Consider the following 57,671-nt stretch of genomic DNA (forward strand, 5'->3'; position numbering starts at 1 on the left):
GCTTTGGTATATATGGAATTATTTTTTTGATTAGGTATTTAATCTGCTTAATTTGTAATTAATTTGCGTATTTGAGTTTTGGTTTGCTTATTTTTTGTTATTTTTGAAGAATATCATCCATTCATAAACACATGTAATAACTGCTATTAGATAATCATACCAATGAAAAGCTTTTGAAAAGCCCACTAAAGAGAGGAGAAACACAGCAATCAACGCTAAAGTAAAAAGGATAGGCATAGCAAGCGTCATATTGTATCTGGCAAGCCAAGTATCGATTGGCAGAAGCTCTAGAGCCAAGATAATGATTATTATTAAAGTAGTATTCATGTTATAGTCACACCTTTTAGATTATTTAAAGATAGATAAATACGACTGTTCGTGCCGTCCAGTAAGCGACTGTGCTGTTAAGGTGAAGATAATGAATTAGCGCATATCGTATACCATCTTCAGCTTTACCTTCATAATCAGTTAGAAAGTTTACAAAAGCTTTTAGTGGCTTAGTTTTTAAACTGTTACCAGTAATTTTAGCAACGTATTTGGCAATTTTCTTAATTGTTTCTAACTTTAAGCCACGTGTCAGGTTATTGTTTTGTTCAGTAATTTTGTCTTGTAAGAGAGTATTCTGCTGCTCCTCATTAAGTCCAGCACCATTAACAATTTGATCAAACTCATCTTGTTGATCTTTAGTTAATGAACCGTACAATGCCCCATATGAACTGTTGTTTTGATTTTCATTGGAATTACTTACGGAGTTGTCCGTAGCAGCAAATGTATTTACTACAGTTGTTGCCATAGTCGTTCCTATAAAACTTGCTGCCGCAAGAGAAATTCCCAATTTTTTAATGGTACTTTTCATAATAGTACGCCTTTCATAATATTTTTCGTCAATGTCGACATTGATACTAAAACCATAGTTCAGTATTAAAATTTGTCAATAAATAATATTAAAAAATAATCATGTATATATAAACATATAGTTCATTAAATATCCAGTTAATTTGTGCTTGATAATATGAAATTATCAAATTTTTCAAAGATTAGTAACTAGAAGATAAAATAAAAAATGACTCTTACAAGTCATTTGAAATATTGATTACTTATTAAAAAAATACAGTAGAAATTAATATTATAGTAGGTGAAATTATTGTCAAAATAACTTTGAATACGTTACTTTTAAACATTAAGTTCCCTATTGTTAGCGAATGATTATAAGCCAGTTAGAAGGGATCTTAATATGTCTCAAAGTCTTATGCCCAATTATTTAAAAATCTTTTGCCACCAGTGTTCATTTTTTCGAACTGGCTCTTTTAGTTCATTAGCAATATTTCTTTCTTTACGTTCTAAAGAGCCCTGGCAGTTACCCAACTCAGACGTGAGCTTAAAGTCAGCGTAACTTTTATTCTTGATACCATTAATGCCAATCCCAATCTGCCGCACTTATCCCGTAGTAATTACTACTACACTTTAAAGAAGAAGGACAAAGAGCGGGATAATCGAGAAATGTTTTATGGCTTTTGAAAAGCAGTTTAAAAATCTCACTGAACTGGAAGACGCATCAGAGACTACATTGAGTATTACAAGCAGAAAAGAATCAAGATTAAACTAAAATACACGACTCCGATTAAATATCGGAATCGTGCGTTAGGTCTTGCTTAATAATAAAATGTTTAACTTTTTAGTTGCACTTCAAAGTCTGAGGGTTTATTTTGGATTGAATTTGCCTAAATAATGGCAGCAATCCATTCGCTAACTTTAATAAATATCCAGCCAATCCAAGTTGTAGCTGAGCCGACAATGTTGGTTATTGAACTAAAAGATTTAATCGAAGTAACATTTGCTTGTAAAGCCGCTTTAGTAAATTCGGGTGCAATAGAAGTGCCAATATAAAAGATGGTGATGATAATTAATAAACCCGAGATAAGCATTCTGAAAATGTTACGATTGCAAAATGGTGCAACCAAAGCAAAGAGAAACATTAGTGAAGCTAAATCAGCAAAAGGCAGCACCTTATTACCAGGCAAAAGAAAGGCTAAAATTATTGCCAGTGGCAAGAGTAACAGTCCTGTTGAAAGCACTGATGGATCATCAATTAGTAAAGCGGTATCCATGCCAATGTAGAATTTTCTTTTAGGAAACCAATCCTTCAATTTGGCATTAACGTGATCTTTAACCATCACGAGTCCAGATACTAATACGTTAACAACTATGGGCAATAAGTACATTGAGGCAGCGATATTAACGCCTAATGTTAAAATCTTAGAAAAACTATAATTTGCTAAGATGCCCATTAATACACCAATAATTGCCCCAAAGCTGATTGGTTCGCCAAGTATACCCATTTTTTTGTTGATAGTTTCAGGATCTAACTGGATTTTATTCAAACCAGGGATATGTTCACAGATCCAATTACCAATGATACCGAAAGGCACCCAGGCCAAACATGTTAAGTGGGGAAAAGAAATACCATTTAAGTCTTTATTAGGAAATTTCTTTTGAATGATAGGTTGTGTGATATCAGCGATGATTAAAGTCAAAGTGTAAATAATCCAATCAGCAATAATAGCGATCCAGTAATTATTGGTCCCGGCGTAGATAACGGCACCAACTAAGAGAAAGATCCAAAAATTAAAGATATCAAGATCAACCGTTTTAGTTAAATTTAAAAACAATAAGATTGCATTTATGACTAAAAAGCCTACTACTGCAACTAACATAATTGGCGAGCCCCAGCCGATAGTAGACGCTGTTCCCCAACCAACATCTGTGACAGTGAGCTTTAAGCCTAGTCGTTCAACCATTGCTTTAGATGCTGGACCCAAAGCGCCAAGCATCAAGTTAATTACCATTGATACTCCGGTAAAGCCGACTCCAACCAGCATACCTGCTTTAAAAGCTTTTGCAGGGTGCATTCTGAAGATTAGACCAACGATAAAAAAGATGATAGGCATCATGACGGCGGAGCCCAAACCGATAATAGAATTAATAAAAGCCATTTAATAACCTCCAATTTATTTATTCATGGTTATTTTTGTGCACTTAAAAATCTTTCAGCAAATAGTTTTGGAGTATTCTTGAAAGCATCGGCGGTAGAACCAGCTAAGTGCGAGGTTAAAGTAACGTTTTCCAAACTTAAAAATGCAGAGTTTGCGGGTAATGGTTCATCGTCAAAAGTATCAATAGCTGCACCCGCAATTTTGCCCTGCTTGAGTACAGCAATCAGAGCTTTTTCATCGACCAGAGCTGAACGCGCCGTATTAATAAAGTAGGCCGTGGGTTTCATTAAATCGAACATATCCTGGTCAATAATGTGGTGGGTTTCTTCCGTAGCCCGCATGTGAATTGTAATGATATCGGATTGTCTAATTAGAGCTGAAATGCTGTCGATTTTTTCGGCATAAAGACTGTTACCCTTAACATAAGGATCGTAAAAAATAATTTTGGCACCAAAGCCCTTTAAAAATTGAGCTACTAATTGGCCGATGTGCCCAAAACCAATGATTCCAATGGTTTTACCACCAATTTCGGGAATATTATCTTTGTTAGGAAAATCCTTGTACCAAATGTCTTCGTGCATTTTGGCATTAGTACGGGCAATATTTCTGGTTTCGGCTAAAATCATACCAACGGTGAATTCCGCAACTGCTCGTGCATTGCGTCCGGCAGTGTTAATCACTTTAATCCCTTTACTTTGGGCATAATCCACATCTACATTTTCCATGCCACCTCTTAAAACACCTATATATTTAAGGTTTTGAGCCAGATCAATGACCTGTTTTCCGATTGGCATAAACTGCGTGATGATCATGTCATAATCTGCTATTTCAGCTAACAAATTTTGATCAGTAATTTCGATTGCATTTGCTCCTTCTTGTTCAATTTTGATATTGTCGTTTTGTAAACTTTCTACAGTTTCATGGCTCCAATCACGAATTTCCACAATGTCGCCATTTTCCTGAAATTGTGTTAAACCTGCTTTTAACATTTCGGGAGTAATCAAGTTATCTCCAAATGCTATTATTTTCATAATTATTCTCCTCTTAACTTTCTGATTAATGCATCAGCATTCCACCGGTTAAATCTACTGTTGCTCCAGTCATATAGCTATAGACGTCGGAAACTAACAGCGTACCCATTTTGGCAATTTCTTCTGGTTCAACCACTCTGCCCATTGGGATTCTGCTGACATAATAATTAGGATCTTTGTCAAGATTGGCCTGAATCATTCTGGTATGCATGATACCGATAGCAATATTGTTGCTGTTGATGCCGTTTTGAGCCTGTTCTCTGGCAAAAGAGGCATTAAAAGCTATTAAGCCTGCCTTAGATGCAGCATAATGAGAGTGTCCGGTTGTTGAACCATAGTAAGCGGCTTGACTAGTTACATTTAAAACGTGCCCGCCGTGTTTTTCCTTATTGGCGGCAAGTGCGAATTTTTGGGCAAGTAGAAATGGTGCCCTAAGGTTGGTTTTCATTTCCAAATCCCAATCTTGCTCTTTAATATCCGTTACTTTGCCACTTAGCCAGATACCGGCGTTATTAATTAAAATATCTATTTGTCCCAACTGCTCGTGGGCTTCATCAAACAGTTTTCTGGCTTGATCAACTTGAGACAAGTCTGTTTTAAAGCCGTAAGCTTTTTGATGAGTCTCTTTTTCTACTTTGTCCAGTGTTACTTCCGGGTGTTCTTTTTCATTTAAATAACTGAAAGCAACTGTGACGCCTTCTTTTGCTAAAGCTAAAACAAATTGTTGTCCTAAACCTGTAGCACCACCGGTTACTAATGCGTTTTTACCTTGTAGTCCTAGTTTCATTATTAATCCTCCTTAAAATTAAATTTTGTTGTTAGTTAGCTGTTTCTAACTGCGTATTGCCAATATCGTTCCAAACAAAAGATTGGTCTTTAACTACTTTTTGATATAGGTCATATTTTTCCTGATAAACTTCTGCTAGTTCAGGATTAGGAGTAATTGTTCTTGAAATATGAACCATACTTTTTGCTGCCGCTTTAAAGTCGGTAAATAAGCCGGACATTACGCCAGCTGCCATAGCTGCTCCCATTGCGCCGTTTTCCTTAACGTTAACTAGTTCTAATGGCTTTTGAAAAATATCCGCAAACATTTGTAACCATACTTGTGAATTAGTGATTCCGCCGGCTATGCGAATTGGAGAAGACAAAACATTGGCATTTATTTTGAGCAATTTTTCAACGTGAGCTTTGTGGGCGAAACAAACACCTTCATAAACTGCATTTACAAATTGGGCTAATGAGGTATCTTTTGAAGCCCCAATGAAGCCGGCAGATGAGTTCGCAATACCAGCGTTAGAGCCAAAAATGAATGGATAAAAAATCAGTTTGCTTTCCCAAGGTTTAACTGCTGCCACCAATTTTGAGCAATAATCATAGATACTATGTTCATCATTAACAATCTTTAACAGTTGGGTATGATCCTTCATAAATGTTTCTGTGAACCAAGTTAAGTTAGAGCCACTTGTAGGTGACGCCTCAGTTAAGAGATATTCGTCCTTAATCGGATAATCAGAAGTCATAAATAAGTCTTTAACAACTGAGATTTTGTTATCAATGTACTGGTTAATGCTCCAAGTTCCAGTTACAATTGATAACTGATTGTGTTTAACCAATCCTGTTGAAAGTGCGCTTGCGGTGATGTCAAATAGCCCACCAGCTACTGGAGTTCCTTCACACAGTCCGGTTTTCTTGCTGACAGCTGCGGTGATTTTCCCGCATTCAGCAGTAGAATCAACTAATGGTGGAATCTTTTTTAACCACTTTTTGATACCGAAAAATTCGAATACCTTTTCATCTAATTTTTCTGTGTCTTGGTTAAAAAGCGAGGTGCCACTTGCGTTTGAAATTTCAAAACCTGCCTTGCCGGTTAGCCAATATCTGACTAAGTCGGTAATCATGAAGACATATTCTGTTTTGTCATAGACTTCAGGTTCATTTTCATCAAGCCACTTTAAAAGGGCAGCTGGTTGTGAGCTCCAAATAGTGGCGTAGGTTCTAGGCCTGACAGCTGTTTCATAATTTTTATCAGCAAGCCATTTTTCGACAATAGCACTGGCCCTGTTATCTGTAGAAATAATGCCGTTGCGCACAAACTGACCATTCTTACCGATTAAGTAAAGGCCATTGCCATGACCAGTCATACCGACCCCAGCAATATCTTTAGGGTTAATTTTTGATTTTTGCAAAACATCATGAATGACCTGAAAGTTTACTGCTCTTAATTCGGACATATCCCTTTCGGTCCAGTATTCATGAGGTGTTAACATTTCCGTATATATTGTGGACTTTGCAATTTCGTTGCCGGCAGCATCATAAATAGCTGCCTTAGTTGAAGTACCACCATTATCTATTCCCATTAAATATTTGGTCATTTTATACCTCTTTCATTGCCATAATTTGCTATTACTAGTAGTAATGCCAGAAAATCCTAATCTAAAAATCTGATCGACCATATTTAAAGTTTTAATAAAACCTCCGGCAAATAATTTAGAACTTATGTTTAATTTAGCTAGATCAGCTGATTCAGCAATTGCTGAACATGCTGGCAAAACTTCAATAGCATCAAACTTATTATTTTCAAGTATTGCGCCGGTTCTTTTAAGAGAACGGCTGTCAATTAAGAAAAAACGATAGATCACGTTGAGGCCAATACTCTTTGCAATATTGCCTGCTTGAATATTAGTAGTAAAAACACCATCCACTTGGTACATGTTTTTAAGTAACCGCAAGCCTTTTGCATCTGGTGCAAAACCTGCAATTAATTCCAAATGTACAAAAGCTTTTTTTCTGAATTTATGAACGTACGAAGTTTGCTTAATTAAGTTTCCTATATCAGTGTTACTCAATAGAATAATTGATGCCTTAGACTTACAAGCAAGTTGCAATAGTTTTAGCTCTCTAACTGAGGGTATGATTGTTTTCTGGTTCTGCATTCAATTTCCTCCAATTAAATTATTACTAGGCTTTATTAAAGAAAATTATTAAGTGGTAATTAGGATTTGGTAGTTGAATATATTTGAAGAGCCTCCTCAACTGTTTTGCCATCATGGACAATTGCAGATAGAGCTGCTACCTTACCAACTGGGTTAGGGTCTTGGGTAATATTTCTTCCGGTTGCAATTCCGCAAACTCCAGCTGTCATTAAGTTGTGGACATATTCGAAGTAGGTCTTGTTGTCAGTTTTTGGTCCTCCCAAAGCAACTGCAGGACGTCTGGTGTTTTCTACAATTTTTCTGTCAGTCTCAATATCGCCAGTAAATCTGGTTTTGATGACATCGGCACCGTATTCAACGCCTAATCTTGCTGCCGTTTTGATATAGTCTGGATTATCTGAGTTAGGTTCTTGGTCAGAAACGGCGTAAGAACAAGGAAGGGTCTCAGCAATCACTGGCACGTTCCATTCCTCGCCTTGTTTTGCGAGCCGCGCTAACATTTTATGAGAAAATTCTTCTCTATCACCTTGACTGCCGGGGAAAGTCATGCAGACAACGCCGCTTGCTCCTAGTTTTAATGCATCAGTGACATCGAAGAATTGTGCTGTTTCAGGAACACTGCTGTCAAAAACATTAACCGACCCGTCTACTCTTAAAATCGTCGGCACATCAATTAAATCTTGCGCAAATAATTGAGCTTGTCCGTATGTAACTAAGGCGCAGTTAAGTCCATACTTTAATAACTGATGAACGCTTTTGACTGAAAAATCTACCCCGTCTGTATTAGCGGAAAAACCGAATCCGTCTAAAGCGACAATAATCGTTTTGCCATCTTTACCAAAAATATTATTTAAACGTTTTGCTTTATCCATTTGTAATCTCCTTTTCTAATTGAAGTCAAAAAAAGAAGGTCCAAATAAACCCAAGTGCAGAATTCTGCACAGGTTTAATTGAACCTTCTAATTTTCTCGTTCAGTTTTATATTTTATTACGATGTAAGCATAGCAGTATTTGAAAACGCTGTCAATAAAATTTGGCAAATTGTTTTAGTAATAATTTTTCAAAGCAAATGCTATTGCTCATATCGTTTAACTATACTATACTTGAAATAGTTGAATACGGTTTCTTCGGGGCAGGGTGCAATTCCTTACCGACGGTGACAATTAATAATTGAAGTCCGTGACCCGCGTTTTGCGGTGGAACTAGTGAGAGTCTAGTACCGACAGTTATAGTCTGGATGGGAGAAGAACAAACAAGATTAGACAGAAAACTCGCGTCGTTATTAAACTTCGCTGAAATCTTATTTGATGAATAAAAAATAAGCCTCGTTGATAAAATCAACGAGGCTTTTTAATGCTTAGGAAGTGAGATAGTGCAAGACAAGGATTATATGCAAATGGCAGCCCAAGAAGCTGTGAAAGCAGAAGGGATGACTTGGACTAATCCATTAGTTGGTGCGGTTTTAGTTAAAAACGAGCAAGTTTTAGCAACGGGCTATCACCACCAATATGGCAGAGAACATGCTGAAGTGAATACGTTAGCGCATTTATCTGACCCCAAAGAGGCTCAGGGAGCAACCCTGTATGTCACACTAGAGCCCTGCAGTCATTATGGCAAACAGCCACCTTGTTGCAAAAAAGTAGCCGAAGCTGGAATCAAAAGAGTAGTTATCGGTCAGGTTGATCCTCATCAAATTGTAGCAGGTAAGGGCATTAAATATTTAGAAAGTCATGGTGTTCAGACTGAGGTCATTGGTGGCACTGAAAATTTAAATGTTGCGTATAACTTTTTTTATCGACAAAAAAGACCATTTGTAACACTTAAATATGCAATGTCTATTGACGGCAAAATTAATGCTGCGGGCAAAACGAGAACGCTTTTGACTGGGGATGCAGCTCAAATAGATGTGCAAAGGTTGCGCCTGCAAAACCAAGCAATTTTAATCGGGGCCAATACCTTACGAATTGATAATCCGCTGTTAACAGTTAGAATTAAGAACTTACCACAGCCACCAATTAAGATTGTGTTAACTAGGGATGCTAATCAGCTTGATTTTTCCAGTCAGATATTTAAGACACGTGGTGAAATTTGGCTGTTAAGTACAACCAATTTGTCGCAAAAAGTAACTGAAAACGTCCATTGCTATACTGCTGCTAATTGGACACCAACAAAAATAGTGCAATTTTTAGCTGAACATGAAATTCAGTCACTATTAGTTGAAGGTGGCAGCAACGTACAGGCTCAATTTGTAGCGGCCGGTTTGGCGGACGAGATAGTAACATACGTAGCTCCTTTAGTTTTAGGCGGCACTGGTTTACCAGCTGTGTTTGGTCAGCCTGCAGCAACAAAAAGTGACTATCAACTTTTGGATGTTAAGAGATTCAATCAAGATATCAGAATACGCGTGAGGAGAAAAGAATGTTTACAGGAATAATTCAGGCAACAGGCACCATTACTCGTTTAGAAATTAACGCGCAACATGCCAGATTGGGCATCTGTGCTTCTGCATTAACGCCAGCAGATTTGCCATTAGGAGCAAGTATTGCCGTTAATGGTATTTGTTTGACTGTTACTGATTGGAGCGATAATGACTTTGCGGTAGACGTAATGCCGGAAACAATGAAAAGGACTAATCTAGGCCATTTACAAAAAGGTAGTTTGGTAAATTTAGAGCCCGCACTAGCACTGAACGGCAAACTAGATGGTCATATTGTTGCGGGTCATGTTGATACCACAGCTGAACTGGTAATAAGAAACGAAAATGAGAATTCCATAGAATTAGAATTCGCAGTACCACATAAGTATGCTCCCTTTATTGTTGAAAAAGGGTCGATCGCTATTGACGGCATCAGTTTAACCGTCACGATGGCAGAGAATGATCATTTTGGCGTAAGTTTAATTCCTTATACCATTCAAAATACTACGCTTGCACATTATCAGGTCGGTGATAAAGCAAATATTGAAGTGGATATGATTGGTCGCTACGCAGTTAAGCAGATTCAGGCTTGGAAAAAAGAATTTTGATGGAGAAAAAAATGACAGAACAATTGAATAAAAAAATACAAAAAGTATTACAGCATATGTTAAAAGGTGGATTAGTTATTGTCGCTGATTCGCCTCAACGTGAGTCTGAAGGGGATATGATTGGCTTAGCAGAGAAGGTTACACCGCAAGCGGTTAATATGATGATTACTAAGGCTCGTGGATTATTATGCGTACCAATGAGCAAAGCGTATGCCGACCGTCTGCAATTAAAACCAATTGAAACTGGCTCGAACGATACTTTTGGCACGGCTTTTACTCTTAGTGTTGACTCCACTGAAACTACTACGGGAATTTCAGCTTTTGATCGTGCGAAAACAATTAAAAAGTTAGCGGATCCTAATAGTCAATGGGCTGATTTTTATCATCCTGGTCATGTTTTCCCGTTAGTAGCTAAAGAAGGTGGCGTGCTGGAACGGACCGGTCATACAGAAGCAGCCTTAGATTTGGCAAGACTAGCTGGCGTTGCTCCTGTTGGCTTTATCTGTGAATGTATTAAAAAAGATGGAACAATGGCCAGACGCAAAGACTTGAAAGCTTTAGCAGAAGGACTTGGCATACCTTATTTGACCATTGAGGAGTTAATTGAGTACCGTAAAAATCAGGAAAACAAAGATTTGGGGATTGAATCTTTTACTAAGGTTGACTTTCCTACAAAATATGGTCACTTCCAGCTTGAAGGTTTCAGAGATACAAAGCACCCTGAAAAGCAGCCAACTTTATTGATTAGCAAAGGTGAAGTTAAAAAAGGTGACCCGCTTTTATTGCGGCTTCACAGTGAATGCTTAACGGGAGATGTGTTTGGTTCTAAGCGTTGTGATTGTGGCGCTCAACTTGCCGCAGCATTAACTAAAATTGAAGAAAATGGTTCAGGAGCAGTTTTATACTTGCGTCAAGAAGGTCGGGGAATTGGTCTTGAGAATAAATTACGTGCTTATAAGCTGCAAGATGAGGGTATGAATACAGTAGAAGCTAATCAACATCTTGGACTGCCGGTTGATGCTCGCCGCTACAATGTTGCTGCTGAAATTTTAAGACAAAAAGGCGTTAGCGAAGTTAAATTAATGACTAATAACCCGGATAAAGTAGCGCAATTAGAAAACTATGGCATCAAAGTTACTGAACGCATTCCAGTTGAAGTGGGCATGACTGAAGAAAATAAAAAATATTTGGCGACTAAAAAACATGAAATGAATCATATTTTAAATGAGGTGGATTAATTATGAAAGAAATTAACGGAAACATTGCTCAAGGACAAGATAAAAAGATTGGGATTGTTGTTGCTCAGTTTAATGGTGTGGTCACAGACCGTTTGCTTTCTGGAGCAGTGTCACAATTAAAAAAATCGGGCGTGAAAGATGAAAATATTGTGATTGTGAGAGTACCGGGTGCCTTTGAAATTGCTCGTACAGTCAACTGCCTAGCAAAAAGTGGCCAAGTCGATGGCATTATTGCTCTAGGCGCAGTAATTCGGGGCGAAACTGCTCACTTTACCTATGTTTGTGAAGGCACTACGTCGCAGTTGGCAGCAGCATCAGCTAACGGAAAAGTACCAGTGATGTTTGGCGTGTTAATGACTGATACAGTTGCACAAGCAACTGATCGTGCCGGTGGTAAGTCAGGCAATAAAGGTGCAGAATGTGCGACGGATGTGTTAGAGGTTTTAAATATAGAAGAACAAATTAAACAATTATAATTACTACATTTAATCACTGTTAATAATGACTAGAAAACAAGTCGTTTCTATTCTCAGAAACGACTTGTTTTCTTTTTAATTAATAAATATGTGATTATCAATTATATATTATATAAAAGCTATTAATGTTATTTTATATCTTGAATTTTACTGTAGTATTTTAATTTATTTATCATTATTTTAGTAAAAATAATTTATAATAAGCTTGCTTTGTTATTGTTTAATATATATACTGAAGATGTGATAGTATACATACTTTTTTAGACAAAATAGTTCGATTTATGATAGAGGTAAGAAATGAATAAAGGATTAGATCACAATAAGCGGACTGGAGCACTGCTTTTTAGCAGTTTAACGGCAGCTGCGCTTGGTTTGATGAGTTTGAATACTAATGTCGTAAAGGCTGATAGCAATTCAGGAACACAAGACACTGCACGAAGCTTTAATAAGAATGATAATGATAGTCGTGTTAAAACTCGAGTAGCAAACAATACTGTATCTCAAGTAAATAATCAGGTCGTTACTACTAATAATGCGAATACCACTGCACCAGAAGGAAATGCTAATGGTACTACAGATAATGCAGATGAAACTCAAAATGGGAGTGTAGACTCACCGCAGGGCAACAATAAAGATTCCAACTCTCAAACTTCTGCTGGTAATGATCAACCAGAAACAGACATCACTAAGAATGAAAACAACATTAGTACAAAAACTATTAAAACAGGTAAGTGGGGTAATGCTGACGTAAGGTACGATAGTGATACTAACGTATTAACTGTGAGTGGGAGTCATGATAAGGATAATCCGACTATTGTAAGTAATGCTGGTCTCGTAGCTGGATTTCTAGGTCAAGATGGACCAGACCCTGAGTGTACGCATGTAAAAAAGGTAAACTTTGACGGCTACTTTAAAGTTGTCGGCGATGTTAAGTCAGTTTTTATTCGTCTTAGAGGCCTAACTGATATTGAAGGTTTAGAAAACGTTGATACTTCGGAAGCAACCACCATGTATGCCTGGTTTAGTCAATGCAGTAGTCTTAAACATGTAGATCTTTCTCATTTTAAAACCTCAAATGTTAAAAATATGTATTGTATGTTTGACCGCTGTACCAATCTTGAAGATCTTGACCTAAGTAAATTTGATACTTCCCAAGTCAAAGATATGTCATATATGTTTGCTGGTTGCAAAAGTCTCAAAGAATTAGATTTGCAGAATTTTAATACTTCCCAAGTCACAAATATGTCATGGATGTTTGCAGGGTGTGAGAGTCTTGAAAAATTAAATGTTACTAGCTTCAATACCACTAATGTTAAAGACATGTCATATATGTTTAATCACTGTGCAAGTTTGACTAACATTGATGTACACAGTTTTGATACTAAAAATGTTGAAAACATGACGTCAATGTTTAGTATGTATTATAAATACTCTAGCGATACGAGTTCAGTATTCGGTTGGGATTCCAGCCTTGTCTCACTTGATCTTTCTAACTTTAATACTAGTAAAGTTACGGATATGTCATTTATGTTCATGAAATGTACAAAGCTAAAAGACCTAAACATTTCTAGCTTTGACACCTCTCAAGTTACAACTATGAATAGTATGTTTCAAGGATGTAATAAATTAACATACTTAGACCTGCGCAACTTTGATACTGCAAATGTTGTAGATATGTCATACATGTTTCGTGATACGAATAGTTTAATCGGTTTAAATTTGTCAAGTTTCAATACTTCTAAAGTAAAAAGCATGAGTCAAATGTTCTATCTCTACGCTAATCCTAAAGTAGATGGTAAATATCCTAAACTTTCGAACTTAAGAACCCTAGACATCAGCAATTTTGATATGAGTAGTAATGGTAACACCTTTGATATGCTGAAAGGGCACCAAAACCTGCTAGTTTTGAAACTGGGAAAAGGAAACAAACTCGTTTCAATTATGGGTCTTGATACACCAGGAACTTGGTTAAATGTTGGAAAGAAAACAATGCAGGATCCTGAAGGCTCAGAAAAATGGTCATCAGATCAACTGATAAACAATTGGAAAGATGGTGCAAAAGATGAAACGTACGTGCGTGAAACTACAATAACAGCACACTATCAAGATGAAGAGGGCAAGAAGCTTGCAGATGATGAGACCTACACTGGCACATACGGCACTCCTTATGAAGCTAAAGTCAAAGAAATTCCTGGTTATGTTTTAACGGCTATGCCGAAAAATGCTAAAGGACTGATAGGCGAAAACGTAGATGATATTATGTTTATTTATCAAAAACCTACAAATAACGGTAAAACGCCTATTAAGGCCGCTGATGTAACGGTTCATTATGAAGATGAAAACGGTAATCAAATCGCTCCTAATGTTATTTTAAGCGGTAATGTTGGTGACGGCTATCAAACTGAAACAAAAACTATTTCCGGTTATACGTTAAAGACCAGACCTAATAACGCTACAGGTTTCTTTACCAGCCAACCTCAGGACGTGGTTTACGTTTACACGAAGAATGATCAAAGTGCTAAGGAACCGGGAAAAGAACCAGGACAGGAACCAAGCGACAATGACAATAGTCATAATTCTAGCGGTAATTCAAAGCCGAATAAGAATAAGAAGGGACCACATAAGACTAATAAAAAGGCAACTAAAGAAAGCAAGTCTACCAGTAAGCCAAATAACGCTCGTGAACAACTAAGTAAGTCTACTGGTGCAAGTAAAAAGACCAGAACTTTGGCTCAGACAGGTTCAGATAGAAAATCTCAAGTAGGTATGCTTCTCATAGGCGCTTCAGCACTAATTTTGAGTCTTTTAGGTGCGGAGATTGAACGCAGAAGAAAAGAATAATAACTGTTTGAAGCATATTAATTTAAAAAGTTAACTTAAATCAATCATTTCTATTACGAGAAATGGTTGATTTTTTTGACCAATTTTTAATTGATCATTTCTTGGCGGTACCGCTGCACATTATTGCCAAGAAGGCTAAAAACAAGTAAAAGGGCAATTCCTGCAGCAAGTAAAGTAAGAGCTGGTTGGTGGCAAGCATTGGCGATTGCAGATATTCCGACAGTAAAAAAGATATTCAAGAGAGCACTCCCCAGCTGCAAGAAACTTGATTGGGAAGACTGCACCTCTTTACCGGTTCTTTTAATTCTAGTTTTATTGCACCAATTAGCGATTGGTAAAGTTTCGCCATATATCAGTACAGTAATAACAGTCATAGTAACGATTGTTTGGTTTAAAAAGAAAATTCCTAAAGCCAGCGTGGTAATAAATACTAAAGCACTAAGTAACCAAAATGTATTATCAAAGCGAATAAGAATAGCACCTAAGAAAAGACCACTGATAACGGCAACTAGTAGCCAGTAAACGTGACTATAATTAGGATCAATCGCTTTCCAAAAATAGATCATCAATCCGTTAAATACTGCTTGGAGAGCACTGGTAAAAATGGCAATAATAACTGAGGCGCGTAAGCCTTTGTTAGCAGCTATTTTGTGCCAAACTGTCACGAGATGGGTTAAGGTTTTAAAACTATTTTGATTTTTAGTAAAGTGGTTCTGGTGTAAAGCATTAGAGAGAAAGATATTTATAAAAAAGCCGCCGCTTGCTACCAAGAGGAAAGACAAATAGTTGCGGGTAGTAAAAATTAAAACTGCCATCGCTGCCACACTGGCAATATTACCGATCAGACCAGCAATGGAATTATGGTTAATAGTTGGCTCCAGTGCATTATCAGTCAGAAGTGACTTTAAATTCCCAGTGAAAGATAACCCTTCTACTAAGCTAAACATTGTTATACAAAGGTCAACCATAATGTATAAGGGTACAAAGTATTTTTGTGGAAAAGTAAAAGGGAGTAATAAAAATAAACTCAGTAAAATATACATCCAGATAAGCATGCGTCTCTTATCAGTGTTATCAAGCTTGGAACCAATAAATAAGACACTCACAATAAGTGCTAATGAACTGATACTTGAGATCAAGCCGTTAATAACGATATTATCTGAATATTCACGGATAATTAGTGAACCGCCAATTCCAACCAAGATGCTGCTAAAATTCGTCAAAAAATTGATTAAAGGTAATAATATTTGATTACGGCTGAGAAAGTTATTATTATTCAATTTTGCCACGCCTTTCGTTTGCTGTAATGAGAAGCGTACCATGTAGCAATTTTTCTGGCACCAAAAGTAACACAAAAGACCGTTTTCTTTGCGTAAAACGGTCTTTTTTAATATACAAATTCGTAAATCAAAAATTTGTTTTTTCACTAAATAAAACTTACTTAATTCGTTTTGACAATTTACTACTGCCAAAAGTGCCACTAGATTTCCTTGTAAGCGTATACAAGCTCCCATAGAATTAATATAGATAGATTTAAAGAGGAGGAAAATGATGTCACAAGAAAGTTTAGTTACTGGTCAAAATACAGTAAAAAGTAAAAAATCAGTCAAAACTAGAGTGCAGCAATTTGGCACAGCGCTTTCGGGTATGATTATGCCTAATATCTCAGCGATTATAGCTTGGGGCCTAATTACTGCTTTATTCATGGTTCCAGGTGGCTGGTTCCCTAACGCACATATTGCAGAGTTGATTAATCCAATGCTGCATTACTTATTACCATTGCTGATTGGCTATGTAGGCGGTCGGATGGTCTATGATGAGCGCGGAGCAGTTCTTGGCGCTATCGCCACCACCGGTGTTATCGTCGGAGCCAAAGTACCAATGTTTCTTGGTGCGATGATTATGGGCCCTTTAGGCGGTTGGTGCATTAAGAAATTTGATCAATTATTTTTAGATAAAATAAGAGCCGGTTTTGAAATGATTTATAAAAATTTCTCTGCCGGTATCATTGGTATTATTTTAGCCATTATTGGCCAATCCATCATTAATCCTTTAGTTGTCAGTGGGAGTAATTTAGCTGCTAAAGGTGTTTCTTGGATTATTTCCGTTCACTTATTGCCATTAGCCAACATTTTTATTGAACCAGCAAAGGTTCTATTCTTAAACAATGCTGTCGGTAACGGTATCTTGGTTCCCTTGGGTATCCAGCAAGCAGGACAGCTGGGTAAGTCAATGCTATTTTTACTGGAATCTAATCCTGGACCCGGTTTAGGAATTTTATTAGCTTTTTGTCTTTACGGCAAAGGAAGTTCAAAGTCTTCTGCTCCCGGTGCAGTTATTATTCACTTTTTGGGTGGTGTTCATGAAATATACTTCCCCTATATTTTAATGAAACCTATTTTAATTATTCCAGCAATTTTAGCAGGTGTTTCAGGTACATTTACGTTCCAATTATTAGGTGCTGGTTTAAAAGCTGCTGCTTCACCGGGTTCGATTATTGCAATTTTACTGATGACGCCAAAAGGCAGCTATATAGCAAACCTAGCCGGAGTTTTGGTAGCAACTGTTGTCTCGTTTGTTTTATCTGCAATCATTTTAAAGCGGGATAAATCTTTAGGTGGTGACCTGGAAGAAAAGCAGGCACAAGTAGAGCAAATGAAAGCTGAATCCAAAGGAATTACCAATAATAATGCGGACTTCAGCAGATCTGGAAAGATTAACAAGATTATTTTTGCTTGTGATGCCGGAATGGGTTCATCTGCAATGGGCGCATCTTTACTTCGTGACAAATTGAAAAAAGAAGGAATTACTGATATTTCAGTTACCAATACTGCTATTCGTGATCTTAAACCTGAACCAAATTTATTAGTTGTAACACAGAAAGAATTAGCAGATCGGGCTATTGCCCAAACTCCAGATGCAATGCACATTTCTGTAGGTAATTTTATGAGCAGCAGCCGCTATGATGAAATTGCTGCAATGCTCAAGCAGGAAACTAAAGAAAATAAACCTAGTGGCGCAGATAAGAATACAGCTGGAACTACTAGTCTTCTTGACGAGATCGATTTTGACAGAGTCCAAAAAATATATTTCGTCAGCGGGAAAAATAATATAGGTTCAACTACCATGGCTGTAAGCTTATTCAATGATGAACTTGCCAAAACTCACCAGAAATTTGTTGCTGCCAGAAAAGCACTTGACGAAGTTGTTGATAGTGCAGATGAGCTGCTCATCACAACCAAACCTGTAGCAGAGCAGTTAGGTAGTCAAATAAGTAAAGCACAAGTGATTGTGGTTGATGATTTGCTAAAAAGTAAAGAACTAAAAGAATTGGTTCTTTATCTAAATGGTAAGGATGTGTAAGATGATGAACCTTGATCAAAATATGATAGTACTTAACCAAAAATTTGACACAAAAGAAGATGCAATTCGCGCAGCTGGACAGTTGTTAGTTGATGGTGGTTGTGTAAGCACTGATTATATTGACTCAATGATTGCTCGTAATAAGGAGCTTTCCACATACGTTGGCAACTTCATAGCTATTCCCCATGGTACAGAAGAAGGGAAAAAGTACATCAAAAAAACTGGTATTGCTTTTATTCAAGTTCCGGAGGGGATTGACTTCTCAGATGATCCAGCAAAAAAGCAAATTGTGACTGCCATTTTTGGAATTGCGGGTATTAATAATGAGCATTTACAAGTTTTATCACAAATTGCATCATTTTGTGGACAGATTGACAATGTGGCTCACTTAGCAGACGCTCAATCAAAACAAGAAGTGATTGATTTATTGGAAGGAGCAAAAGATTGATGAAAGCAGTTCATTTTGGAGCAGGTAATATTGGTAGAGGCTTTATTGGAGAAACTCTTGCCGCTAATGATTTTGCAATTACATTTGTTGACGTTAACGACACCATCATTAACGAACTTAATAAACGTAAAGAATACACCATTGAACTGGCTGCAGAAGAACAACAGAAAATTACTGTTAAAAATGTTTGTGGCATAAATAATGGGCAAAATCCAGAAGAAGTGGTCACTGCCATTGCTCACACAGATTTAGTGACGACTGCTATTGGACCCAAGATTTTGCAGTTTATTGCTCCACTGATTGCACAAGGGATCAGTGCCCGTAAGAATGCTGGCAATGAGGAAAAACTTGACTGCATAGCTTGTGAGAATATGATTGGCGGTTCACAATTATTAAAAAAGGAAGTCTATCAGCATTTAAATGAAGATGAAAAAGAATACTGCCAGCACTATATTGGCTTTCCCAATGCAGCAGTAGACCGTATTGTTCCTTTACAAAAGCATGATGATCCGCTCCTTGTTTCGGTGGAGCCATTTAAAGAATGGATAGTTGATGAATCTCAGATGGCTAATCCTTCTTTAAAATTAACTGGAGTTGATTATGCACCTGATTTGGAACCATACATTGAGCGCAAATTATTTTCGGTTAATACTGGGCATGCTACGGTTGCCTACACTGGAAAAACTTTAGGCTACACCGATATTGGCGAAGCGATTAAGGATGAACGAGTATTAAACCAGCTAAAAGGTGTTTTACAAGAAACTGGCGCTCTGCTGATTGCTAAATGGCACTTTGATCCCGCTCAACATGCACAGTACCAAAAGAAAATTATTCAGCGTTTTGAAAATCCATACATTTCCGATACTATAGCTCGCGTCGGACGCACCCCAATTCGCAAGTTAGGTTATGATGAAAGATTTATCAGACCAATTCGTGAAGCTAAGAAACGGGGATTAAAGTATGACAAGTTGCTTGAAACCGTAGCTAAAATATACCAGTTTGATGTTCCAAGTGATGATGAAAGTGTCAAACTACAACAGTTAATCCAGAATAAATTTGCCGAAGTAGTTAAGCAAACAACCAGCTTGCAAGATCAAGATTTGATTGGTGAAATTGCTACTCAAATATCAGCAGAATTTAAAAAATAAATTAATTTAATGTATTAAAAACAGCCGTTATATAGTTTAATCATATTAATGGCTGTTTTCTTAATTAAATGTATTATCGCATATTTAGCAAGAGTAGAAAAATGGTTGTATTTACAGAGCGACAGCAGAAAATTTTGTTAAAGTTAATTAATAATAAAAATGGCCTGTCTTTAGCTGAATTGGAACAACAACTTGGTATTAGCCAGAGAACGTTATACAGAGAATTTGCAGATTTAAGACCAAGTTTACGGCAAGAAGGAGCAGTACTGACCAGCAAAAATAGTATTTATCAAGTTGAGGGTAGTGCTGCAACATTAAATAATATTGAAATAAGCTTGGCGGGGCAGAAAAATACACTTTATTTAGCTACTCCTTCAAGACAGAATGCGGTAATTTGCATCTTACTATTAAGCACTGCCGAAATGAAGATTAATAATTTAGCATTAACTCTGGAAGTGAGTCAGGGCACAATTCAAAGGGATTTAGACGCAGTGGCTAAATCACTCAAGGCGTATGGCTTGTCACTAGTACGTAAAAAAGGCGTCGGAATTTTAATTAGTGGTTCCGAAGAAATCCGCAGATATCTTTTTTGCAGAATAGTTTTGCAAGAAATAAATGAATATCAATTTTTACAAGGATTAGCAAATAACGAAATAACGGGTAATTTATTTGCCGTTCTTATTCCTACTGATCTCTTATTAGAATGTTATCAAACTCTAGCAGATTGTGTTTTGCCTCAACTTACAGGAATTTATGACAGACAGACCATCTCTTTAGTTTTAATGTTTTCTTTATCGTTATACCGTTTTAAGAATGGTTGCGTTTTAACTAATACAGTAGACAATAATATAAAGCCTAAATATGTCAAACTTGTAAAAGATTTTTTAACAAGACTAAAATATCATGATCTTGGCCACAAGTTAACCGAGAATGAAATCAACTTTCTGGCACTGCAATTGCAAAATAGTGATCGGATAAAAACTCCTAGTAATATTGATGACATGGATTTATCACTTTCACTTCAAGTTAAGGAGTTCGTATCGTTGGTATCTACTGCCTATGGTTGGGATTTTACACGTAATCCAGATTTTTCTGAAAAAATTACCCTTCATATAAAAAGCCTGTTGCAGAAATCACAGCCTGTGTTGCCTGAGAATAGTTTAGAGTCAATTACATATTTAACCGAAAAGTACCAAAAGCTAATCACTGTTATTAGTGAAAAATGGGCTGAAGTATTTACAAATAAAAAGCTTCATCAGTACGAAAAGCAACTATTGCTTTTGTATTTTGCCAATGAAATTGAAAACCATAAATATCGTCAAGGCCTAAGTGCCCTGGTAATTTGCGAAAATGGTTTTTCAACATCACAAATCTTAAAGAGTCGATTGCAACAGGAAATTCCAGAACTCACTCAAATTGATACGACTAAAATAACTAAGTTAAATCAAATTGAACTGGCCAATTATGATATTATTTTGACCACAGTTGATTTGCCCGGGTTTGCTAGAGATTATCTGGTTGTCAGTCCCTTGCTCTTAAACGATGAGGCGCAAAAAATAAGAAATTACTTGCAGACATACCAATATCAGAATGCTAATTTTAAGCAGGATAATAGTCAGCAGGCTTTGAAACAGCTGCAAGAAAGAAAAAAGGAACTTGACCTTTATCTTGATTTAATTGATAATGTGCAACTTTTTACGTATCAAAATAATGAAGAACAAACTCTTAAAGAGGTCATTAAAGGCGTTATAGATTTACTGCCTTCAGCTATAATTATTGATTCGCAGCAGGTGGCGCAAAAATTATTTAAGCGTATTAACCAGTCTCCCGTGGGTATTCCCCATAGCAGTTTAGCTCTTGTTCACGCCAGTAGTTCGGCTGTCAGAAAGGCTTACGTTGCTGTGTGCCAGCTGCAGACAGTGGTGAAAATGAAGGCAATGGATTATGACGAGGTCAGAGTAAAAAGATTTCTGCTACTTTTAGCACCAAGCAAAAGCAATAAGGTTGAAACTAAAGCATTGGGCACGGTCAGCAGTACGCTGGTAATGAATAATGATAGTGTCAGTTTATTTGAAAAAGGTGATACCAGTGACTTAAAAGAGTTTTTAGCAGAAAATTTTTGGACTTTATTAGAGCAAAAAGATTAAAGAAAATTTCAAACACCCTTTTTCCAGGGTGCTTTTTATATTAAAAAAATCAAGCTTTAAGAAAGTATTGCTAACTTGCAAGTAGTTTCCTCTGTGCTTGATTTTTGAAAATTTTATTTTAGAAGGGAATTTAGATGTCCGGCATATTATTTAAAATCCACTGTTCTGCTTCGTGGGACCAGATGCCGTTGTGCTTTTTGAGAATCTTACCTAACTCTGAATCAGGGTCTACTTTAGCTAACTCTATCCGATCAAATTTCTTGTGGGTATAAATCAGCTTTTTGCCACCACCAATTTCAGGTTGTGACAAGGTGGTTTCAGCAGCAGCGTTTAGACCTAAGACATGAGTAATGACTTTGGCCACGTCCAATTTGTGCTCGGCAATTAATTTAGCTGCTTTAGCTTCGTTTTCTGCATTACCACCCGAAGTACCAACAACGTGGGTAAAGTTGTAGTGGATATCATAGAAGTTGAGGTCAGCAGAAAATGATTTATCGACTGGTCCAGCGAACTGGTTAAGGCAGGCATCGGTATTCATTAAACGCCCAGCCATTTCAGCCAGTGGCTTGACACTAATCATTAAGAACAAGTCATCGTATTTTTCGTTATTTACTTTGGCATTCAATAATTTCTCTTGTTCGTCAATTGACAAGCCCTTAGTATTGACGAAATGAACTTCGACTTCGTCTGACGGGTAGAGTTCCTTAGCCCTATCTAATTTTGCCTGATCAATATCGGTTACAACTAGTCGTTTAGGTTTGGTATCAGCGTGAAGTGCATAATCAATAGCCAGCAGCCCCATAGGTCCGGTTCCGCCCACAATTAACATGTTGCCGCCTGCTTTAATTCCCATTTTGTGGTTGTAAGTATGGGGAATGAGGTGGTATTGGGCGTCAAACGCAGCAATGACGCAGCTGACCGGCTCACATAAAGAACCTTCATAATAAGAATCGCCCTTAAATGGAATGAGGCAGCCTAATTCCATCACTTCATTCGGAATAATGATGTAAGTCGCATCACCGCCAATATAAGGATATGAATAGCCCGGGACAAATGGTGTGTCGTCTCTAGCTAAATTTGGTTGCACAACGAAGTCTTCATTTTCGTGAAACTGATCTTGCCACTTAGAACCAACTTTTAAAATTTTGCCTGAAAATTCGTGTCCCACCATAATGGGATGATCTTTTAAATTATTAGGCGTCTTTTTGTGATCCTCACCCTCTTTGGCTAATTTCCAAGAAGACATGCACATTGAATCGGACATAACTTCAGCCAGGATCTCATTGTCTTTTATTTCAGGTAATGAGACCTCATCAATTTTCATATTGTCTTTGCCGTATAATCGTAAAGCTTTGCTTAAAACCATTTTTAATCTCCTTAATGCTAAAAAACAGAAAGCGCTAACTTCACAAATGATACTAATAAATATTTACTGCAATTGCAATATGATTTAGCTTTATTGCACAAATGTGATTTAACTACATAAATCACGAATACCCAACGCGGTAATATCCGTGGTAATTAGAACATCTAAAATATGGGCGTTGAGAGCACCTAAAATTGATTTTATTTTATTTTTGCCACATGCGATTCCTATAACGGTTGGGACTTTTTTCAGCTCGTCCAGGTTCATGCTAATAATATGATATTTGGATGAACTGATAATTTTACCATTCTCAGAAAAGGGGCGGGAAAGAATATCGCCTACGGCATTAGTTTCACTGAAAATGGTGGCGAAACTAGAATTTTTATAAAATTCCTGCCACTGTTCCATATCAATTATTAAATTACTACCAATACCGACAATGGCATAGTCAAGATTTTGCCAGAGGTTAAAAATAAGCTGATTATTAGGGTTAGACATTAATTCATCTTGTAAACTCTGAGAACTGACTATCGCAGGACAATTGAGTGTTTCGCTTTTTGCGTTTAGTTTTTCACTCAAAAGGTAAGCCAAACGATTCGACTGATAATCATTCTTGAGTCTCCCTGCTGGTCCACCAACTAAAGGGACAACCACGATACCGTGCTTTTCGCTTTTAGCTGGCATGGCCTGAAAGGCATGCGCTAATGTCCTGCCCCAAGAAATACCCACAATTGAATTGCTGCTAATTGTGCTTGCGAGATAATTGGCCGCAAAATTGCCCAGAGTTTTTAAATTTAAATCATTAATATTTTCAGGCACAATTAGAGCCTCTTTTAAATTGAATTTTTTCACAAGGAAGTCTTGCAGGTCGGTAAAATCTTGCGAACCTGAAGTAACTGTTATTTTTACCAGCCCGAGCTTTCTAGCTTCTTTTAACATTCTGCTGATTTGGCTTCTATGAATATGGACTTTTTTTGCAATTTCTTCTTGTGTAAGACCATTTATATAATAAAGCTTTGAAACTGAAATGAGTTGGTTTATTAAATTTTCTTCCATAGTATATTGACCTTTTTAATTTAACAATAAAATTTAAAATACATCTTTATTATAAATCACATTTGTGAAAATTACCACAATATTATTGAATGTTACCCCATTAGTTGCTATATTTTTAGTTAAGATAGCGCTAACAAAAATACTAAATTTATTATTCACATTTGTTAAAAGGAGATAATAATATGGAAAATTGGATTGATTTGGCTAAGAAAACATACATTGTAACTGGTGGTTCTTCGGGAATTGGCGATGCAATTGTGAAAGAATTACTAGCAAACGGTGCCAATGTTGTTGATGCAGATTTAAATCCATCCCAAATCAATGATAATCATTTGCTTTACGTAAAATGTGACGTCACTTCACCTGAAGATGTTACTAATGTTATTAATCAAACTAAAACTAAATTTGGTCAGACTGATGGCTTAGTAAATAATGCCGGCATCAATTTACCAAGATTACTGGTTGACGAAAAAGAGCCTGAAAGCAAATATGAAATGCACCTAAATGACTTTAAAAAGATGTTTGCTGTAAATGTGCAAAGCGTTTACTTGTTATCCCAAGCCGTTGCCCGTGAACTAGTGCAAAAGCAAAAGGGCGTAATTGTGAACATGTCATCAGAGGCTGGTCTAGAAGGCTCCCAGGGACAAAGCATTTATTCTGCAACCAAGGGCGCAATTAATGGCTTTACCAGATCATGGGCAAAGGAATTAGGCAGATTTAATGTGCGTGTCGTTGGTGTTGCACCGGGCATTTTAGAGGCAACTGGTTTGCGGACACCTGCTTATGAAGAAGCTCTGGCATATACCAGAAATATCACTGTTGAACAGTTAAGAAAAGGTTATTCAAGTACTTCAACCACTCCCCTTGGCAGAAGTGGCAAATTGTCAGAAGTAGCAGATTTAGTGAGCTACCTTTTGTCTGACAGAGCCAGTTATATTACTGGGGTCACAATTAATGTTGCAGGTGGAAAATCAAGGGGTTAAAGATGAAAGTTATTTTAATTGGTCATGGTAAAACAGGTGTTGCTTTTAAAGAAGCTGTGGAAATGATCTTTGGCAAAGCCGAAAATTTGATAGCTTTAACATTTGCTCCAGGAGAAGGGCTTGAAGATGTTTGTAACAAAATTATCACTGCCAGCTCAGGCATTCCCAGTGAACAAATCTTAATCGTAACAGATCTATATTCTGGCACACCATATAATGCCGCGGCCAGTTTGGTTTTAAAGGGAAAAGCAAAAGACGTAATAGCAGGGATGTCGCTGCCAATTTTATTAGAAATTGTAACTAAGATGAATAGCACCTCAATTACAGATATAGTTAAAGGAATTTTGCAGGATTCTGGCACCTTTACCACAGCTTTAAGTGCAGAAATGCAAAAACAAGAAGAGGAGGATGATTTTTAATGATTATCAAATTTGCTAGAATTGATGACCGGTTAATACATGGTCAAGTTGCTACTGTATGGGCTAAGTTAGCTAATGCACAAAGAATAATTGTGGTCAGTAAAGAAGTATTTAACGATAAAATTCGCAAGGTTTTAGTCAAACAGGCTGCTCCGGCAGGGATGAAAGTTAATGTAGTTGATGTGCCCAAAGCAATAGCCGTTTTTAACAACCCTAAATATCAAAATGATACAGTTTTCTATTTGTTTACCAATCCTACAGAAGTACTGGAGTTGGTAAAGGGCGGAATTCCGTTGAAGTCAATCAATATTGGTGGTTTAAGTTATGCCGAAGGTAAAAAGCAAATAACAAAAGCAGTATCTGTGACCCCAGAAGACGTACAGGCCTTTAAAGAGCTGGATAAATTAGGTGTAAATTTAGATTTACGAGTTTTAGCTGATGATCCTAAAAAGGATATTCTTAAACTAATTAGTTAAAAGTCTGTGGTCTGATTAAATAGGAGAATAAATATGACAACATTTCAAATTATTTTAGTTTTCTTGTGGTCATCTATTGTAGGCTGTGGAAGTGTTTTGGACGAATTTCAAACTCATCGTCCTTTAATTGCATGTTCCGTGATGGGTCTTATTTTAGGCGATCCTGTTAAAGGCATTATTTTAGGTGGGACACTGGAACTCATTGCTTTAGGTTGGATGAATGTCGGTGCAGCACAATCACCCGATTCGGCTTTAGCCAGCACTGTTTCCACTATTCTAGTAATTATTGGTCATCAAAGCATTACTAAAGGGATTGCTATAGCCCTTCCTGTAGCTGCTGCTGGACAAGTATTAACAGTTATCGTTCGTACGTGTACTGTCTTCTTTCAACATGCTTCGGACAGAGAAGTTGAAAAGGCCAACTTTAGAGCTATTGAATGGCTCCACTTTTCTGCTTTGATCTTCCAAGCATTGAGAGTGTCAATTCCGACTACTCTAGTTGCAGCCTTTGTAAATCCGACAATGGTTCAAAATGCTTTGAATTCTTTACCAGATGTCGTTACCGGTGGTTTGGCTGTCGCAGGCGGCTTTATCGTAACTGTTGGTTATGCGATGATTTTAAACATGATGTATGTGAAGTATTTAATGCCATTCTTTTACTTGGGCTTTGTTTTAAGCGGTTATTTAAAGCTTAGTTTACTTGCCTTTGGTGCAGTGGGTTTGATATTAGCACTAATCTACGTTCAATTAGACCCGCAATTTTCACAAAAGACAGTCCCAGCGAATTCTGCAGCCGCAGATCCTGATACTGAATTAGCCGAAGATGAATTGGAAGACTAAATTTGGAGATTTATTATGGTAGAGAAGAAAATCAAAAATCAATTAACTAAAAAAGATATTTTTCAAACTTTTATCTTTGAAAATTTTCAACAGGCATCATATAACTACGAAAGAATTCATGCTTTAGCGTTTTGTGTTGACATGATTCCCACAATTAGAAGGGTATATAAGAAAAAAGAAGATCAAGTTGCCGCTTTGAAAAGGCACAACACATTCTTTAATGTTACACCCGCATTTTCTGGTCCTGTTATAGGCTTGACCAGTGCTTTGGAACAAGCTAAGGCCCAAGGAGAAGATATTGACGTTGGAACTATTAACAGTTTGAAAGTTGGTTTAATGGGTCCACTTTGTGGGGTCGGCGACCCGGTGATGTGGGGAACATTAAGACCTATATTAGCTGCTTTGGGCGCTACTTTGGCATTACAAGGCTCTTGGCTGGGACCTGTTCTATTTTTTGTTGTCTTTAACATCGTTCGTTTAGGAATTAAATGGTACGGCTTAAAACTTGGCTTGAATGAAGGTATGTCGTTAGTTCAAGAACTTTCGGGAAACTTTTTAAAGAAATTGACTGAAGGTGCAACTGTTCTGGGATTGTTTATCATGGGAGTGCTAGTCAACAAATGGACGACAATTAATGTCCCACTCGTAGTTTCAAAAACTACCCTTAATGGCAAAACCACCATTACCACTGTGCAGAATATTCTCGATCAATTATGTCCGGGTTTACTTTCTTTAGGATTAACTCTGTTGATGATGTATTTACTGAAAAAGAGAGTGAGTCCAATTATACTAATCTTTATTCTGTTTGGAGTAGGAATACTGGGATACGGAATTGGTGTTTTAAAATAGAAAATGGTGACCAAAATGGGTATAGACAATTATATTACTCTTGCAGTCGGCTTTCTGCTTTTTATTACAGGTTTTATTACTAAAAAAAGAACGGGCGTTTATGATTGGCTGTACATAATTTTGGGCTTTGTTATCATTTGTATAGGCATTCTAAGAGCCTTTGGGTTGATAAACCTTAATTAGATTTTTAGTCATGTTTTTTACAAAGTTTAGCTTATTGATAATTGTCTTAATGCTCAGGAAATAAAATTCCTGGGCTTTTTTGTTGTCTGATTTTTGCTTTTAACCGAAAATTGCAATTTTCGACTTAAACATTTCAACTACTAATTTAGAAACTGCAATCTATTTAAATTTGCATACACAAAATAAAATTAATGTAATTGGGGGGAGGATGATTGATACGTATTCCAGTAGTATGATTACTGCCAGAAATTTACGTGATTATGTTTTTGACATTTCTTTTATGTCATGTAGAGGATTTAGTCTGGAGTACGGTGTTACTGATAAGGTTGAATCTGAGTCTAGCCCAAAGCATACTTTAATTGATTTACTATCTATACTTTCCCAACATTTCAATATAAATTGTTGGTTGTTTATCTTTTCTACATCAATATAATTAAAACAACTTAAATTGAAAGAAGAGAAATTCATGACTGGAAAAAATGCTAATTTAATTTTTGGAACTCTTTTGACTGGAACAATTGTTACATCGTTTCTTCAAACTTCTTTAACAACGGCCTTACCACAAATTATGCATGAGTTATCATTGACCGCACTAACTGCCCAGTGGTTAACCAGCGCTTTTAGTTTAGCTATGGCTGTAATGATTCCTATATCAGCATATTTGATTAAAAACTTTACTACTAGGCAAATATTTTTATCGTCAATGCTATTATTTGCTTTCGGCACATTACTTTGTTGTTGGGGGAACAATTTTCCTATTATACTAATAGGTCGTATATTTCAAGCTTTGGGTAGCGGCATTATTTTACCATTAACTCAAGTAGTAATTATGATTCTTTATCCGGTTAATAAACAGGGAATGGTCATGGGGATATTGGGATTGGCATCAGGAGCAGCACCTGTGATAGCACCAACTTTAACAGGCTTCCTTATTGAAATATGGGGTTGGCGTAGTGTTTTCTTTATTTCAGCAACTATATCACTTTTTATTATAATTTTAGCAATCTTTAGCGTTGAAAATGTTTCACCAGTTGCAAAAAATCATCTAGATTACTTTTCTCTATTATTAAGTACTGGTGGCTTGAGCAGTATGTTGATAGGACTAAGCAATATTACTACTAGATTATTTACAAGCTTAATCTTGATGGTTATTGGAACAGTATTAATAATTATTTTTTGTAAAAGACAGTTACAAGATGATGAACCATTACTAAATCTAAGAATTTTTAAGAATTCAAATTTTCGTTTGGCTGTATTAATCAGTATGCTTCTTTATGCAATAATGATGGGTAGTTCAACTATTTACCCTATTTTAATTCAAACTGTAATGAAAAAATCAGCCCTTATTTCAGCATTTATAATGTTGCCCGGATCGTTAGCTATGGCTATAATTAATCCTTTTACAGGGATGTTTTATGACAGATTTGGAATAATTAAATTGACAATTTCAGGAAGCTTGTTATTAGTAATTAGTTGCTTGGGAGTAACATTTATCAATTCTCCAAAAGAAATAATTTTGTTAGGAGTTTTTTATCTTCTCCGTTTATTAGGGGTTGGCTGCTTGATGATGCCAATCGTAACTTGGGGAATGCAAAGTTTGCCTAAAAATGAAGCAGCAAATGGTACAGCTCTTCTAACTTGTTTAAGAACATTAAGCGGTGCTATAGGAACTTCTTTATTTATGGAAGCCATGACTAGCGCAACCCACTTTATTGATACCAAAGTGACGGCAAATTATATAGGAATTCAATTCACATTCGGTATGATGTCATTTTTGGCTTTAGTTCAATTATTTATTAGCATATATAAATTCAAAAAGCTTTAACAAAAAGATTTTTATATGTCATAATTATTTCTATGAATAAAAAAAGAAATCGCACTGTATCACGTAAAAAAATTCAAAATGCCGTCGTAGAACTTTTAAAAAATAGTAACTTAGAAAATTTAAAAGTCACTGAAATTTGTCAAAAGGCACAAATTAACAGGTCAACTTTTTATGATAATTACACAGATATTTATGATATGGCAGACAAATTAAGAAAATATCTTGTTGATGAATACGCATTAACGCAAAAGAATTCTAAAAAACCATGTTTTTCAAAATTATTACAACATGTTAAAGACAACCAAGATTTATATCGTTTATTTTTTAAACTTAATTTACAAAATGGTATTGCTGAAAAGTTTATAGATAGTCATGAAGAAAAAAATCATTATGATGAAGTATTTTTTCGCAATGGTATAGTGGCTATAATTACCGAGTGGCTAAAAAATAATTGTTCAGAACCAATAGATAACGTTGTTAAAGTAATTGATGCACATCAAAATTGTTTGCAGAATAATAGTAATAAATATTAAGATCTACCTAAGAAAAAATAAAAAACAATCTGAATTGCAGATTGTTTTTCTGTTTTAAGCCAGTAAAATAGCATCGTCTTCAAGTTCAGAACCAACGTGCTTTTGGAACAATTCCATTAACTTAGGCACAGTTAAGTTTTGCTTATCTTCCCCGGCTAAGTCAATGGCAACACGCCCTTGGTGCAACATAATCAAACGATTGCCATAGCGGATTGCATCTTCCATGTTATGGGTAACCATAAATGCTGTCAAATGCTGTTCAGAAATCAACTTTTCAGTTAATTGCATGACCGTTATTGAAGTTTGTGGATCAAGAGCCGCAGTATGCTCATCCAGTAAAATCAAATCTGGTCTTTGCAAAGTAGCCATTAAGAGTGTAATTGCTTGTCTTTGACCACCGGAAAGAAGTCCAATTTCAGTTTCCAAACGATTTTCCAGATTTAAGTTAAGTTGTGCAAGCTGTTTTTTGAAAAACTTTCTATCCTGTTTTTTAACTCCAGGACGAAAGCCCCGCCGTTGACCTCTTTTCATTGCCAAGGCTAGATTTTCTTCGACGGTCAGTCTTACTGCAGTCCCCATTTTAGGATCTTGGAAGACGCGACTGATATTTTGGGCACGTTTAGTTACAGGCAATTTGGTAATGTCGTTGCCATTTAAAATTATTTGACCTTCTTGAATTGGCAGCGTTCCGGCAATGCTGTTAAGCAGCGTAGATTTTCCAGCACCGTTACTACCAATAATAGTTACAAAATCGCCTGCTTCTAAATTAAGATCAATTCCGCGCAGTACCCGATTTTCGTTTACGGTTCCGCGCTCAAATGTTTGATGTAAGTTTTTAATTTTTAGTACTTCCGGCATCTTTTTTTCCTCCTTTTAGATTGTGTGGTAAATGGAAATTAGGTAATGTTAAACAGACCACTAGAACTAAGGCTGAAGCTAATTTGGCATCAGACGGTTCAACGTTCATTTGGAATACCAGAGCTAAAATTAAGCGGTAAATAATCGCGCCTACAACTAATGTAAGTAAACGACCGCCAATTGGCAGATTCCTGATAAGTACTTCTGCGATAATGATAGAAGCTAATCCAATAACCAAAGTACCTACACCAGAGTTTAAATCGGCAAAGCCGTTATTTTGTGCTAACAGTCCGCCGGATAGGGCAATGCAGCCGTTAGAAATCATGTAACCTAAAATTTTCATTCCCTGAGTTTTGATGCCGTTGGCAGCACTCATTTGAGGGTTATCACCAGTGGCTCTCATAGCCAAGCCTATTTCTGTTTTGAAGAAAACGACTAATAAGAAGATCACTAAAAGTGCTATTATCAGTCCCATTGCGATCACAGCATTATTACGACTTAACCCCCAGTTTTGCGCTATGGTAAAAACCGTGTCTTTGCCAAGTAGTGAAACATTAGCAGCATTCTGCATTACTCTGGAAGTAATTGAATATAATCCAGTCATAGTGATAATTCCTGCTAACAAAGAAGGTATACGCAATTTTGTGTTCAAAATGCCCGTAACCAAACCGGCAATTAAGCCGCCAATAAATGCAGCGCCAGTTGCTAAGATAGGATTAATTCCCTTAATTATGCACATGGTGGCAATGGCTCCTCCTAAGGGAAAACTACCTTCTGCTGTCATATCGGCTAAGTCTAAAATACGAAAAGTTAGGTAGACCCCAATTGCCATCAACGACCAGAGTAGTCCCTGTGAAGTAGACGATAGTAATAACTCCCAAAATGTATTCAACATATTCTTTATTCACGCTGCCTTTCCTAATTATTTAGGTGCTTTAATCGAATTAGGGTTAATGCCAAGGGCTTTAGCCATCTTTTTATTAACAACTAATTTTAGATCTGTAGCTTTTTCAACTGGCATATCTTTAGGTTTTGCCTTACCAGATAAAATTTTGGCAGCCATTTTGCCAGTTTGTTTACCAAGAGCTTCATAATCAATTCCGATAGAAGCCAAACCACCAGTTTTTACTTGATCAGTTGAACCGGCAACTAAAGGAATTTTCTTTTCTTTGACTACTTTACCAATAATTGAAGAAGCAGAAGCAAATGTGTTGTCTGTTGGTACGTAAATGCCTTGGACTTTACCAGCTAAAGTTTCTGTTACTTGTTGAACATCGTTAGTGGTATTAGCAGTCTTAACTACCACTTTAACTCCAGCTTTTTTAAGTGACTTAATGGCTAAATCTGCTTGAATTTTTGAATTGGCTTCACCAGCATTGTACATAATCCCGATTGTTTTGGCTTTAGGCACAATTGATAAGAGCAGCCTGATTTGCTTATCAATTGAAACCATGTCGGTTGTACCAGTAACATTACGCCCCGGCTTAGCATCTGAATTAACCAGTTTAGCCGCCTTTAGGTCGGTTACAGCAGTAACCACGATGGGGATATCCTGCGTAGCGTTGGCCACACTTTGTGCTGCTGGTGTGGCAATACCCAATATTAAATCTGATTTTTCATTAACTAGTTTTTCACTCATACTCTTTAAATTGTCTTGACTGTTTTGGGCATTTTGGTAATCAATCTTGAGATTTTTACCTTCAACGTAACCTTCTTCTTTTAAGCCTTCCTTAAAACCTTTGTTGGCTTCATCTAAAGACGGGTGCTGCACCACTTGCAAAATTCCCACGTGTTTAACAGTGGAAGTGCTGCCGGTTTTTTTGCTGCTGCAACCTCCTAGCAGCAATAACCCGGCTAAAGTTATTCCCATGACTAATTTTTTGATCCGCATTTTCTTTTCCTCCATCTAACTATCAGTAACATAAAAACACCCACTTATTCCTAAGTGGGTGTACAAGTTATTATTTTGATTAATAATCATTTGTGATTAACCACTTAGAAAGCTATGTGGCTAACCGCAACTAAAGGACTCTAGCCATCATAGATAAATTCAAAACTTGAATCTGGTTTGAATTCATCTTGATGAACCCAAACCCTATCTAAAATAGCTAAAGTAATAACGATTATTCAGTTGTGAGACGTGTTTAATATAATATTTCATTAAGATCAACCTCCAACCTTAATGAGAAGATTATAAAAAATAAAGAAGAAAATGTCAAGAAATAATAAAGTATTATTTTAAAAATTGTGTTTAATTATATTTTTCCTTAAATTAAAAGACCGCTTCTGTGCGGTCTTTTAAACGTCTTACAAAAAATTATTTAGGAGCTTTAATTGACTTGGGATCAATTCCCAGTGCCTTGGCCATGCTCTTGTTTACCACTAATTTCATATCATGTGCTTTTTCGACTGGCATATTCGCTGGTTTAGCCTTACCAGATAAAATCTTGGCAGCCATTTTGCCAGTTTGTTCTCCTAGTAATTCGTAATCAATTCCAATTGAGGCCAAGCCACCAGTTCTAACTTGGTCAACTGAACTTGCTACTAAAGGAACTTTCTTTTCTTTAACTACTTTGCCAACTACTGAAGCTGCTGAATCAAAGGTATTATCAGTAGGAACGAAAATGCCATCAACTTTTGAAGCCAGAGTTTCTGTTACTTGTTGGACATCGTTAGTCGTATTTGCTGTTTTAATTAAAACTTTCACTCCCGCCTTTTTCAATGCAGCTGTTGCTAAGTCAGCCTGAATTTTGGAGTTTGATTCACCAGCGTTGTACATGATACCGATAGTTTTAGCCTTCGGAACAATTGACAGGAGCAGTTTGATCTGGCGTTTAATTGATACCATATCTGTTGTTCCCGTAATATTCCTGCCCGGTTTCTCATCTGAATTAACGAGTTTGGCTGCTTTTAAATCAGTAACTGCGGTAACAACAGTAGGAATTTTTTGCGTAGCATTAGCCACACTCTGAGCAGCTGGTGTTGCAATACCTAAAATCAAATCGGACTTTTCGTTGACTAGTTTTTCACTCATACTCTTTAAATTATCTTGATTATTTTGCGCATTCTGGTAATCAATTTTGAGATTTTTGCCTTCAACGAAGCCTTCTTCTTTTAATCCTTTTTTAAAACCTTTGTATGCCTTGTCTAATGACGGGTGCTGCACTACTTGCAACACACCGACATGTTTAACTTCAGTGGTGGATTTGTCTGCTTTTTTACTGCTGCAACCGCCTAACGTCATTAATCCTACAATTGTAATTCCTGCAACTAATTTTCTCAAATGCATCTTGTGCCTCCATAAAAAATACCCACTTACTTCTAAGCGGGTACACAGGAATTAAATTACCAAAATGATTGGATGTGGTTAGCCACTTAGAAAGCTATGTGGCTAACCATACTAAAAGAGCCTAGCCATCATAGATAAATTCAAACTTGAGTTTCGTTTGAATTCATCTAGATGAACCCAAACGCTTATCTATAGTAGCTAAGGTAATAACGATTATTTAGCTGTTTACTAAAAGTAATCATTAAAACTTACCTCCAACTTCGATAATCGCATTATAAAAAAATAAAAAATTAAAGTCAAGTATTAATTTTACTTTTATTTAGTTTAAAAATAAAATCTTGTTGGATATTGGGACAAAAACGCTCTATTGATATAAGTAGTAAAATTTTGCAGTTGGCTTTACAAAACCCGCTATAGAAGCATCTTTTAGCACTTCTCTGACAGTAGCTTCAGCTATGGTTAAAACAATTTTACTTTATGACCTGCTGTTAAAATTAATTAGTAAGCGCTCTTTTTAATCGTTATAATACAGATAATAAAAACATGGGGGAAATAAACATGAAGGCAGCTAAAGAAAGAGTGCTAAAGCAAATAGATGAATTACCGGATAACGTGACAATTGCGACAAGCGAACTAGCTGAGAAACTAAATTTATCCAGATCAGTAGTTAGTCACTATTTAAATCAATTGCTTAAAGACAAGAAAGTACAAAAAATTACTCAAAGACCAGTTAGGTGGGCTAAAATTTCTGCTGCCAATTTTTCTGATCAAGCAGCTTTTAAGAACGTGATTGGAAATAGTGGCTCGCTTAAAAAGGCAATCGCACAAATTAGTGCGGCAGCAGCTTATCCACCTGCTGGGTTGAACGTCTTAATTACCGGTAAGTCAGGCGTAGGAAAAAGCTTTTTGGCCAGTAAATTATACTCGTATTCTAAGGAAATAGGCGTGATTGGCAAAAAGGCTCCGTATATCGTTTTAAACTGTGCCAATTATGCCAATAATCCTGAACTTGTGTCCAGTATGCTCTTTGGCTATGTTCAAGGAGCTTTTACCGGGGCAGACACGGATAAAGAGGGATTATTAAAAGAGGCGGATGGCGGCTATTTGTTTTTAGATGAAGTACACAGGCTCAGTAGTGAAAATCAGGAAAAACTCTTTAGCTTTATTGATTCTGGCGAATTTTACAAAATGGGTGATAATGCTCACGCTTGTAAAGCAAATGTCAGGTTGATTATGGCAACAACCGAAAAGCCGGAAGCTGTTTTGTTGCCCACATTTTTGAGACGCATTCCCGTCCGCATAAAATTACCGGATTATATTGAGCGTCCAATTGATGAACGGCTGCAACTAATTAATTCTCTGTTTTTGCATGAAGCTCATAAGATAAATAAAAAGATTGTAATTGATCAAAAGGTAGTTTCAGCACTTTTACAGCTAAAGCATACTGGTAATATCGGCTATTTGAAAAATATTGTGAAAGTTTCTTGTGCCACAGCCTATCATGACAGCAGTAGTGCGGAAACAATCACCTTAAAACTAAAAGACTTGGATTTGGCTTCTTTGCCGCATTTTAAAGATTATGGTGCCTTGACAGTTGATCCTAATGAAAAAAACCGGTACACACCACGTATCAGTTTAACCGCGAAACTATTAGAAATAACTTCTGCTTTACAAGAACTCAGCACGGATTTTACCAATACCAATTTAAATGCCTGTCGTTTACAGATTCAGGCGCTTAATAAATTTATTACGCAAGGGATGCTGGCATCAGGATTGCATGTGCAACACAATTATCTTTTTAAAAAAATCATCACCAACCAGTACGGCTTGAACAAAACGGACTATTTGGAACCGGTCATGTATGTTCTGTATGAGCGTCATTTTAAACCCAACTGCGACAAAGAAAAGCTCACAGAAGTTATAACTACTCATTTACCAAGATCGCTGCATGTTGCCAGTAAATTTTATGAAAAATTATCCGTTCTTGATGAGGAAAGTCAAACCAGTTTAGCGTTAATTTTAGCATTACTTTTAAGTGATCACGTGGATGAAAATATTCAGCTGCGCGGATTAATGGTGGCACATGGAGAAAGCACGGCAACCAGCATTCAGGCTGTGGTAAATTCTCTATGTGGCAATTATGTTTTTGATGCGATTGATATGCCTATTGATGCCGACATTGCGACAATTATTAATGAAGCTAATAAGTTGATCAGCAGTTTTAATACCACTAATGGCTTCATATTAATGGTTGATATGGGATCGCTGAGCCAACTCTATAGTCAAATCAGTGCACAATTAGATGGTGATTTATTAGTCGTCAATAATTTGACGACTTTAACTGCTTTAGATTTAGCACTCAAAATGAAGCAGAATTTACCTTTTAAACAAATTGCAGAAAAGGCCGATAAAGACTATGACATTGGTGTCAAATATTACGAAGGCTTTTCTCAGTCAATGAACATCTTAGTCTCGTGTATTTCCGGGTTGGGTATAGCTGAGAAAATTAGTGATATCATTCGGGACTATTTACCTGCCAGCATAAAGGTGATCCCCTTAGGCTATAATTCACTAAAAGAAAAAATTGCCGGCAAAAAATGGTCCTACTTTGACCGAACTTTATTTGTGCTGACTACTATTGATTTAACGGAAAAAGTTAAATTTAACCACATGAATCTGTATGACATACTGGATTCCAGTGGTGAAAATAAGTTGAAAAAATGGCTTTCTCCTTATCTGACCCCAAAGCAGATGGAGAACTTCAACAACCAATTACTGCGGTTCTTTTCTAAAGAGGGTATTTCTGAACGTTTAAGTTTTTTAAATCCCGATGTAGTTTTAAGTGAAGTGGAAACCATTAATAAAAAATACGAGGACTTTTATAATTTAAGGTTAGATGGCAAGGTTAAATTAAACTTATACATGCACATTGCCCTGATGATTGAACGTTCAATGATGCACAACACGACTGAAGTCGAAGTTGAACCCAAGTCAGACAAAGAAAAAGGCTTTTTTAAAATTACCAAGAGTATTTTTCAGCCTATTGAAATCAAATACAACATTAAGGTTTCTAGTTATGAAATGTCATTGTTGTACGAGTTGTTTAAACAGTTTATTTAAAAGTGTTTAATAATGCAAAAAGAAGTATTTAGATTTTAAACACTTCTTTTTTTGTTGCCTTCATTTCGGGCTTTACATTACTTGGCACGTCTTTTGCTAAAGAGTTAGTGATGATTGATTTAGGAAAAGGAGTGACAAGATGACAGACATATTAATTGCCAGTCACGGACATTTTGCCAGCGGCTTAAAAAGTTCCATTGATATTTTAACGGGAATGGCAAAAAAGATTCAGGTGATTGATGCGTATGTTGATAAATCTGATTATACGAAGCAAATTACGGATTTTATTCAAAACGCTAAACGTCCAGCCGTCATTTTTACTGATTTAAAGGGAGGTAGTGTAAATCAGAAGGTTGTTTTAAAGGCGGCCCAAGAAAAAGACATTTTTATTGTTACTCAAACCAACCTTGCAGTTGTATTGGCAGTCTTTTTAGACAATGAAAAGCTTACGAAACAACATTTGCAGGATTTAATTAATCAAAGCCAAGTTGAACTGTTTCAACTTAATGATGGTGATGAGTCGAGCACTCAAGAAGATGAATTTTTTGGATAAGGAGAAATAAAATGATTGCACAACTTAGAGTAGATGACCGTTTAATTCACGGTCAAGTTGCATTAGTTTGGACCAAAGAACTGAATACACCAGGAATTATTGTAGCTAACGATAATGCCGCTAATAATCAAATGGTCCAGATGACGCTAAAAATGGCAACGCCAACGGGTAAAAAACTGCTAATTAGAACAGTTGATGATGCTATTAAAGTTTTTAACAATCCTAAGGGCGCCAATATGAGAATTTTTGCTCTGACCAATAGCGTTAAAGATGCACTGAAAATTGCCCAAAACGTTAAGGATATTGAAGGAATAAACGTTGCTAACGTTGGTCGCTTTGCCAAAGATGCCAATGATGCGGTTCAGCTTTCTTCAACCTTAATGCTGTCGCAAGATGAATTGAAGTCTTTAAAAGAACTGGCTAGTTTAGATATTCCTGTCTTTAACCAAGTGGTGCCAAGTAACGCCAAGACACCAATTAAAACCTTATTGAAAAACAAATAATGACTTAACTTTGAAGGAGGTAAATTATGTTACAAACAGCCTTTCTGGCAGCCCTCTGTGTTTTTATCTGCTTAGGCGGAAACTGGCTCTGGGGTCAAACAATGATTGAGCGACCATTAGTGGTTGGTACAATTATGGGCTTAATTATGGGAGATATGAGAACCGGTATCTTAATCGGAGCATCTCTTGAAGCTATTTTCATGGGCGCCGTTGATATTGGTGGTGCGCTCTCGGCTGAGCCTGTTACTGCTACAGTATTGGCAACTACTTTTGCAATTACTTTAGGGGTTAACACGAAAGCAGCCTTGGCTTTAGCTGTGCCCATCGGAGTTTTTGCGGCATTTATCTTAATGTTTATGAAGAACGTAGTGATGAATATTTTTGCGCCGCTGGTTGATAAAGTAGCTAGTGATGATAATTCTAAGGGCTTAACCAGACTTCATTTTGGGATGTGGTTTTTGAATTATTTTATCTTTTCATTAGTTACATTCTTCGCAGTTTTAGCCGGTGCTCGTCCGGTGCAACAATTAGTTGCGAAAATTCCTGCCAACTTAATGGCTGGTTTGGCAGCAACTGGTGGATTGCTTCCTGCTGTTGGTTTTGCTATCTTGATGAGAATGTTATGGAGTAAGCAACTTTCACCATACTACTTTTTAGGTTTTATCTTAGCTGCATATATGAATTTGCCATCAGTCGCTGTGGCTGCAGTCGGCATCATTATTGTTGTTATTCAATGGATCCGTGATAAGCAAATCATGGACATTGAAAATAAGCAAAAAGAAATGGTAGCTATGCCACATAATGAAAATCAGACCAAGAGTACTGAAACAGCTGCTGAACAAGAAGAGGAGGACTTTTTCTCATGAAATTAACTAAAGATGTATCACCGACAGACAAGAAAATAATTAATCGAATTTTTTGGCGTTCATTCACAGTTTTTGCCAGCCGGGTAGGAGCAACTAAAGCCCATGCCCCTGGTTTCATGTATTCAATCATGCCCGCTCTTGATGAATACTATAAAAATGACAAAGAGGGTCACCGTAAAGCAATGATGCGCCATACAACTTGGTACAATATTACGCAAAATGTGGGTACTTTTGTAATGGGACTAGTTGCTTCAATGGAGAAAAAGACTGCCCAAGACCCTAATTTTGACCCTGAAACCACGGTTGCGATCAAAACTTCCTTAATGGGGCCATTATCTGGTATCGGCGATTCAATTTTCTGGGGAGTATTGAGAGTTATCGCTGCCGGTGTTGGTATTAGTCTGGCCAGTCAGGGCTCTATCTTGGGACCACTTCTTTTCTTAATAATTTATAATGTACCGTCAATTTTAACGAGGTATTACTTAACTTACATGGGCTTCACTTTGGGTGACACTTTTATTCAAAATATGTATGAAAGTGGCAGTATGAAGTTACTGAATAAGGCTGCTTCAACTTTAGGATTAATGATGATCGGCTGTATGACGGCGACAATGGTGCAATTTAAGTCTAAGTTAAGTATTCCGATTACTGGCGGCAAGCCAATTTTAATTCAGACATACCTTGACCAATTGTGGAAAGGATTAGTACCTTTACTGGTTACTCTTGGCTGCTACTGGCTTTTATCTAAAAAGGTTAATGTTAACTGGATTTTATTAGGAGTACTTGTTTTAGCAATTATTTTAGGATTAATTGGAGTGGTTTAATTGGATATAGCCGTGACACTGCCGGAAATTATTGCTAGATTAGCTTTATCTATCGTAATTGCAAGTGTTATTGGTTTTGATCGAGAACATAAAAATAGGCCAGCAGGAATAAAAACCCACGTTTTAGTTTGTGTTGGTGCTTGTATAATCGCTTTAATTCAAAAAAAGATTGGTTTTGATGCTCTGCAGATAGCAAACGCACAGCCTAAAATGGCAGGTGTTGTCAGGGCAGATGAAGCCCGTTTAATTGCGCAGGTTGTTTCGGGAATAGGATTTTTGGGAGCAGGAACTATTTTGGTTCAGCACCGGACGATCTTAGGACTGACTACCGCGGCCAGTTTATGGGCAGTTGCTGGAATAGGATTGGCTTTAGGTATGGGTGATTATGCAATTGGAGTAGTAGGAGCAATAGCAGTAATTATAGTTTTGGTTTTTTCAAAAAGATTGATCCACATTCATCCAATGAAAAAGCTGGAGATAAAATATAAGCACAAAGTAGAAACAAAAGAATTTATCAACGATTATTTTAAGAAACATAATATTACTGTTGTCAACGTAAATTTTAAAGTCACGCAAAACTTAAATGATATAACCTATGTTAATATATATGATATAGAAACCCCACGTTCTATTGATTATGCAAATATAATTGAAGATCTGTCTATGAATAAGAATGTCATGGAAATTCAATTAGTAAGTATTTAGGTTCATTAAGGAGAAAAGCCGATGACACGATTGCAAAAAATGGTATTGAAACCAAAAGAGCAGTTAGTGTCACGGCTTTTTTTGTCGCCCAAGTTAAGGCAGAATCTGACGGTTCTTTCATATAGCACCCATGATTTAATTAAGGCGATGAAAGAATTAAGTGCCAGCGATCCCTTTGTTTTTTTACGTGAACCGCAAGGTGACGCGATGCAAAATCTGGAATGGTTACGTGCACCTGAGGGAGAAAATCTAGTGGACCATTTGCTGATGCAGGTTGATTTGAGTGATTGGCATGACTGGGAAAAACGTGCGGTCAAAATGTTGATCTATCATTTGGATGAAGATGGTTATTTAAGGGTGAGCTTGACTAAAATTATTGAGCGTAGTGAGTTTTCGCTTGAAAACTTAACTAGAGCGAAGAAATTGCTTCAAAGTCTTGATCCATGCGGCATTGGCGCTGCCGACCTAAATGAATGTCTCTTGCTTCAAGCGCTGCACAAACCTCACTTTAATCCTGTTGCCCTTGAAATTTTGCTCAATAAACAGTTAGAAATATTAGCTGATCCAGATCAATGGCATAATTCTGTATTTTCAGAGACGGAATTAACTGCGGCATTAGCTAGTATTCAGACTTTAGATCCTACTCCGGCAAGTGATTATGTGACGGGGGAAAATACGCAGTATTTACTTCCTGACCTTATTTATAAAGTAAATGACGGACACTTAATGATTGAGAATTTACAAAGTCAGATACCGGAAATGGTTTTTGATGAGCAAGCCTTTAATGAATTAAAAGAGCAGGCAGATGAAAATAAATATTTTTCCCAGCAAAAACAGCGTTATGAGGAAATGAAGAATGCAATTGCGGAACGGCAGAAGACTATTATGCGGCTGGGTGAATTTGTTGGTCAGTTTCAGTATGAATTTTTGACAACAATGCACAAAAAAGAATTAAAACCGCTGGGCTTAAAAGAAACCGCACAGGCGTTGAACCTAGCACCAAGTACGATTAGCAGGGCTATCAAGGATAAATACATCCAGTGTCAAAATAAAATTTTTAGTTTTAAAATGCTATTTCCGCGGGAAGTCACTACCGATTTATCACAAGCCCGCGTAGAATATGACTTGTGCAAAATTATTAGAAAAGAGAATACCCGTGCGCCACTTAGTGACCAGCAGTTAGTGGAAATTTTTGCTAAACATGATGTCTTTTTAAGTAGGCGCGTCATAGCGAAGTACCGTAACAAGCTCAAGATACCCAACAGTTATGCCAGAAGAGCAAAATAAATAAAAGGGTCTGGGGAAAAACTCTAACCTAACAAAAAGGCTGACAAATAACGTCAATAAAACGTTGATTTGTCGGCCTTTTTAAATTGTGAAATTTTTTAATTTAACTTCAAAGAGCACTTTTTCCCAGACTCTTTGTTTTAGCTAAAAGTGTTTATGGCAAATCATTACCAGCAGCTAAATAAATGTCATACCATTCTTGAGCTGTAAGGGAGATATCCGCCCCCTTGGCGCTGTCAATAATATGGGCTGGCGTCATTGTTCCGATAATAACTTGGGTATTTGCCGGGTGGCGTAAAATCCAGGCAGCGGCTACCGCATTTTTCGAAACACCTTTTTGATCAGCTACTTTTTGCAAAGCTTCGTTAACTTCCGGAAACTTCGGGTTGCCAATAAAGTTGCCTTCGATTTGACCATACTGGAAAGGTGACCATGCCTGAACAGTCATGTTGTGTAAACGTGAATAATCTAGCACGCCGCGGTCATGATCAATGCTGCGCTCATCTGTCATATTGGTGTGAATGTTGAAATCGATTGGACCGGTGTGCATGACGCTAAGTTGCAACTGGTTAATTAACAGTCTTTGACTGACTCCACTTTGCAATAAGTCTACTTGCATCGGGTTAAAGTTTGATACACCAAAGTGTCTTACTTTGCCGTCTCTTTGTAATTCATCAAAAGCAGCAGCAATTTCTGCAGGATCCATTAAGGCATCAGGTCTGTGGAGTAGCAGACTGTCCAAATAATCAATTTTCATGCGGGAAAGAATGCCGTCGACTGCTTTAATCAAGTACTTTTTAGAAAAATCGTATCTTGTCGTCTTGTAATCTAATTTAGGATTTTCATAAATGCCAGTTTTAGACTGAATATAAAAATCTTCTCTGCTTAATGATGACTTTTGGAATGCTGCACCAAAAACTTCTTCAGATTTGCCATGACCATAAATGTCTGCCGAATCAATATAGTTAATTCCTGCTTGATGGGCAGTTTCTAATGTGACTGCTGCATCATCAACGCTCAATTTATTCATGCGCATAATTCCTAGAGCTATTGCTGAAGTAGTAAAGTTTGTATTGCCAATTTTTATTTGTCTCATAATGTACCTCCTTTTCTTAGTATACGCTTTCTTAGCGTAAAAAATTTAAAATAACTGAGTTTTAATTCATATTTAAGTTGGCAACTGGACTTTTCTTTTGCCTATATTTTATTTGCGATTTACGCCAAAAATTTGTTTAAAATAAAACTAAAAAATAATTTTGCTGAAAAATATAAAAATATTAATTATAGTATTTGACAATTTTAGTGAATTAAGCTTTTGTTTGGGGTATTCTTATAGTAATAAATGATGTAAAAAGGAAAAAACTATGAAAACTATTACTGAAGATTATATTTTAGGACTTGATATTGGGACCAACTCTTGTGGTTGGGCTGTAATGGATAAGAAAAATAGGTTGTTAAGACTAAGAGGCAAGCGTGCCATTGGTTCACATTTATTTGAAGAAGGGCATTCTGCTGCAGACCGGCGTAGTTTTAGGACTACTAGAAGGCGCCTTAAACGCAGAAAGTGGCGTTTAAGGCTATTAGAGGAATTTTTTGCGGAACCAATGGCCAAGGTAGATCCAGCCTTTTTTGTGCGTTTACATCAATCTTGGGTGTCGCCATTAGATAAGGACAGGAAAAAATACCACGCCATTGTTTTTCCGACAGCTAAGGAAGATCATGAATTTTATCACGATTATCCAACTATTTATCATTTGCGTGACGCACTAATGAGGGAAGACCGTCAATTTGATTTGCGTGAAATATTTTTAGCTATCCATCACATTGTTAAATATCGCGGCAATTTTTTGCAAGACACACCCGTAAATAGTTTTGTCGCCTCAAAAATTGACGTGGCTTCCTTTTTGACTAATGTTAACCAAGCCTATGCGGACAAATATGGCGAAGAGCAAAATTTTATTGAATTAAACGAGAATAATGCTGCTGCAATAGAAGCTGTAATTCGTGGCAAAGATAAAGACAAAACGACTAAACAGTTAGATAAAGCCAAAAAAATTACCAAGTTATTGCAAAGCTCCACTAATAAATACGAGAAAAATGTTACTAGGCAGATAGCTAATGCCATTATTGGTTATAAGACACAGTTTGAAACTATTTTAGGTAAAGACATTGATAAAAATGACAAAGCTGATTGGGAATTTAAACTTTCTGACGGGGATGCCGATGACAAGCTTGAAAACTTGCTGCCAGAATTTGACGACAATGATCAATACATTGTGGCTGAGATCAAAAAATTATTTGGTTCGATTGCTTTAAGCCAAATAGTCTATGAGAATATGACTCTGTCACAGTCCATGAAATGTAAATATAAAGATCATGGAGAAGACTATGATTTATTAAAGCAGTATATTGCAACTTTATCTGATCATAGTCAGGTAAGGAAGCTGCTTTTAGCTTATGACTTGTATGTCAATAATCGTCATGGTCGCTTGCTGGAAGCAAAGAAAGAGTTTAAACAGGATAAAGCATTAACGCAAGACGAGTTTTATAAAATAGTTAAGGAAAATTTGGATGATTCCCAACTAGCTCAGAAAATTTTGCAGAAAATTGACGAAGGGAAGTTCATGCCCAAGCAGCGGGTTAATAAAAACGGCTATATCCCCTATCAATTGCACCAAATTGAATTGGATCAAATTATTGCTAACCAGAGCAAGTATTATCCATTTTTGGCAGAGGAAAATCCGGTAAAAGAACATCGCAAGCAAGCACCCTACAAGTTAGATGAACTGGTTAGATTTCGCGTTCCTTATTATGTAGGACCTTTGATTAGTCCAGATGATAAAAGAAAAGATGAGCAACAAAATAAAAACCATGAAATGTTTAAGTTTGCGTGGATGAAACGTAAAGATGATAACGGTGCAATTACCCCTTGGAATTTTGCCCAAAAAGTAGATCGTGAAACCTCAGCAAATAGATTTATTAAGCGCATGACCGTCAAAGATACCTATCTGATTGGAGAAGATGTATTGCCTGCACGCAGTCTGCTTTACCAAAAATTCGAAGTCTTAAATGAGTTGAACAATATTAGAGTTAACGGTAAACGGCTTGAACCAAAGTTTAAGCAAAAAGTATTTAACGAACTGTTCAAACAGAAAAATAAGGTAACAAAGAAGGCGTTTAAGGAATTTATTTTACAAAATACCGGTATGAAAACGGCTGAGATAGATGGTTTGGCTGATCCCACTAAATTTAACTCTAGTTTGTCAAGCTACTATCACCTTAAGAGTACGAAAGTGTTTGATAAGCAGTTAGATGATCCACAATATCAAGCAGATTTTGAAAAAATAATAGAATATTCATCTATTTTTGAAGATGCAGAGATTTATCAAGAAAAATTACATAAAGAAATTAAATGGTTAACACCCGCACAATTTAAAGCAATTGCAAACTGGCGTTTACAAGGTTGGGGCAGGTTGTCTCGCAAATTGCTGGTAGAGCTGAAAGGTAAAGGTGGGGAAAATATTATATATCAGCTCTGGACTACGCAAAAGAATTTTATGCAAATTGTGAATGAACCGGAATTGAAAAAAGCAATCGTTAAAGAAAACCATCAAGCAACAGAAGAAAAAGGCATTGAAAAAATTCTTGATGATTCCTTTACTTCTCCTGCTAATAAAAAGGCCATTAGACAGGTTATTAAAGTGGTTGATGATGTAGTTAAAGCAGCTGGTGGTAAAAAGCCTGCCCAATTTGCCATTGAATTTACAAGAGAGCCAAAGTGGAATCCACATCTATCGAATATTCGGGGTACTAAACTTTTGCAAGTTTACGAAGATACTGCCAAAAAATTGGTAGATCAAAGTCTGACAGACAGTCTTAGAGAAAATATGACCAACCGTAATTTACTTAAAGATGAGTATTTCTTGTACTTTATTCAGGGGGGTAGGGATGCTTATACAGGCAAAAAAATTGATATTGATGATATCCCTAAAAAATATCAAATTGATCACATCTTACCCCAATCATTTATTACAGATGATTCACTAGATAACAGAGTACTGACTGAAATCGAAATAAATCAGAAAAAAGGTAAAAAATATGCTTCCCATCTTTTTGCTCCAAAACCTGCTTTTGGGTTAAATCAATCAATTAGTGAAATGTGGAAGACGTGGCAAAAAGCTGGACTAATTAGCCAGCGTAAATTGAATAATTTGTTATTTGATCCAGATTTAGTGAAAGATAAGCAGAAAAAAGGTTTTATAAACAGGCAATTGGTCGAAACCAGTCAAATTATTAAATTGGTTTCAATTATTCTACAAGATAAATTTCCAGATACAGAAATTATCACAGTCAAGGCAGGTTATAACACCGCTTTGCGTAAGGAACTAAAACTATACAAGAGTAGAGAAGCTAATGATTATCATCATGCAATTGATGCTTATTTAACAGCAATTTGTGACAATTTCCTTTACCAGGTATACCCTAATTTTCGACCGTTTTTCGTTTATGGACAATTTAAAAAATTTAGTCAAGATACGGATAAACAAAAAAAAGCCGTTAAATATTATGGCCTTAAAAATTTCTTGTTGCCGTTGCTAGATGACAGTACTGGTGATGAAGTTATGGTAAATCATACTAAGCATGTGGTCTTTCATAAACAGCGTGACATTTTTAACAGATTGATTCAAGCCTATAATTATAAGTATATGTTGGTGTCTCGCGAAACTACAACTGAAAACAGCAACATGTTTAATATGACAATTTACCCGCGTGGAGAACGGGATCGCAAAAAGACTAGAAAATTGATACCCAAAGGTAAAGATCTAGATCCGGCTATTTACGGTGGCTATAGCGGCAATACGGATGCGTATATGGTAATTGTCAAAATTGAAAAAACAAAAGAAACACTTTATAAGGTAGTTGGGGTTCCAATGCGGGCTTTAGCTAGTCTAAAGAAGGCTCAAAAGGAAGGTAATTACGACCAAGAGCTGAATAAAGTGCTTGAACCGCTAATAATGTTCAATAAAAATGGTAAAAGTAAAGCTGGCATAAAAGGTTTTACAGTAGTTAAAGATCATGTTCATTTTAAGCAGGTTGTTATAGACGGCGACAGCAAGTTTATGTTGTATTCAGCACAATATAGAGCTAACGCTAAACAACTAACTTTGTCTCAGGAAACGATGAAAGTTGTAACTGATAATACTGATGATATGGATCAAAAAAATGCTGATAAAGATCAGCTTCTCCTGAATGCCTATGATGAAATTCTTGAAAAAGTTGATCAATACTTACCGCTCTTTGATATTAATGGTTTTAGACAAGGGCTACATGACGGCAGAGCAAAGTTTGCTGCACTAAAAACCAGTGAAAAGAAATATACATTAAAAAATGTTTTAAATGGTTTGCATGATAATTTAGTTACTCCTAATTTGAAAAACATAGGAATTAAGACCCCATTTGGGTTGATGCAGTCATCAAGCGGGATAACTTTGTCTCCTAATGCTAAATTGGTTTTCCAGTCACCTACCGGATTATTTGAAAAACGCGTTAAGCTAACTAATTTATAAGTGCATACAAAAAAGAGAGCTAGATTAATCGCTCTCTATTTTTGTGTATAAAAAAAGCCTCTGCTATGGAACCTAATATACAGAAATAATTAGAGCCTGAGGCGTGACGATAATAAATATCGCGTTGAAACTTGTACAAGAGTACATCGTTTGATTTTAAATCTGGTTGTTAAATCAATAATGATTAGAAGTTGGTAGCTAACCAACACCTATAGCTTAACATTTTTTCAAAAAAAAACAAGGAGGAATTATGGGATGGAGATCAGTAATCATCACGCAGCATGCAAAATTAACATATTCAATGCAAATGATGATTGTTCAAACTCGTGATGGGATAAATCAAATTCCAATTGAGGATATTAATTTATTGCTTGTTTCAACTACACAGGCAGTGATAACTAGTGCACTTATTAGTAAGTTGGCGCAGAATCAAACCAAAGTTATATTTGTTGATGAAAAGGACAATCCGGTAGTTGAAACGGCTGTTTATTATCCTGGAGCGAGAAATATGGCTAAGCTAAAAAAGCAGTTTGATTGGGATGAACATTTAAAAGAAGTATTGTGGACAAAGATAGTTAGTCAAAAGATCAAAAATCAGATTGCAGTTTTAGAAAATTATCATTTGGCTAAAGATGATGTTCAAAATGAACTGGATCAGTTGGAAATTAATGATGAAAGTAATCGCGAGGCAATTGCAGCGCGTAAATACTTTATGCTTTTATTCGATAAAAATTTTGTTAGACGTGATACTAGTGCGGTCAATGCAGCATTAGATTATGGCTATGCTATTTTGCTTTCTAGTTTTAACCGTGAAATTGTAATGAATGGCTATCTGACATATTTTGGTATTCACCACTGTTCGCAAGAAAACCAGTTTAATTTAGCTTCGGATCTAATGGAACCATTTAGACCATTTGTTGATTATTGGGTTAAGGCTCATGAAAGAATTAAAGAACTAACTCCAGATATTAAGTATGGTTTAGTTGAACTTTTAAGTTTAGAAATAAAGTTTAATGGTAAAAGTACTCTTTTAACAAATGCTATTACGGTTTATACGAGGGAATGTTTAAAGTTTCTGAGTGGAGAAAGGAAAGAATTGCCAGAAATGGAGATGAGTTTGACTAATGAGGTACCGAATAATGCGCTTAATGATAATGTTTGATTTACCAACAGAAACGGCTGAAGAACGAAAAGAATATCGCCAATTTCATAAAAAGTTGATTAATGAAGGTTTTCTGATGGTTCAGTTTTCAGTATATGTGAGGGTGTGTGTTACTAGACAAACAGCTAAATTTTTGGAAAATCGTATTAGAAAATTTTTGCCTCGCGGGGGATTAGTACAGTCATTAATGGTTACTGAAAAGCAATATAATGACATGCATTTTTTAGTCGGTAAGCCAATTGACGATGTGCGTAATACATCAGATAGGACGGTAATTTTATGAATTTGTCTTATTTAACTCATAAAAAATGGGTTCTAAAAAAATTTGGCGTAAAAATCATTGCTACAGGAAGTCCAATCGCATACCGTGACTTGATTCAAGGCTTTCAGGGGCAAAATCAACTCTTACTTTGCTCAGATGATAATTATGATGCACTAAATATTTCTGAAACCTTTGATTTTATAGGCGATCCGCTACTTAGTGGCGATATTACTAAAAAGTATATGACACATATTGTAAGTAGTTATATTACAAACTTGGATGAGGAGAATCGCAATAAGGTTATTAAATCTTTTTATAATTTAGAAACTACTTTGCATGATACGTTATTACTTGAAGACTTACCTTTAGAAATTACTTTTGATGAAGACCTGAAAAAGTTACTTAAACTAACTGATGTTCATTTGGACAAAACTATTTTAAATAGTCCGTATGGTATAATAGAAACAGTTTTAAGAATTCACCAAGTTTGTAATTTGAGGACGATCCCCGTTATTTGTAATGTAGATCATTACATAGAAGAACGGGAGTGGCAAGAATTAGCTAGTCTTGTTACGCAAATGAAATTGATTGTGATTTTAATCGAATTTACTGATGCTAAAAATTTACAGATACCTAAAGACATACCTTTTTATTATATTGATAAGGATCTAGTTGATTGGTATTAACGGTATTATTAAAATTTGATGATAAAATATCGGTTTTAGATGGTTGTTAAATTGATGATGATTAGAACAAAGTATTAATGCGTTTCGCGATTATATGGGTTTTAGATGGTTGTTAAATTGATGATGATTAGAACTTTAAGTGGTAAATTTTGGTATCTAGGTTGGTTTTAGATGGTTGTTAAATTGATGATGATTAGAACAATCATTTACATATTCGTAAGGCTTATTGCGTTTTAGATGGTTGTTAAATTGATGATGATTAGAACACTAAGGCTGAACAGTACCTCATAAAATTAGTTTTAGATGGTTGTTAAATTGATGATGATTAGAACCGATACTGATCAGTTAATAATGGCGCACTAGTTTTAGATGGTTGTTAAATTGATGATGATTAGAACTTCAACCTTATTTTAATATCACAGGTACAGGTTTTAGATGGTTGTTAAATTGATGATGATTAGAACGTAATATTAATAATGAAGAAAAAACTGATAGTTTTAGATGGTTGTTAAATTGATGATGATTAGAACTTTATCGTTAAAAAATATCATTGGTGCGATGTTTTAGATGGTTGTTAAATTGATGATGATTAGAACAGTTTGAAAAGCTATCTGTTGATGACCTTAGTTTTAGATGGTTGTTAGATCAATACTCGTTTAATATCTTAAGAAAAGTACCCTAAAATAAAGAAAGGTTTTTGTTTGTTTACATGAAAAATATACTAAAAAGTAACAACAATAAACTATACCTTTTGTCAGTGATCACCGATAACTTGGGCAGCTCTTTAATGTCATTTGCATTGCCGTTAATGGTACTAGATATTACTAAAAATGGTATCCACTTATCGATAATTTCCATTATTGAAACATTGCCCATTTTGATTTTAGGGCTTCCAGCAGGTGCGTTAACAGATAAATTCGATGTTAAAAGAATCCTTATTTTCAGTGATTTGATTAGGTTAATCAGCTATTTGATTCTTTCCGCATCCTTTCTATCCCATTTAACAGTCAATTGCATGATTTTCATTATTTATGCGGTATCACTTGTTGTCAGTGTAACCAACACGCTTAATACGGTGTCAGAAATTACTTTTGCTTCTTTTTTAGTAGAAAAGAAGGATTTTTCTGAATTAAACAGTCTGGTTTATGGCATACAATATGCAGCTAATTTTGCATTGCCTATTTTAGGCGGGATATTATATCAGTATATTTCACATAGCCTTTTAATTGGTATTTGTGCAACTTTCTATTTAATTAGCCTTTTACTAGAAAAAAAGATAAGCTTGCAAACTAGGGCTGCTGCTTTTAGCGGCTATGCAGCTCTCAAATCTGCACTTAAAACGGTAAAAACAGATATAAAAGAAGGACTGCAATATACGCTTAATCTTCATTCTGTTTTATATCCGTTAATATTAGCTGCACTAGTTAATATTGCTTCAGCAAATTTTGATAATGATAGTCTCATAATATTACGCACACAAATAGGACTTTCATCTCAAAATATTGGAATAATTGTAGCGATTGCAGCTATCAGTGCCTTAATTGGTACTTTGGTGGTCAATTGGTTGAATGAACGCATTGGGTTTAATCTATTGTTTGTATCGTTAATTTTTGCAGGTGCTTTTTTTCGCGTAGTTTTTGTTCTGAGCCAAAATGTACCAACAATGGTTTTAGCAATTGCATTTGTTTCTATAATTGAATCTATTATTAATATTAGTATCATCACGAATAGGCAACAGCAAGTTGAACCTAGATATCTTGGACGGGTAACAAGTATCTATAAAACAGTGTTAATTGGGGTAAACTCTTTGGGCTTTCTTTTAGGTGGTCTTGTCGCCAAAAAAATAGGTTCAAGATCAGGCATTGGAGTATCAGCAATTGCACTTTTGCTAGTTACCGTAATTAGTATTTATTTGCTGACACCTAAAATAAAACGTGATAACAAGCTTTAGCAGCAAAAAAGAATTTAGAGGTAAGTGGTAAACTGTGAAATTTTTATTTATGCAGGTGATTTGTTTAAGATGACAGATGTATAAAAGACTATGATTCATAATAATAGCTGTGAAGTTAAACCTAATTGCTACTTCGATAAGACGGCTGGCTACAATTCAGAAGAAAACAGTAGCACACTTAATTTGGATTAATGCGATAATTTCATATCTAGCAAAAATAAAAGACTAATAAATTGCTTATTACTGCACAAATTTATTAGTCTTTTTGAATGTAAAAATTTTTAAAAATAGTAATTAATTACAATTTCTGTGATTTTAGTTATGAGAAGTTTTTGACCAAGAGTTATTGCCAACTATTAATCGTCCCAATGCCTTGTAGGGCACGATAGCTAGAGACCATCTGTATATATCAAGCAGAAAGATTATTTTTATTAAGATAGAAAATGATATTGGTGCATCAAATTGGGCTTCGCGCCATTGCTTGATGATTAATAGACTGTTTGACAAATACTGTACTAACAGCAAACCCACAATAATTGATATACTAAGCCACGGATTAGTTCTGGCGTAGATTAACAATGCTATTAAAGAAATCGCTGCTGCTGGTGTGATAATGATTGAAAATACAGGGATTAATAGGAAAAACATTACGAAAGTCTTGACCATAGTCGGCACAGAATTTGAACGTACGATGCGAATACCATAATTATTGAGACATTGAAAGCCACCTTGGCACCAACGTGTTCTTTGGCGTATTAATTTTTTATAATCGATAACACCTTGTTGCGCGATGCTGACAGTGTTGAGAAAGGTACCGTGATAGCCTTTTAGTAATCCCTTTAAGGAAAATTCACAATCTTCTAGCAAGGAAGATGACCAACCCACGTCTTTAGCCATTTTTAAGGTCATAAACTGTCCGTTCCCAGAAGCTAAGGACGAGCCCCAGTTTGTCCTGGCCATTTGTAAAAGGGAATTATAAATGGAAAATTCAAAATTCTGCATTACCGCAATATAGTGGTCAAGATTGTAAATATTCACTCTTGTTTGCACTAAATCATAATTTGAATGATCAAAAGCATGTACTACCTGTTGCAAGTATTTTTTACTAGGATGACTATCGGCGTCTACTACCCCGATAATTGTCTCGTCTATTGAATAATTCATTTTAAAAATGTGATTAGCAGCGTCCTGTAGCGCCGGACCTTTTCCCAGTTGTGCGTTAGGTTTGATGCGATGAATGACTATGATATCAGGATGATAAGCATATTTTTTTAATAAGGAAGATGTGCCGTCACTTGAATCATCATCAATAAAGACGAGTTTAAGTCTGATAAAATCCTCGCACTGCTTTTGTAAAGCAATCAATTTGGGGATATTTTTGCGTAGAGCTTGATATTCATTCATTGCCGGTATCAATAAGAACAGGGTTTTAAAATTGCGACTGCGTTGGCCGTACGGGTCCTGCTTGACATTACCACTAAATGTCAGGTAGAGCATCCAGAACAAGTCAAAAACGAATGAACAGCCACCCAAAATTAATACGATGTCTATAAATAATTTCAATTTAAGGGTCTCCGAATATTTTTTCCATGATTCTAAATATATTTCAGATTTATAATAACATTAATAGATATATACATAAAATATATAAGCGCTTAATTATTAGTTAAATATTTATATTTAAATACGCATACACCTATAAACACTGCTTTAATAGCATTAAATTTAAGAATTTAAAAGATAAAAATAATAATTAATTAAATTATTTTTATTTATTTATTAATATTAATAGTATAAGATGTAAAATTATTTTATTATTAATTTAGTAAATTGAATATTTTAGGGTGAATGTTATTTTTATATCCACAATTCATAAGTAGTTAGGATTCGGGTTGTCTGTTCAAACTATAATTTTTGCCCTTGCTGTAATTTTAACGGGTAAAACAACAAATAAAAAGACAAGCAGTTATCTGCTTGTCTGAAATTTTTTTGCCTGAAAATATTATTATTCGCCTTTAAAAGTGCCGTTTTCTACTTGACTAATGAAATCAGCTAAATGTCTGTAATAAACGTCGGGATTATCAACCATGTGGTGGTGACCACCATTAGGAGTCGTAACTAAACGGGAATTAGGAATTTCCTTTTGCATAATCTGTGCCGTAGCGATTGGCATTGTTTCGTTTTCACCAAAGGTTAATAGTGTAGGCACTTTAATATTTTTGAGCTGATTTCTAAAGTGCCAGTCTTTTAATTTACCAGTGATAACAAATTCGTTGTCACCTTGGAAGGCTTGGTAAACAGCGGAACCACCTATATCTTTTAGGTGATACAACTTAGACGGTTGTTTCCGGTCAACAAAGTTGATGTTTAGAATGTTAACGTCTTCCTGGTAACGGGCATTGCCATAGTCGTTATTCTGCTCACATTCATGCATAAAATCAATTTCGGTTTGGGGTAAAACCTCTTGGCGTCGGCGATTAACGGCTTTGACATAGTCGTCAATATCATCGACCATTGAAGAAATAATTGCACCTTTTAAGTGTTGCCCATATTTGACGGCATATTCTTGTACCAAAAGTCCGCCCCAGCTTTGTCCAATCAGGTAAAAATTGTCTAACCCCAATTTTTCTCTGACCTCATCAACTTCATCTAAGAAATAGTCGTAGGTTAAATATTTGCTGGCAATGGCTGGATCTGAGTAATCTGGCTGGTCGGAATAAAGAGAACCCAGTTGATCATACATTGTTACTTGAACGTTCAAGCCTTGCTTTTGCAGTTGTGCCGCGGTGTCTTCCCAGTATTCATGGTTGCCTCCGGGTCCACCGTGCAGAGCTAGTAAATGAATATCTCCTTTACCTTGGGTATTTGTCCATAAATGATAGCCGTTATCAAGCGTAATAATTTTTGTCCCTGTTTTCATATTTTTCTCCTTTTTATTATCAGTTAGACTCTATTTTAGCTCATTATAATGAAAAGAAAAACAAATCAAAAATGAAAAATGTTTTAAAATAGCAAATTTTGCTAAGCGCTTACGTGTTACAATGAAATTATTACTTTAGCTAAAAATTAAGGAGAATGAAAATGGCTGAACCCAAATGGTTAAAAGATATGGACAAAGATCAATATTTAAAGGAAGACTTTGATGCTCAAGGCAAAAGCCGTTATACTGTGGCGGATCTGATTAAGAACGATCCAGATTGGCTTGATAAGGCGGCAGAAAAAACACATGCTGCTACGGGCGACGATTATGTCAAGCTTGATAGCGGACTGTTAACAGTTAATCAAATCAACTGGATGCTGCGCAATACCATCGGTGAGCTAACTTTTGTTGACGATAATAACCAATTCCTGTGGTACAACCGTCCGGTTGATCCTAATGTCAAAATGAAGGCTAAAAGGGTACCGGCACAAGTAGGAAATACGATGGGTGAGGTTCACCCCGATGTACGTGATGTCATTTTGGAAGCAAAAAAAGTTGTCCATGCTTTGCGCACCAAAGAAGGCGGACATGACACGGTTTACATGCCAGTACCAACTGGCAACCTTAAGCAATTGGTTTTGCATTATTATAAGCGTGTTGAAGATGATGAAGGCAATTATGCCGGTATTTATGAATGGGTGCAGGACCTTTATCCGTTAGTAAAATACTTCTGTGAAACAAAGGGACAAAAGCTGGTAGTTGATCCAGACGCTACAACAGGAGCTACATATAGGAGAAATTCCGCTCCTGATGCTCAGACGAAAGCTTCAACTAAGGCTGCAGCAGCTGCAGAAGAAGAGGCCAAGGCAGTTGAGCCGGACACTGCAACAGGAGCTTCCCATAACTAAAAATAAATTAAATATTTGCAAGTGGTAGTTAGACTGGTTCTAACTACTTTTTTGTTATACTGATAATAGGTAGGCTTATAAACACAGTTAGAGCCTAGAAGGAGGAAAATAGCTATTCTTAACAATATTTGGTAGATATAAAACAATTAATAGCAGCTTTTATAAGCGTATTAATTATAAAAAATAGGTTGAATTATTTTCATAGAGGTAATTATGTTATGACTTTTTACACACTTAAATATATTGAGCAAAATCAAAATACCAGTAAAACTATTCTATATGTTTTGATTGCTTTCGCGGCTTTGACCATGATTGCTTTCACCGTACTTTATCTCAGACACAGATTTGATACACGTTATCGTGATTTAGGGATTATTGCACTGTTATTTTTATTATTATTTATGGGAACGCAATATGAAAAATATGTACAAACTAATGTAGTAAAATCGCAGTCTGAACAAATTGGCCCCTTTATCAAATCAGTGGCTAAAGATAATAAGGTCCCGGTCTCTGATGTGATGGTCAATTCTACCACGCTGCAAGATGGCTTAATTGTCAGAGTAGATTCAAAAGACATTGATTACCAGTTGGAATTAAATGATGACAATAATTCATATACATTAAAGCAGGCACACGTGATCAATCACAAAGTCGATGTCAAGAATTAGGAGGAAGCAATAATGAATTATACGCAGCTTTTTATTAAATTTGTTTTAGGTGTGTTAACTTTAATTTTTCAAATCAATGTTTTTGGCAAAAGTAACATAGCTCCTACAACCGCTTTGGACCAACTGCAGAACTATGTTCTTGGTGGCATCATTGGTGGTGTTATTTATAATGCCAATATTTCCGTTTTACAGTTTCTGCTGGTTTTGATTGTTTGGACATTAGTGGTCTTTATTTTGAAGTTTGCCCGGGAACACAGTAACTTTATTCGCAGTTTGATTGATGGTAAGCCAATTCAAATAGTTAAAAACGGTCAGGTTTTACCACGTAATTGCTTATCTGCTGGACTTTCGGCCAATGAACTAATGTTCAAATTACGCAGTCAGGGCATCTATTCTGTTGATCAAGTGAAAAATTGTATCTTTGAAAAGAATGGTCAACTAACCGTGATCAAAAAAGATGAAAATAATGTCCGTTTTCCTTTAATTAATGATGGTCAAATCAACCAAGATGTGCTTGAATCTATTAATAAGGATGAAGATTGGCTGAATAAACAGCTCAAAAAAGCTGGTTATAATGATCCCAGTGATATCTTTTTGGGTGAATTTGAAAATGGTCAAGTTTCTTTCACGGGTTATAAGCAAAAATAGAAAAGGGAAATAAATGGAAAATTTGAATAAGGCGCAAAACTTAGTGCAAAATGCGGAAGCTGTGATAGTAGTTGCTGGTAATGGTTTAGCTAAAGCGGAAGGGCTTGACCTTTTAGGTGAAGAAAATTTTGAGCGGGCTTTTCCAGATATTGTGCAAAAATATGATGTCCACTCTGTAGGCTATGCACTTGACCAGCACCTTTCTTCCTGGTCTGAAAAGTGGCAATTATGGTCGCGCCTTATTCAAAAATATTCTCTGGCGTATCGTCCCAGTGAGACATTAAAACAATTAAAGCAGTTAATTGGTAACCGACAATATTTTATTGCCACTTCAACTTTTGGTCATTTTTTCGAAACCGCGGGTTTTAACGAAAACCGTATCTTTAACGCTTTCGGGGATTGGACCAAGATGCAGTGTTCCAGTGGTGTCAATCATGGTCTGCAAGACTCTTCCAACGTGGTGCAAAAATTTGTTGTAGCTAAGTCAAGAGCAGCTTTAGAACATCTGGTTCCCAAGTGTGAAGTTTGCGGACAGCCATTGGAAATTCACATGCCTTTAAACGATCATTTTTACCCAGATACCGACGCCAATAGCCGCTTCCGTTGGTTTTTGACTGGCAATGAGGACAAAAATACGGTCTTTTTAGAACTGGGTGTTGATGAAACCAGTCCGCAATTGCGTGAGCCAATTGAGCATTTGGTTGCAGAATACCCGCAGT

52 protein-coding genes, 1 CRISPR repeat array and 1 riboswitch (1 of these 54 running past the window's edge) are annotated in these 57,671 nt (G+C 36.2%); of the genes, 34 read left to right on the plus strand and 18 right to left on the minus strand.

Annotated elements, in window-relative coordinates:
* Positions 1-87: 87 nt before the first annotated feature.
* Positions 88-327, minus strand: coding sequence for a hypothetical protein (locus JF73_RS01450; RefSeq protein ID WP_038521144.1), 240 nt, complete (start codon positions 325-327; stop codon positions 88-90).
* Between the two features lie 25 nt (positions 328-352).
* On the minus strand, positions 353-856 hold the full coding sequence (locus tag JF73_RS01455; RefSeq protein ID WP_046326696.1) for a hypothetical protein: 504 nt from the start codon (positions 854-856) through the stop codon (positions 353-355).
* Positions 857-1,554: 698 nt separating this feature from the next.
* Between JF73_RS01455 and JF73_RS09940 the strand changes: the two genes are divergently transcribed.
* Positions 1,555-1,656: an IS3 family transposase gene (locus tag JF73_RS09940; RefSeq protein ID WP_084608697.1), complete on the plus strand. Its 102-nt coding sequence runs from the start codon at positions 1,555-1,557 to the stop codon at positions 1,654-1,656.
* A 65-nt stretch (positions 1,657-1,721) separates the two neighbouring features.
* Here the strand turns inward: JF73_RS09940 and JF73_RS01465 are convergent, their stop codons facing one another.
* From JF73_RS01465 to JF73_RS01490, 6 genes are read right to left on the minus strand one after another with little or no spacing between them, the layout of a single operon-like run.
* Entirely contained in the window at positions 1,722-2,993 is a 1,272-nt protein-coding gene (locus JF73_RS01465) for a PTS galactitol transporter subunit IIC (protein WP_046326698.1), read from the minus strand.
* A gap of 29 nt (positions 2,994-3,022) precedes the next feature.
* Positions 3,023-4,024: a 2-hydroxyacid dehydrogenase gene (locus tag JF73_RS01470; RefSeq protein WP_046326699.1), complete on the minus strand. Its 1,002-nt coding sequence runs from the start codon at positions 4,022-4,024 to the stop codon at positions 3,023-3,025.
* Between the two features lie 25 nt (positions 4,025-4,049).
* Positions 4,050-4,811, minus strand: coding sequence for an SDR family NAD(P)-dependent oxidoreductase (locus JF73_RS01475; RefSeq protein ID WP_046326700.1), 762 nt, complete (start codon positions 4,809-4,811; stop codon positions 4,050-4,052).
* Between the two features lie 31 nt (positions 4,812-4,842).
* Positions 4,843-6,399, minus strand: coding sequence for an FGGY-family carbohydrate kinase (locus JF73_RS01480; RefSeq protein ID WP_046326701.1), 1,557 nt, complete (start codon positions 6,397-6,399; stop codon positions 4,843-4,845).
* A 12-nt stretch (positions 6,400-6,411) separates the two neighbouring features.
* The gene (locus JF73_RS01485; protein ID WP_046326702.1) at positions 6,412-6,960 is read right to left on the minus strand and encodes a glycerol-3-phosphate responsive antiterminator; all 549 of its coding nucleotides are present in this window, start codon (positions 6,958-6,960) and stop codon (positions 6,412-6,414) included.
* A gap of 59 nt (positions 6,961-7,019) precedes the next feature.
* The gene (locus JF73_RS01490; protein WP_046326703.1) at positions 7,020-7,832 is read right to left on the minus strand and encodes a class I fructose-bisphosphate aldolase; all 813 of its coding nucleotides are present in this window, start codon (positions 7,830-7,832) and stop codon (positions 7,020-7,022) included.
* A gap of 247 nt (positions 7,833-8,079) precedes the next feature.
* A riboswitch (FMN riboswitch) is annotated at positions 8,080-8,213 on the plus strand.
* Positions 8,214-8,332: 119 nt separating this feature from the next.
* Here JF73_RS01490 and ribD point away from each other — a divergent pair.
* The 5 genes from ribD (at position 8,333) to JF73_RS09290 (ending at position 14,539) form a co-directional block, all read left to right on the plus strand.
* Positions 8,333-9,394 carry a bifunctional diaminohydroxyphosphoribosylaminopyrimidine deaminase/5-amino-6-(5-phosphoribosylamino)uracil reductase RibD gene (gene ribD / locus JF73_RS01495; protein ID WP_218838184.1) on the plus strand — a complete coding sequence of 354 codons (1,062 nt, stop codon included), beginning with the start codon at positions 8,333-8,335 and terminating at the stop codon, positions 9,392-9,394.
* Positions 9,379-9,984 carry a riboflavin synthase gene (locus tag JF73_RS01500; RefSeq protein WP_038521194.1) on the plus strand — a complete coding sequence of 202 codons (606 nt, stop codon included), beginning with the start codon at positions 9,379-9,381 and terminating at the stop codon, positions 9,982-9,984. The genes ribD and JF73_RS01500 overlap by 16 nt, the downstream gene beginning before the upstream one ends.
* Before the next feature lie 11 nt (positions 9,985-9,995).
* Positions 9,996-11,222 (plus strand): bifunctional 3,4-dihydroxy-2-butanone-4-phosphate synthase/GTP cyclohydrolase II, encoded by a 1,227-nt coding sequence (locus tag JF73_RS01505; protein WP_046327374.1) that lies wholly within the window; start codon positions 9,996-9,998, stop codon positions 11,220-11,222.
* Positions 11,223-11,224: 2 nt separating this feature from the next.
* Positions 11,225-11,698 carry a 6,7-dimethyl-8-ribityllumazine synthase gene (ribH, locus tag JF73_RS01510; RefSeq protein WP_046326704.1) on the plus strand — a complete coding sequence of 158 codons (474 nt, stop codon included), beginning with the start codon at positions 11,225-11,227 and terminating at the stop codon, positions 11,696-11,698.
* A 297-nt stretch (positions 11,699-11,995) separates the two neighbouring features.
* Positions 11,996-14,539, plus strand: a complete 2,544-nt coding sequence (locus JF73_RS09290; protein ID WP_052727757.1) for a BspA family leucine-rich repeat surface protein — start codon at positions 11,996-11,998, stop codon at positions 14,537-14,539.
* Between the two features lie 86 nt (positions 14,540-14,625).
* Here the strand turns inward: JF73_RS09290 and JF73_RS01520 are convergent, their stop codons facing one another.
* Entirely contained in the window at positions 14,626-16,020 is a 1,395-nt protein-coding gene (locus JF73_RS01520) for an MFS transporter (RefSeq protein ID WP_046326705.1), read from the minus strand.
* A 67-nt stretch (positions 16,021-16,087) separates the two neighbouring features.
* Between JF73_RS01520 and JF73_RS01525 the strand changes: the two genes are divergently transcribed.
* The 4 genes from JF73_RS01525 to JF73_RS01540 all read left to right on the plus strand — a co-directional run bounded on the left by JF73_RS01525 (position 16,088) and on the right by JF73_RS01540 (position 21,645).
* Positions 16,088-17,902, plus strand: coding sequence for a PTS mannitol transporter subunit IIBC (locus JF73_RS01525; RefSeq protein ID WP_084608670.1), 1,815 nt, complete (start codon positions 16,088-16,090; stop codon positions 17,900-17,902).
* 4 nt (positions 17,903-17,906) lie between these two features.
* Complete coding sequence (locus tag JF73_RS01530) at positions 17,907-18,350, plus strand: PTS mannitol transporter subunit IIA (protein WP_046327376.1); 444 nt, start codon at positions 17,907-17,909, stop codon at positions 18,348-18,350.
* The gene (locus JF73_RS01535) at positions 18,350-19,498 is read left to right on the plus strand and encodes a mannitol-1-phosphate 5-dehydrogenase (RefSeq protein WP_046326707.1); all 1,149 of its coding nucleotides are present in this window, start codon (positions 18,350-18,352) and stop codon (positions 19,496-19,498) included. Before JF73_RS01530 ends, JF73_RS01535 begins: the two co-directional genes overlap by 1 nt.
* 101 nt (positions 19,499-19,599) lie before the next feature.
* Positions 19,600-21,645 (plus strand): BglG family transcription antiterminator, encoded by a 2,046-nt coding sequence (locus JF73_RS01540; RefSeq protein WP_046326708.1) that lies wholly within the window; start codon positions 19,600-19,602, stop codon positions 21,643-21,645.
* A 130-nt stretch (positions 21,646-21,775) separates the two neighbouring features.
* Here the strand turns inward: JF73_RS01540 and JF73_RS01545 are convergent, their stop codons facing one another.
* Entirely contained in the window at positions 21,776-23,011 is a 1,236-nt protein-coding gene (locus JF73_RS01545) for an MDR/zinc-dependent alcohol dehydrogenase-like family protein (protein ID WP_046326709.1), read from the minus strand.
* A gap of 108 nt (positions 23,012-23,119) precedes the next feature.
* Positions 23,120-24,067 (minus strand): sugar-binding transcriptional regulator, encoded by a 948-nt coding sequence (locus JF73_RS01550; protein WP_046326710.1) that lies wholly within the window; start codon positions 24,065-24,067, stop codon positions 23,120-23,122.
* A 182-nt stretch (positions 24,068-24,249) separates the two neighbouring features.
* On the opposite strand from JF73_RS01550, the gene JF73_RS01555 reads away from it, so the two are divergent.
* The 8 genes from JF73_RS01555 (at position 24,250) to JF73_RS01585 (ending at position 30,175) form a co-directional block, all read left to right on the plus strand.
* Positions 24,250-25,050, plus strand: a complete 801-nt coding sequence (locus JF73_RS01555) for an SDR family oxidoreductase (RefSeq protein ID WP_046326711.1) — start codon at positions 24,250-24,252, stop codon at positions 25,048-25,050.
* A 2-nt stretch (positions 25,051-25,052) separates the two neighbouring features.
* Positions 25,053-25,469 carry a PTS sugar transporter subunit IIA gene (locus tag JF73_RS01560; RefSeq protein ID WP_046326712.1) on the plus strand — a complete coding sequence of 139 codons (417 nt, stop codon included), beginning with the start codon at positions 25,053-25,055 and terminating at the stop codon, positions 25,467-25,469.
* On the plus strand, positions 25,469-25,945 hold the full coding sequence (locus tag JF73_RS01565) for a PTS sugar transporter subunit IIB (RefSeq protein ID WP_046326713.1): 477 nt from the start codon (positions 25,469-25,471) through the stop codon (positions 25,943-25,945). The genes JF73_RS01560 and JF73_RS01565 overlap by 1 nt, the downstream gene beginning before the upstream one ends.
* Before the next feature lie 33 nt (positions 25,946-25,978).
* Positions 25,979-26,785: a PTS mannose/fructose/sorbose transporter subunit IIC gene (locus JF73_RS01570; RefSeq protein ID WP_071196424.1), complete on the plus strand. Its 807-nt coding sequence runs from the start codon at positions 25,979-25,981 to the stop codon at positions 26,783-26,785.
* A 15-nt stretch (positions 26,786-26,800) separates the two neighbouring features.
* Positions 26,801-27,634, plus strand: coding sequence for a PTS system mannose/fructose/sorbose family transporter subunit IID (locus tag JF73_RS01575; RefSeq protein WP_046326715.1), 834 nt, complete (start codon positions 26,801-26,803; stop codon positions 27,632-27,634).
* Between the two features lie 313 nt (positions 27,635-27,947).
* On the plus strand, positions 27,948-28,250 hold the full coding sequence (locus JF73_RS09945) for a sugar phosphate isomerase family (protein ID WP_371212565.1): 303 nt from the start codon (positions 27,948-27,950) through the stop codon (positions 28,248-28,250).
* Between the two features lie 33 nt (positions 28,251-28,283).
* Positions 28,284-29,642: a DHA2 family efflux MFS transporter permease subunit gene (locus JF73_RS01580; protein ID WP_046326716.1), complete on the plus strand. Its 1,359-nt coding sequence runs from the start codon at positions 28,284-28,286 to the stop codon at positions 29,640-29,642.
* Positions 29,643-29,674: 32 nt separating this feature from the next.
* Positions 29,675-30,175 (plus strand): TetR/AcrR family transcriptional regulator, encoded by a 501-nt coding sequence (locus JF73_RS01585; protein WP_046326717.1) that lies wholly within the window; start codon positions 29,675-29,677, stop codon positions 30,173-30,175.
* A gap of 54 nt (positions 30,176-30,229) precedes the next feature.
* Here JF73_RS01585 and JF73_RS01590 read toward each other — a convergent pair whose 3' ends face one another.
* From JF73_RS01590 to JF73_RS01605, 4 genes are all read right to left on the minus strand, one after another.
* Complete coding sequence (locus JF73_RS01590) at positions 30,230-31,033, minus strand: ABC transporter ATP-binding protein (protein ID WP_046326718.1); 804 nt, start codon at positions 31,031-31,033, stop codon at positions 30,230-30,232.
* On the minus strand, positions 31,011-31,928 hold the full coding sequence (locus JF73_RS01595; RefSeq protein WP_046326719.1) for an ABC transporter permease: 918 nt from the start codon (positions 31,926-31,928) through the stop codon (positions 31,011-31,013). Before JF73_RS01595 ends, JF73_RS01590 begins: the two co-directional genes overlap by 23 nt.
* A gap of 27 nt (positions 31,929-31,955) precedes the next feature.
* Entirely contained in the window at positions 31,956-32,924 is a 969-nt protein-coding gene (locus tag JF73_RS01600; RefSeq protein ID WP_370448306.1) for an ABC transporter substrate-binding protein, read from the minus strand.
* Positions 32,925-33,350: 426 nt separating this feature from the next.
* Positions 33,351-34,277 (minus strand): ABC transporter substrate binding protein, encoded by a 927-nt coding sequence (locus JF73_RS01605; RefSeq protein WP_371212566.1) that lies wholly within the window; start codon positions 34,275-34,277, stop codon positions 33,351-33,353.
* A gap of 603 nt (positions 34,278-34,880) precedes the next feature.
* On the opposite strand from JF73_RS01605, the gene JF73_RS01610 reads away from it, so the two are divergent.
* From JF73_RS01610 to rpoN, 7 genes are all read left to right on the plus strand, one after another.
* Positions 34,881-37,442, plus strand: coding sequence for a sigma 54-interacting transcriptional regulator (locus JF73_RS01610; protein WP_046326721.1), 2,562 nt, complete (start codon positions 34,881-34,883; stop codon positions 37,440-37,442).
* Positions 37,443-37,581: 139 nt separating this feature from the next.
* Positions 37,582-37,995, plus strand: a complete 414-nt coding sequence (locus JF73_RS01615; protein ID WP_046326722.1) for a PTS sugar transporter subunit IIA — start codon at positions 37,582-37,584, stop codon at positions 37,993-37,995.
* Between the two features lie 11 nt (positions 37,996-38,006).
* The gene (locus tag JF73_RS01620; protein WP_046326723.1) at positions 38,007-38,498 is read left to right on the plus strand and encodes a PTS sugar transporter subunit IIB; all 492 of its coding nucleotides are present in this window, start codon (positions 38,007-38,009) and stop codon (positions 38,496-38,498) included.
* A 26-nt stretch (positions 38,499-38,524) separates the two neighbouring features.
* Positions 38,525-39,364 carry a PTS mannose/fructose/sorbose/N-acetylgalactosamine transporter subunit IIC gene (locus JF73_RS01625; RefSeq protein ID WP_038521255.1) on the plus strand — a complete coding sequence of 280 codons (840 nt, stop codon included), beginning with the start codon at positions 38,525-38,527 and terminating at the stop codon, positions 39,362-39,364.
* Complete coding sequence (locus JF73_RS01630) at positions 39,361-40,188, plus strand: PTS system mannose/fructose/sorbose family transporter subunit IID (RefSeq protein WP_038521258.1); 828 nt, start codon at positions 39,361-39,363, stop codon at positions 40,186-40,188. Before JF73_RS01625 ends, JF73_RS01630 begins: the two co-directional genes overlap by 4 nt.
* Positions 40,189-40,893, plus strand: coding sequence for an MgtC/SapB family protein (locus JF73_RS01635; RefSeq protein ID WP_046326724.1), 705 nt, complete (start codon positions 40,189-40,191; stop codon positions 40,891-40,893).
* 21 nt (positions 40,894-40,914) lie between these two features.
* The gene (gene rpoN, locus JF73_RS01640; RefSeq protein WP_046326725.1) at positions 40,915-42,180 is read left to right on the plus strand and encodes an RNA polymerase factor sigma-54; all 1,266 of its coding nucleotides are present in this window, start codon (positions 40,915-40,917) and stop codon (positions 42,178-42,180) included.
* A gap of 154 nt (positions 42,181-42,334) precedes the next feature.
* Here the strand turns inward: rpoN and JF73_RS01645 are convergent, their stop codons facing one another.
* Positions 42,335-43,276, minus strand: coding sequence for an aldo/keto reductase (locus JF73_RS01645; RefSeq protein WP_046326726.1), 942 nt, complete (start codon positions 43,274-43,276; stop codon positions 42,335-42,337).
* Positions 43,277-43,544: 268 nt separating this feature from the next.
* Here JF73_RS01645 and cas9 point away from each other — a divergent pair, with 268 nt between their 5' ends.
* The 5 genes from cas9 to JF73_RS01670 all read left to right on the plus strand — a co-directional run bounded on the left by cas9 (position 43,545) and on the right by JF73_RS01670 (position 51,808).
* Positions 43,545-47,747, plus strand: coding sequence for a type II CRISPR RNA-guided endonuclease Cas9 (gene cas9, locus JF73_RS01650; protein WP_046326727.1), 4,203 nt, complete (start codon positions 43,545-43,547; stop codon positions 47,745-47,747).
* A 250-nt stretch (positions 47,748-47,997) separates the two neighbouring features.
* The gene (cas1, locus tag JF73_RS01655; protein WP_046326728.1) at positions 47,998-48,909 is read left to right on the plus strand and encodes a type II CRISPR-associated endonuclease Cas1; all 912 of its coding nucleotides are present in this window, start codon (positions 47,998-48,000) and stop codon (positions 48,907-48,909) included.
* Entirely contained in the window at positions 48,887-49,192 is a 306-nt protein-coding gene (cas2, locus tag JF73_RS01660) for a CRISPR-associated endonuclease Cas2 (protein WP_045927545.1), read from the plus strand. The genes cas1 and cas2 overlap by 23 nt, the downstream gene beginning before the upstream one ends.
* Positions 49,189-49,857, plus strand: coding sequence for a type II-A CRISPR-associated protein Csn2 (gene csn2, locus JF73_RS01665; RefSeq protein ID WP_046326729.1), 669 nt, complete (start codon positions 49,189-49,191; stop codon positions 49,855-49,857). Before cas2 ends, csn2 begins: the two co-directional genes overlap by 4 nt.
* A 32-nt stretch (positions 49,858-49,889) precedes the next feature.
* A CRISPR array of direct repeats spans positions 49,890-50,453; the repeat unit is 36 nt; unit sequence GTTTTAGATGGTTGTTAAATTGATGATGATTAGAAC.
* A gap of 113 nt (positions 50,454-50,566) precedes the next feature.
* Positions 50,567-51,808 (plus strand): MFS transporter, encoded by a 1,242-nt coding sequence (locus tag JF73_RS01670; RefSeq protein ID WP_046327377.1) that lies wholly within the window; start codon positions 50,567-50,569, stop codon positions 51,806-51,808.
* A gap of 315 nt (positions 51,809-52,123) precedes the next feature.
* Here the strand turns inward: JF73_RS01670 and JF73_RS01675 are convergent, their stop codons facing one another.
* Both JF73_RS01675 and JF73_RS01680 read right to left on the minus strand, forming a co-directional pair.
* The gene (locus JF73_RS01675; RefSeq protein WP_052727759.1) at positions 52,124-53,371 is read right to left on the minus strand and encodes a glycosyltransferase family 2 protein; all 1,248 of its coding nucleotides are present in this window, start codon (positions 53,369-53,371) and stop codon (positions 52,124-52,126) included.
* A 442-nt stretch (positions 53,372-53,813) separates the two neighbouring features.
* Positions 53,814-54,728: a proline-specific peptidase family protein gene (locus JF73_RS01680; RefSeq protein WP_046326730.1), complete on the minus strand. Its 915-nt coding sequence runs from the start codon at positions 54,726-54,728 to the stop codon at positions 53,814-53,816.
* Positions 54,729-54,889: 161 nt separating this feature from the next.
* Here JF73_RS01680 and JF73_RS01685 point away from each other — a divergent pair, with 161 nt between their 5' ends.
* The 4 genes from JF73_RS01685 to JF73_RS01700 form a co-directional block, all read left to right on the plus strand.
* On the plus strand, positions 54,890-55,636 hold the full coding sequence (locus JF73_RS01685; RefSeq protein ID WP_046326731.1) for a PAS domain-containing protein: 747 nt from the start codon (positions 54,890-54,892) through the stop codon (positions 55,634-55,636).
* A gap of 218 nt (positions 55,637-55,854) precedes the next feature.
* Positions 55,855-56,304 (plus strand): DUF3290 domain-containing protein, encoded by a 450-nt coding sequence (locus JF73_RS01690; RefSeq protein ID WP_046326732.1) that lies wholly within the window; start codon positions 55,855-55,857, stop codon positions 56,302-56,304.
* A 12-nt stretch (positions 56,305-56,316) separates the two neighbouring features.
* Positions 56,317-56,952: a DUF421 domain-containing protein gene (locus JF73_RS01695; RefSeq protein ID WP_046326733.1), complete on the plus strand. Its 636-nt coding sequence runs from the start codon at positions 56,317-56,319 to the stop codon at positions 56,950-56,952.
* A gap of 13 nt (positions 56,953-56,965) precedes the next feature.
* Positions 56,966-57,671 carry the 5' portion of an SIR2 family NAD-dependent protein deacylase gene (locus JF73_RS01700; protein ID WP_046326734.1) on the plus strand. The gene runs 116 nt beyond the window's last position, so 706 of the gene's 822 nt are visible here — the first part of the coding sequence; its start codon is at positions 56,966-56,968; the stop codon falls past the right edge of the window.

Source organism: Lactobacillus helsingborgensis (assembly GCF_000970855.1).
GTDB lineage: Bacteria > Bacillota > Bacilli > Lactobacillales > Lactobacillaceae > Lactobacillus > Lactobacillus helsingborgensis.

Excerpts from the sequence above, each read along its gene's own strand:
- JF73_RS01595 (WP_046326719.1), bottom strand. The coding sequence starts at position 31,928 with ATGTTGAATACATTTTGGGAGTTATTACTATCGTCTACTTCACAGGGA.
- JF73_RS01580 (WP_046326716.1), top strand. The coding sequence starts at position 28,284 with ATGACTGGAAAAAATGCTAATTTAATTTTTGGAACTCTTTTGACTGGA.
- JF73_RS01565 (WP_046326713.1), top strand. The coding sequence starts at position 25,469 with ATGATTATCAAATTTGCTAGAATTGATGACCGGTTAATACATGGTCAA.
- JF73_RS01455 (WP_046326696.1), bottom strand. The coding sequence starts at position 856 with ATGAAAAGTACCATTAAAAAATTGGGAATTTCTCTTGCGGCAGCAAGT.
- JF73_RS01645 (WP_046326726.1), bottom strand. The coding sequence starts at position 43,276 with ATGAGACAAATAAAAATTGGCAATACAAACTTTACTACTTCAGCAATA.
- JF73_RS01625 (WP_038521255.1), top strand. The coding sequence starts at position 38,525 with ATGTTACAAACAGCCTTTCTGGCAGCCCTCTGTGTTTTTATCTGCTTA.
- csn2 (WP_046326729.1), top strand. The coding sequence starts at position 49,189 with ATGAATTTGTCTTATTTAACTCATAAAAAATGGGTTCTAAAAAAATTT.
- JF73_RS01525 (WP_084608670.1), top strand. The coding sequence starts at position 16,088 with ATGATGTCACAAGAAAGTTTAGTTACTGGTCAAAATACAGTAAAAAGT.
- JF73_RS01485 (WP_046326702.1), bottom strand. The coding sequence starts at position 6,960 with ATGCAGAACCAGAAAACAATCATACCCTCAGTTAGAGAGCTAAAACTA.
- JF73_RS01555 (WP_046326711.1), top strand. The coding sequence starts at position 24,250 with ATGGAAAATTGGATTGATTTGGCTAAGAAAACATACATTGTAACTGGT.
- JF73_RS01620 (WP_046326723.1), top strand. The coding sequence starts at position 38,007 with ATGATTGCACAACTTAGAGTAGATGACCGTTTAATTCACGGTCAAGTT.
- JF73_RS01690 (WP_046326732.1), top strand. The coding sequence starts at position 55,855 with ATGACTTTTTACACACTTAAATATATTGAGCAAAATCAAAATACCAGT.
- JF73_RS01465 (WP_046326698.1), bottom strand. The coding sequence starts at position 2,993 with ATGGCTTTTATTAATTCTATTATCGGTTTGGGCTCCGCCGTCATGATG.
- JF73_RS01535 (WP_046326707.1), top strand. The coding sequence starts at position 18,350 with ATGAAAGCAGTTCATTTTGGAGCAGGTAATATTGGTAGAGGCTTTATT.
- JF73_RS01545 (WP_046326709.1), bottom strand. The coding sequence starts at position 23,011 with ATGGTTTTAAGCAAAGCTTTACGATTATACGGCAAAGACAATATGAAA.
- JF73_RS01575 (WP_046326715.1), top strand. The coding sequence starts at position 26,801 with ATGGTAGAGAAGAAAATCAAAAATCAATTAACTAAAAAAGATATTTTT.
- JF73_RS01600 (WP_370448306.1), bottom strand. The coding sequence starts at position 32,924 with ATGCGGATCAAAAAATTAGTCATGGGAATAACTTTAGCCGGGTTATTG.
- JF73_RS01685 (WP_046326731.1), top strand. The coding sequence starts at position 54,890 with ATGGCTGAACCCAAATGGTTAAAAGATATGGACAAAGATCAATATTTA.
- cas1 (WP_046326728.1), top strand. The coding sequence starts at position 47,998 with ATGGGATGGAGATCAGTAATCATCACGCAGCATGCAAAATTAACATAT.
- JF73_RS01450 (WP_038521144.1), bottom strand. The coding sequence starts at position 327 with ATGAATACTACTTTAATAATAATCATTATCTTGGCTCTAGAGCTTCTG.
- JF73_RS09290 (WP_052727757.1), top strand. The coding sequence starts at position 11,996 with ATGAATAAAGGATTAGATCACAATAAGCGGACTGGAGCACTGCTTTTT.
- JF73_RS01470 (WP_046326699.1), bottom strand. The coding sequence starts at position 4,024 with ATGAAAATAATAGCATTTGGAGATAACTTGATTACTCCCGAAATGTTA.
- JF73_RS01605 (WP_371212566.1), bottom strand. The coding sequence starts at position 34,277 with ATGACGTTAGGCGGTTGCAGCAGTAAAAAAGCAGACAAATCCACCACT.
- JF73_RS01540 (WP_046326708.1), top strand. The coding sequence starts at position 19,600 with ATGGTTGTATTTACAGAGCGACAGCAGAAAATTTTGTTAAAGTTAATT.
- JF73_RS01630 (WP_038521258.1), top strand. The coding sequence starts at position 39,361 with ATGAAATTAACTAAAGATGTATCACCGACAGACAAGAAAATAATTAAT.
- JF73_RS01500 (WP_038521194.1), top strand. The coding sequence starts at position 9,379 with ATGTTTACAGGAATAATTCAGGCAACAGGCACCATTACTCGTTTAGAA.
- JF73_RS01670 (WP_046327377.1), top strand. The coding sequence starts at position 50,567 with ATGAAAAATATACTAAAAAGTAACAACAATAAACTATACCTTTTGTCA.
- JF73_RS01480 (WP_046326701.1), bottom strand. The coding sequence starts at position 6,399 with ATGACCAAATATTTAATGGGAATAGATAATGGTGGTACTTCAACTAAG.
- JF73_RS01560 (WP_046326712.1), top strand. The coding sequence starts at position 25,053 with ATGAAAGTTATTTTAATTGGTCATGGTAAAACAGGTGTTGCTTTTAAA.
- JF73_RS01590 (WP_046326718.1), bottom strand. The coding sequence starts at position 31,033 with ATGCCGGAAGTACTAAAAATTAAAAACTTACATCAAACATTTGAGCGC.
- cas2 (WP_045927545.1), top strand. The coding sequence starts at position 48,887 with ATGCGCTTAATGATAATGTTTGATTTACCAACAGAAACGGCTGAAGAA.
- JF73_RS01615 (WP_046326722.1), top strand. The coding sequence starts at position 37,582 with ATGACAGACATATTAATTGCCAGTCACGGACATTTTGCCAGCGGCTTA.
- JF73_RS01550 (WP_046326710.1), bottom strand. The coding sequence starts at position 24,067 with ATGGAAGAAAATTTAATAAACCAACTCATTTCAGTTTCAAAGCTTTAT.
- JF73_RS01570 (WP_071196424.1), top strand. The coding sequence starts at position 25,979 with ATGACAACATTTCAAATTATTTTAGTTTTCTTGTGGTCATCTATTGTA.
- JF73_RS01490 (WP_046326703.1), bottom strand. The coding sequence starts at position 7,832 with ATGGATAAAGCAAAACGTTTAAATAATATTTTTGGTAAAGATGGCAAA.
- cas9 (WP_046326727.1), top strand. The coding sequence starts at position 43,545 with ATGAAAACTATTACTGAAGATTATATTTTAGGACTTGATATTGGGACC.
- JF73_RS01505 (WP_046327374.1), top strand. The coding sequence starts at position 9,996 with ATGACAGAACAATTGAATAAAAAAATACAAAAAGTATTACAGCATATG.
- JF73_RS01695 (WP_046326733.1), top strand. The coding sequence starts at position 56,317 with ATGAATTATACGCAGCTTTTTATTAAATTTGTTTTAGGTGTGTTAACT.
- JF73_RS01585 (WP_046326717.1), top strand. The coding sequence starts at position 29,675 with ATGAATAAAAAAAGAAATCGCACTGTATCACGTAAAAAAATTCAAAAT.
- rpoN (WP_046326725.1), top strand. The coding sequence starts at position 40,915 with ATGACACGATTGCAAAAAATGGTATTGAAACCAAAAGAGCAGTTAGTG.
- JF73_RS01680 (WP_046326730.1), bottom strand. The coding sequence starts at position 54,728 with ATGAAAACAGGGACAAAAATTATTACGCTTGATAACGGCTATCATTTA.
- JF73_RS01530 (WP_046327376.1), top strand. The coding sequence starts at position 17,907 with ATGAACCTTGATCAAAATATGATAGTACTTAACCAAAAATTTGACACA.
- JF73_RS01475 (WP_046326700.1), bottom strand. The coding sequence starts at position 4,811 with ATGAAACTAGGACTACAAGGTAAAAACGCATTAGTAACCGGTGGTGCT.
- ribH (WP_046326704.1), top strand. The coding sequence starts at position 11,225 with ATGAAAGAAATTAACGGAAACATTGCTCAAGGACAAGATAAAAAGATT.
- JF73_RS01610 (WP_046326721.1), top strand. The coding sequence starts at position 34,881 with ATGAAGGCAGCTAAAGAAAGAGTGCTAAAGCAAATAGATGAATTACCG.